General features: G+C 72.1%; 51 protein-coding genes and 1 pseudogene (1 of these 52 running past the window's edge). 22 read left to right on the top strand and 30 right to left on the bottom strand.

From position 1 onward, the window contains the following. The 3 genes from ABIC30_RS23605 to ABIC30_RS23595 all read right to left on the bottom strand — a co-directional run. Positions 1-1,123: the 5' portion of an MATE family efflux transporter gene (locus ABIC30_RS23605; RefSeq protein WP_020093862.1), read on the bottom strand. The gene continues 314 nt to the left of window position 1, outside the view; only the first 1,123 of its 1,437 coding nucleotides appear in the window; its start codon is at positions 1,121-1,123; the stop codon falls past the left edge of the window. Positions 1,124-1,140: 17 nt separating this feature from the next. Beyond that, positions 1,141-3,114, bottom strand: a complete 1,974-nt coding sequence (locus tag ABIC30_RS23600; protein WP_020093861.1) for a monovalent cation:proton antiporter-2 (CPA2) family protein — start codon at positions 3,112-3,114, stop codon at positions 1,141-1,143. Positions 3,115-3,299: 185 nt separating this feature from the next. Beyond that, on the bottom strand, positions 3,300-4,916 hold the full coding sequence (locus ABIC30_RS23595; protein WP_020093860.1) for a glucosamine inositolphosphorylceramide transferase family protein: 1,617 nt from the start codon (positions 4,914-4,916) through the stop codon (positions 3,300-3,302). A 343-nt stretch (positions 4,917-5,259) separates the two neighbouring features. Between ABIC30_RS23595 and ABIC30_RS23590 the strand changes: the two genes are divergently transcribed. Further along, positions 5,260-5,559, top strand: coding sequence for a hypothetical protein (locus tag ABIC30_RS23590; RefSeq protein WP_020093859.1), 300 nt, complete (start codon positions 5,260-5,262; stop codon positions 5,557-5,559). A gap of 38 nt (positions 5,560-5,597) precedes the next feature. Here the strand turns inward: ABIC30_RS23590 and ABIC30_RS23585 are convergent, their stop codons facing one another. Next, the gene (locus ABIC30_RS23585; RefSeq protein WP_026605034.1) at positions 5,598-6,098 is read right to left on the bottom strand and encodes an RT0821/Lpp0805 family surface protein; all 501 of its coding nucleotides are present in this window, start codon (positions 6,096-6,098) and stop codon (positions 5,598-5,600) included. A 92-nt stretch (positions 6,099-6,190) separates the two neighbouring features. On the opposite strand from ABIC30_RS23585, the gene pdxH reads away from it, so the two are divergent. Continuing rightward, positions 6,191-6,814, top strand: a complete 624-nt coding sequence (gene pdxH / locus ABIC30_RS23580; RefSeq protein WP_354456132.1) for a pyridoxamine 5'-phosphate oxidase — start codon at positions 6,191-6,193, stop codon at positions 6,812-6,814. 71 nt (positions 6,815-6,885) lie between these two features. Here the strand turns inward: pdxH and ABIC30_RS23575 are convergent, their stop codons facing one another. From ABIC30_RS23575 to ABIC30_RS23540, 8 genes are all read right to left on the bottom strand, one after another. Further along, positions 6,886-7,569, bottom strand: a complete 684-nt coding sequence (locus tag ABIC30_RS23575) for a 50S ribosomal protein L25/general stress protein Ctc (RefSeq protein WP_091681845.1) — start codon at positions 7,567-7,569, stop codon at positions 6,886-6,888. A gap of 189 nt (positions 7,570-7,758) precedes the next feature. Next, the gene (locus ABIC30_RS23570; RefSeq protein WP_020093855.1) at positions 7,759-8,646 is read right to left on the bottom strand and encodes an ABC transporter permease; all 888 of its coding nucleotides are present in this window, start codon (positions 8,644-8,646) and stop codon (positions 7,759-7,761) included. 2 nt (positions 8,647-8,648) lie between these two features. Next, on the bottom strand, positions 8,649-9,584 hold the full coding sequence (locus ABIC30_RS23565; RefSeq protein WP_354456131.1) for an ABC transporter permease: 936 nt from the start codon (positions 9,582-9,584) through the stop codon (positions 8,649-8,651). Positions 9,585-9,861: 277 nt separating this feature from the next. Then, positions 9,862-11,124: an ABC transporter substrate-binding protein gene (locus ABIC30_RS23560; RefSeq protein ID WP_354456130.1), complete on the bottom strand. Its 1,263-nt coding sequence runs from the start codon at positions 11,122-11,124 to the stop codon at positions 9,862-9,864. Positions 11,125-11,141: 17 nt separating this feature from the next. After that, positions 11,142-12,137 (bottom strand): ABC transporter ATP-binding protein, encoded by a 996-nt coding sequence (locus tag ABIC30_RS23555; RefSeq protein WP_354456129.1) that lies wholly within the window; start codon positions 12,135-12,137, stop codon positions 11,142-11,144. A 48-nt stretch (positions 12,138-12,185) separates the two neighbouring features. Beyond that, complete coding sequence (hydA, locus tag ABIC30_RS23550) at positions 12,186-13,613, bottom strand: dihydropyrimidinase (protein WP_020093851.1); 1,428 nt, start codon at positions 13,611-13,613, stop codon at positions 12,186-12,188. Positions 13,614-13,842: 229 nt separating this feature from the next. Beyond that, complete coding sequence (locus tag ABIC30_RS23545; RefSeq protein WP_020093850.1) at positions 13,843-14,913, bottom strand: GlxA family transcriptional regulator; 1,071 nt, start codon at positions 14,911-14,913, stop codon at positions 13,843-13,845. Next, positions 14,910-15,470 carry an isochorismatase family protein gene (locus ABIC30_RS23540; protein WP_020093849.1) on the bottom strand — a complete coding sequence of 187 codons (561 nt, stop codon included), beginning with the start codon at positions 15,468-15,470 and terminating at the stop codon, positions 14,910-14,912. The genes ABIC30_RS23545 and ABIC30_RS23540 overlap by 4 nt, the downstream gene beginning before the upstream one ends. A 120-nt stretch (positions 15,471-15,590) precedes the next feature. On the opposite strand from ABIC30_RS23540, the gene ABIC30_RS23535 reads away from it, so the two are divergent. The 3 genes from ABIC30_RS23535 (at position 15,591) to ABIC30_RS23525 (ending at position 17,919) form a co-directional block, all read left to right on the top strand. Continuing rightward, the gene (locus tag ABIC30_RS23535) at positions 15,591-16,304 is read left to right on the top strand and encodes an SIR2 family NAD-dependent protein deacylase (RefSeq protein WP_020093848.1); all 714 of its coding nucleotides are present in this window, start codon (positions 15,591-15,593) and stop codon (positions 16,302-16,304) included. Positions 16,305-16,586: 282 nt separating this feature from the next. After that, positions 16,587-16,811 (top strand): hypothetical protein, encoded by a 225-nt coding sequence (locus tag ABIC30_RS23530; protein ID WP_012320868.1) that lies wholly within the window; start codon positions 16,587-16,589, stop codon positions 16,809-16,811. Positions 16,812-17,124: 313 nt separating this feature from the next. Further along, positions 17,125-17,919: a DUF1194 domain-containing protein gene (locus ABIC30_RS23525; protein WP_042672366.1), complete on the top strand. Its 795-nt coding sequence runs from the start codon at positions 17,125-17,127 to the stop codon at positions 17,917-17,919. Positions 17,920-18,157: 238 nt separating this feature from the next. Here the strand turns inward: ABIC30_RS23525 and ABIC30_RS23520 are convergent, their stop codons facing one another. From ABIC30_RS23520 to ispG, 7 genes and pseudogenes are all read right to left on the bottom strand, one after another. Continuing rightward, the gene (locus ABIC30_RS23520) at positions 18,158-18,541 is read right to left on the bottom strand and encodes a hypothetical protein (protein WP_020093846.1); all 384 of its coding nucleotides are present in this window, start codon (positions 18,539-18,541) and stop codon (positions 18,158-18,160) included. Between the two features lie 74 nt (positions 18,542-18,615). After that, positions 18,616-20,946, bottom strand: coding sequence for a xanthine dehydrogenase family protein molybdopterin-binding subunit (locus tag ABIC30_RS23515; RefSeq protein WP_020093845.1), 2,331 nt, complete (start codon positions 20,944-20,946; stop codon positions 18,616-18,618). Further along, positions 20,943-21,422: a (2Fe-2S)-binding protein gene (locus ABIC30_RS23510; RefSeq protein WP_020093844.1), complete on the bottom strand. Its 480-nt coding sequence runs from the start codon at positions 21,420-21,422 to the stop codon at positions 20,943-20,945. Before ABIC30_RS23510 ends, ABIC30_RS23515 begins: the two co-directional genes overlap by 4 nt. Positions 21,423-21,846: 424 nt before the next feature. Beyond that, positions 21,847-22,047: pseudogene (locus ABIC30_RS23505) on the bottom strand (DUF6968 family protein); the annotation flags it as partial. Beyond that, a complete protein-coding gene (locus ABIC30_RS31835; protein ID WP_419149872.1) occupies positions 21,953-22,159 on the bottom strand; it encodes a DUF6968 family protein in 207 nt (68 codons plus the stop codon). The pseudogene ABIC30_RS23505 and the gene ABIC30_RS31835, both read right to left, overlap by 95 nt. Before the next feature lie 37 nt (positions 22,160-22,196). Further along, the gene (locus ABIC30_RS23500) at positions 22,197-24,215 is read right to left on the bottom strand and encodes a potassium transporter Kup (RefSeq protein ID WP_056523636.1); all 2,019 of its coding nucleotides are present in this window, start codon (positions 24,213-24,215) and stop codon (positions 22,197-22,199) included. Positions 24,216-24,527: 312 nt separating this feature from the next. Next, positions 24,528-25,853, bottom strand: a complete 1,326-nt coding sequence (gene ispG, locus ABIC30_RS23495) for a flavodoxin-dependent (E)-4-hydroxy-3-methylbut-2-enyl-diphosphate synthase (RefSeq protein WP_026605032.1) — start codon at positions 25,851-25,853, stop codon at positions 24,528-24,530. Positions 25,854-26,237: 384 nt separating this feature from the next. On the opposite strand from ispG, the gene ABIC30_RS23490 reads away from it, so the two are divergent. The 9 genes from ABIC30_RS23490 (at position 26,238) to deoA (ending at position 34,925) form a co-directional block, all read left to right on the top strand. Next, positions 26,238-27,365 (top strand): patatin-like phospholipase family protein, encoded by a 1,128-nt coding sequence (locus ABIC30_RS23490; protein ID WP_026605031.1) that lies wholly within the window; start codon positions 26,238-26,240, stop codon positions 27,363-27,365. 258 nt (positions 27,366-27,623) lie between these two features. Next, a complete protein-coding gene (locus ABIC30_RS23485) occupies positions 27,624-29,303 on the top strand; it encodes a methyl-accepting chemotaxis protein (RefSeq protein WP_234081330.1) in 1,680 nt (559 codons plus the stop codon). A 147-nt stretch (positions 29,304-29,450) separates the two neighbouring features. Next, positions 29,451-30,017, top strand: coding sequence for a glutathione peroxidase (locus ABIC30_RS23480; protein WP_020093838.1), 567 nt, complete (start codon positions 29,451-29,453; stop codon positions 30,015-30,017). A 56-nt stretch (positions 30,018-30,073) separates the two neighbouring features. Continuing rightward, positions 30,074-30,709, top strand: a complete 636-nt coding sequence (locus ABIC30_RS23475; protein ID WP_020093837.1) for a sigma-70 family RNA polymerase sigma factor — start codon at positions 30,074-30,076, stop codon at positions 30,707-30,709. A 101-nt stretch (positions 30,710-30,810) separates the two neighbouring features. Further along, positions 30,811-31,578, top strand: a complete 768-nt coding sequence (locus ABIC30_RS23470; RefSeq protein WP_026605029.1) for an anti-sigma factor — start codon at positions 30,811-30,813, stop codon at positions 31,576-31,578. A 64-nt stretch (positions 31,579-31,642) separates the two neighbouring features. Next, on the top strand, positions 31,643-32,083 hold the full coding sequence (locus tag ABIC30_RS23465; protein WP_020093835.1) for a cytidine deaminase: 441 nt from the start codon (positions 31,643-31,645) through the stop codon (positions 32,081-32,083). After that, entirely contained in the window at positions 32,076-32,900 is an 825-nt protein-coding gene (locus ABIC30_RS23460; protein ID WP_020093834.1) for a purine-nucleoside phosphorylase, read from the top strand. Before ABIC30_RS23465 ends, ABIC30_RS23460 begins: the two co-directional genes overlap by 8 nt. Further along, the gene (gene deoC / locus ABIC30_RS23455; RefSeq protein ID WP_020093833.1) at positions 32,893-33,624 is read left to right on the top strand and encodes a deoxyribose-phosphate aldolase; all 732 of its coding nucleotides are present in this window, start codon (positions 32,893-32,895) and stop codon (positions 33,622-33,624) included. The genes ABIC30_RS23460 and deoC overlap by 8 nt, the downstream gene beginning before the upstream one ends. 2 nt (positions 33,625-33,626) lie before the next feature. Next, positions 33,627-34,925, top strand: a complete 1,299-nt coding sequence (deoA, locus tag ABIC30_RS23450) for a thymidine phosphorylase (protein ID WP_026605027.1) — start codon at positions 33,627-33,629, stop codon at positions 34,923-34,925. A gap of 54 nt (positions 34,926-34,979) precedes the next feature. Here deoA and ABIC30_RS23445 read toward each other — a convergent pair whose 3' ends face one another. The 4 genes from ABIC30_RS23445 to dnaK all read right to left on the bottom strand — a co-directional run bounded on the left by ABIC30_RS23445 (position 34,980) and on the right by dnaK (position 39,501). Continuing rightward, complete coding sequence (locus tag ABIC30_RS23445) at positions 34,980-35,297, bottom strand: hypothetical protein (protein WP_020093831.1); 318 nt, start codon at positions 35,295-35,297, stop codon at positions 34,980-34,982. Positions 35,298-35,406: 109 nt separating this feature from the next. Continuing rightward, complete coding sequence (locus ABIC30_RS23440; protein ID WP_020093830.1) at positions 35,407-36,045, bottom strand: class I SAM-dependent methyltransferase; 639 nt, start codon at positions 36,043-36,045, stop codon at positions 35,407-35,409. A 139-nt stretch (positions 36,046-36,184) separates the two neighbouring features. Then, entirely contained in the window at positions 36,185-37,333 is a 1,149-nt protein-coding gene (dnaJ, locus tag ABIC30_RS23435; RefSeq protein WP_020093829.1) for a molecular chaperone DnaJ, read from the bottom strand. A 251-nt stretch (positions 37,334-37,584) separates the two neighbouring features. Further along, the gene (dnaK, locus tag ABIC30_RS23430) at positions 37,585-39,501 is read right to left on the bottom strand and encodes a molecular chaperone DnaK (protein WP_020093828.1); all 1,917 of its coding nucleotides are present in this window, start codon (positions 39,499-39,501) and stop codon (positions 37,585-37,587) included. Positions 39,502-39,893: 392 nt separating this feature from the next. On the opposite strand from dnaK, the gene ABIC30_RS23425 reads away from it, so the two are divergent. Then, complete coding sequence (locus ABIC30_RS23425; protein WP_020093827.1) at positions 39,894-40,880, top strand: hypothetical protein; 987 nt, start codon at positions 39,894-39,896, stop codon at positions 40,878-40,880. Positions 40,881-41,032: 152 nt separating this feature from the next. Here the strand turns inward: ABIC30_RS23425 and ABIC30_RS23420 are convergent, their stop codons facing one another. Then, positions 41,033-41,578 carry a YqgE/AlgH family protein gene (locus ABIC30_RS23420; RefSeq protein ID WP_244513896.1) on the bottom strand — a complete coding sequence of 182 codons (546 nt, stop codon included), beginning with the start codon at positions 41,576-41,578 and terminating at the stop codon, positions 41,033-41,035. 279 nt (positions 41,579-41,857) lie between these two features. Between ABIC30_RS23420 and ABIC30_RS23415 the strand changes: the two genes are divergently transcribed. The 3 genes from ABIC30_RS23415 to ABIC30_RS23405 all read left to right on the top strand — a co-directional run bounded on the left by ABIC30_RS23415 (position 41,858) and on the right by ABIC30_RS23405 (position 43,439). Beyond that, positions 41,858-42,115, top strand: a complete 258-nt coding sequence (locus ABIC30_RS23415; protein ID WP_020093825.1) for a hypothetical protein — start codon at positions 41,858-41,860, stop codon at positions 42,113-42,115. A gap of 111 nt (positions 42,116-42,226) precedes the next feature. Then, on the top strand, positions 42,227-42,706 hold the full coding sequence (locus tag ABIC30_RS23410; protein ID WP_020093824.1) for a peroxiredoxin: 480 nt from the start codon (positions 42,227-42,229) through the stop codon (positions 42,704-42,706). A gap of 91 nt (positions 42,707-42,797) precedes the next feature. After that, on the top strand, positions 42,798-43,439 hold the full coding sequence (locus ABIC30_RS23405; RefSeq protein WP_056523681.1) for a DedA family protein: 642 nt from the start codon (positions 42,798-42,800) through the stop codon (positions 43,437-43,439). A 6-nt stretch (positions 43,440-43,445) separates the two neighbouring features. Here ABIC30_RS23405 and ABIC30_RS23400 read toward each other — a convergent pair whose 3' ends face one another. Together ABIC30_RS23400 and ABIC30_RS23395 are read right to left on the bottom strand one after the other, a co-directional pair. Continuing rightward, positions 43,446-44,204 carry a restriction endonuclease gene (locus ABIC30_RS23400; protein WP_354456128.1) on the bottom strand — a complete coding sequence of 253 codons (759 nt, stop codon included), beginning with the start codon at positions 44,202-44,204 and terminating at the stop codon, positions 43,446-43,448. Between the two features lie 110 nt (positions 44,205-44,314). Further along, positions 44,315-44,728 (bottom strand): Ros/MucR family transcriptional regulator, encoded by a 414-nt coding sequence (locus tag ABIC30_RS23395; protein WP_020093821.1) that lies wholly within the window; start codon positions 44,726-44,728, stop codon positions 44,315-44,317. A gap of 394 nt (positions 44,729-45,122) precedes the next feature. On the opposite strand from ABIC30_RS23395, the gene ABIC30_RS23390 reads away from it, so the two are divergent. Then, entirely contained in the window at positions 45,123-47,798 is a 2,676-nt protein-coding gene (locus ABIC30_RS23390; protein WP_354456127.1) for a bifunctional acetate--CoA ligase family protein/GNAT family N-acetyltransferase, read from the top strand. A 54-nt stretch (positions 47,799-47,852) separates the two neighbouring features. Here the strand turns inward: ABIC30_RS23390 and ABIC30_RS23385 are convergent, their stop codons facing one another. After that, positions 47,853-48,386 carry a Dps family protein gene (locus ABIC30_RS23385; protein ID WP_020093819.1) on the bottom strand — a complete coding sequence of 178 codons (534 nt, stop codon included), beginning with the start codon at positions 48,384-48,386 and terminating at the stop codon, positions 47,853-47,855. Positions 48,387-48,522: 136 nt separating this feature from the next. After that, complete coding sequence (locus ABIC30_RS23380; RefSeq protein WP_354456126.1) at positions 48,523-50,373, bottom strand: L,D-transpeptidase family protein; 1,851 nt, start codon at positions 50,371-50,373, stop codon at positions 48,523-48,525. Between the two features lie 384 nt (positions 50,374-50,757). On the opposite strand from ABIC30_RS23380, the gene ABIC30_RS23375 reads away from it, so the two are divergent. Further along, the gene (locus ABIC30_RS23375) at positions 50,758-51,876 is read left to right on the top strand and encodes an acyltransferase family protein (RefSeq protein ID WP_020093817.1); all 1,119 of its coding nucleotides are present in this window, start codon (positions 50,758-50,760) and stop codon (positions 51,874-51,876) included. On the opposite strand, the gene ABIC30_RS23370 is transcribed toward ABIC30_RS23375, so the two are convergent. Next, complete coding sequence (locus ABIC30_RS23370; protein WP_103985850.1) at positions 51,863-53,041, bottom strand: endo-1,4-beta-xylanase; 1,179 nt, start codon at positions 53,039-53,041, stop codon at positions 51,863-51,865. The two genes, ABIC30_RS23375 and ABIC30_RS23370, sit on opposite strands and share 14 nt — an antisense overlap. Positions 53,042-53,197: 156 nt before the next feature. On the opposite strand from ABIC30_RS23370, the gene ABIC30_RS23365 reads away from it, so the two are divergent. Beyond that, on the top strand, positions 53,198-54,040 hold the full coding sequence (locus ABIC30_RS23365; RefSeq protein WP_020093815.1) for an SDR family NAD(P)-dependent oxidoreductase: 843 nt from the start codon (positions 53,198-53,200) through the stop codon (positions 54,038-54,040). Between the two features lie 149 nt (positions 54,041-54,189). Here ABIC30_RS23365 and ABIC30_RS23360 read toward each other — a convergent pair whose 3' ends face one another. Continuing rightward, positions 54,190-54,477 carry a GIY-YIG nuclease family protein gene (locus ABIC30_RS23360; protein ID WP_020093814.1) on the bottom strand — a complete coding sequence of 96 codons (288 nt, stop codon included), beginning with the start codon at positions 54,475-54,477 and terminating at the stop codon, positions 54,190-54,192. Positions 54,478-54,696: 219 nt separating this feature from the next. Here ABIC30_RS23360 and zwf point away from each other — a divergent pair, with 219 nt between their 5' ends. Next, entirely contained in the window at positions 54,697-56,169 is a 1,473-nt protein-coding gene (zwf, locus tag ABIC30_RS23355) for a glucose-6-phosphate dehydrogenase (protein ID WP_020093813.1), read from the top strand. Positions 56,170-56,172 lie beyond the last annotated feature (3 nt).

Below are 56,172 nucleotides of genomic sequence, written 5' to 3'. Positions count from 1 at the left end.
ACAGGAGCCCGTTGAAGAACCAGATCGCGCCGCCGACGAGGCAGAAGAAGCCGAACAGCTCGGCCGCGACCCCCTGCAGGCCGAACAGGCCGGCGAGCCATCCCCGAGCCAGCGCCAGGAGGAGCCAGACCGCGGCGCAGTAGGCCAGAGTCACCCGGATCGCCGCGCCGAGCACGCCGCGCATCCGTTCGAACAGGCCCGCGCCCCAGTTCTGCGCCAGGATCGGGCCGATCGCCCCCGACAGCGCGAACAGGCCGCCGAAGGCCACCGGCGTCAGCCGGTCGATCACCGACGCGGCCGCGACCGCGTCCGCTCCGTAGCCGGCGAACAGACGCGCCAGGAAGGCGCTCGCCACCGAGGGGGCGAGGTTCGTCAGCACGGCCGGGCCCGCGACACCTGCCAGGGCTGCCGCGTCGGCCGGCAGATCGGACAGGCGCGGCCGGCCCAGGAGGCCGTGCCGGGCGACGCCGCGGACGCCCACCGCCACGAAGGTCGCGCGCGCCGCGCAGACCGTGATCGCCGCGCCCGTGACGCCGAGGCCGGCCCCGAAGATCAGCAGCGGATCGAGGAGCGCGGTGATCACGGCGCCGGCCAGGGTGACCGACATCGCCTGCCGCGCCTCGCCGACCGCGCGCAGCAGCCCGGTGAACAGCATGCCGGCGGCGAGCAGAAGGTTCGACGGCAGGGTGATGTAGAGGAACAGGACGGCCACCCGCAGCGCCTCGCCCTGCGCGCCGATCAGGGCCAGGAGCGGGCCGGCCAGCAGCGCGATCAGCCCCGCGATGAGGGCGGCCACGAGGCTGCCGAGGACCAGCGCCGAAGTCGCGAGGCGCCGCGCCGCCGCGCGGTCGCGCGCGCCGACGGCCTTCCCGACCAGGGCGCCGGCGGCGATCATCAGGCCGATATTCACCGCCGTGGCGAAGAACTGGACGATGCCGGCGAAGCCGACCGCCGCCGTGAGGTTCGGGTCGCCCAGCGTCGAGACGTAGAGCAGCGACAGGAGATCGACGACGAAGATCGCCATCAGGCCCACCGAGCCGGTGGCCGCCATCACCACGACGTGGCGGAGGATCGAGCCGGTGACGAAGCGGCCCGCCTCCGCCGGGGGCGGCCCGTCGGACATGTCAGACATCCCGCCCGTCACGCATCCCGGGCGCTGCCTTCCGCCTCGAGCTCGGCCTCCGGATCGGGATCCTCGGCGGCTTCCGTCTCCTGCGGGGCCAGGGCGGGCTTCTCCAGGAGCCGCTCGGCGGCCTCGCGCCGGTCGCTGCCCACGAGGTCGCGGGTCTCGGTGCTGAGCGCCCGAGCCGGCCGGACCGGGGCGGTCAGCGGCTCGGGCTTCAGCCCGGCCGCGGCGCCGCGCATCCAGCTGGACCCGTCCGGCAGGGCGCCCGCCTGCTGCAGGACCAGCCGCGCGATGTCCCGCTTGCGCACGTCGTCGGTCCGGGCCGTGGCGGCCTCCGGCGACAGGCCGAGCCCCTCCAGAGCCGCCCGCCCGAAGGCGAGGGCGGATTCGGCGGTCTCGCGGATCTGGTAGTCGACGTCCCGGTTCATCAGCTCCACCGCGTGCAGGCGGTCGTAGGCCCGCACGAAGGTCCGCACGCTCGAGAATTCCTCGTGGACGATGTCGACGATCTTGAGGGCGCCCTCCCGGTCGTCGACGCAGATGCAGACCAGCTCGACCCGGCCGATCCCGGCGGCGCGGAGCACGTCGAGGCGCGTGCCGTCGCCGTAGTAGATGCGGAAGCCGAAGCGCGAGGCCGCGCGCAACTGCTCCACGTCCTTGTCGATCACCGTGACCGGGATGCCCTCGGCCATCAGCACGTGCGTCAGCACCTGCCCGAACCGGCCGAAGCCGATCACCAGCACCCGCGCGTCGCCGCTCTCGGACAGCTCGGTGGAGGGCTCCTCCAGCGCGAAGGTGCTGCGCGCGTTGCGCCGCTCGATCAGCTTGTCGAGACCCTTGGCGGCGATGGGGCCGATCAGCATGGTCAGCGCGGCGAGCGCCACCGCGAAGCGCGTCGCCGTGACGCCGGTGAGGCCGAGATCCTGGGCCTGCGGCAGCAGCACGAAGGCGAACTCGCCCGCGGGCGCCAGGACCGCGGCCCCCCGCAGGGCCCCGAGGGTATCCGAGCCGAACAGCCGGAACAGGCCGGCCACGATGGCGACCTTGACCAGGATCGCCGCCAGGGTCGCGCCGAACAGGGCCGGCCAGACCTCGCGCACGAGGGTACCGTCGATCGACATGCCGACGCTCATGAAGAACAGGCCGAGCAGCATGCCGCGGAACGGCTCGATGTCGGCCTCCAGCTGGTGGCGGAAGTTCGACTCGGCGAGCAGGATGCCGGCGAGGAACGCGCCCATCGCCATCGACAGGCCGACCTGCTCCATGAGCAGCGCGGTGCCGAGCACCACCAGGAGCGCCGCGGCGGTCATCACCTCCCGGGCGCCGCTCGCCGCGAGCAGCCGGAAGAACGGGTTCAGGCCGTAGCGGCCGACCAGCACCACCGCGAGGATCGCCGCGAGCGCCTTGCCGGTGGAGACCGCGGCCTCCCCGAGCCAGGAGACGTCGGTCGCCTCGCCGGCCGAGGCCAGCAGCGGCATCAGCGCCAGGATGCCGACCACCGACAGGTCCTGGAACAGCAGGACCGCGAAGGCGCGCGCGCCGTAGGCGCTGCCGAGATCGCCCCGCTCCTCCAGGAGCTGCAGGGCCACCGCGGTGGCCGAGAGGGCGAGCGCGAGGCCGATCACCGCGGCGGCGCCGAAGCTGAGGCCCGCCACGAGGCCGGCGCCGCCGAGCACGAGCGCGCAGACGACGAGTTGCGCGGCGCCGAGGCCGAAGATGTCGCGGCGCATCGAGACGAGCTGCGACAGGTGAAGCTCCAGCCCGACGATGAAGAGCAGGAGCACCACGCCGATCTCGGCGACGCTCGCGGCCGTGTCGGGCTCGGCGATCAGCGACAGGCCGGAGGGCCCGATCAGCACGCCGGCCACGAGGTAGCCGAGCACGGCGCTCTGCCCGATCAGCCGGAAGATCGGCACGCCGATCACGGCCGCCGTGAGGAAGGTCAGGACCGGCGGCAGGAAGCTCGCATGTTCGACGGGGCTCGCCATGGTGATCGTCCCGGCGGTTCTGCTGGATCGGCGCAGGTGGAGCCCCCGCTTAGCGCGCACGGGGCCGGGATGCGAGCCGTAAGCGGGTGCCGTTCGGCACCGACGGGCCCGCGCGGGGCGGTTCGGCCCCGGCTCGGCCCGAGAGGCGCGCTCAGCCCAGAGACGCGCTCAGCCCAGAGACGCGCTCAGCCCAAGAGGCGGGGGCGCGCCCGGTGCGATCCGTCGATGAACTCGAAGCCACCGGCGGCGCTCAGCATGTGCAGGCGCGTACCCGGCCAGGCCGCGCCCGGGCACAGGCGCGTCTCGACCTGCTGCGCGTAGGCCTCCTCGTCGAGGCGGAGGATCCGGGCGAGGCCGAGCGCCGCGCCGTAACCCTGGCGGCAATCCTGGACGGGCCGGATCAGGCCGCCGTCGCGCGCCACGATCGGGCCCGCGGCCCGGGCGGAGCCGATATCGATCAGCACCGGGTTGTGCCGGTGCGGCGTCCAGGGCCCGCGGAAATGCGGCGCGTGCCAGAGATGGAGCGTGTCGGAGTAGCTGCCGCCGCCGGCCCGGACCGTGGCGAACATCCACCAGTGGCCCCCGTGCTGCAGCAGGGTCGCGTCCCCGGCCACGACCCCGTCGAGGAGCACCGCCTCGTGGACCCAACCGCGCGGGAAGTCGGTGGCCCGGTAGAGGTCGATCGTCCCGGAGGCGTGGGATTCCGGGATCATCCAGACCTGCCCGTCCGCCTCGAACACGAACGGATAGGAGAGGTGGGTCTCGAGCTCGAGCACCGGCTCCGGGCGGCCGCGGGGGCCGTTCGCCCCGAAATCCACCGCGGCGATCACGCCCTTGCCGCGGCGGTAGTCGAACTCCTCCACGAACAGGGTCACGGCGCCGTCCCGAGCGATCGCGAAGGGGTCGGCGTAGAAGCGGCGCCCGTCGTCGGGAAGGACCTGCCAGCCACCCTCGGGATGCCGGCGCAGGTCGATCAGGTCGGGGCCGACGATCCGCCGCCAGCCCACCCGCCAGTGCGGGCCGTGGAAGCAGAGGGCGTAGAGCCGGCGGGCGATCTGCCGGGCGAGCCCCCCGGCGGCCCGGCGGCGGGCGCCCAGGCCGCCGAGGTCGTAGGCGGTCGCGGGCTGGAGGGGCGCCCCGGCTCCGTCGGGGAGCGCCGTCGAGGCGGCGCCGTCGAGGGCGGCGAGGATCAGCGTGATGGTCCGCGCGAGGTAACCCTCGAAGGCCGTGAGCATCACCGTGTGCGATTCCGTGCCGAGGCGGCCGATCGCCACCGGCGCACCGTCCGGACCGCGCAGGGCCGCCACCGGCGCCCCGTGGGCGAACAGGGCGGCGAGGAGGCCGGCCTCGCCCGGCATCCCGTCGTAATCGAGCCGCCAGGCCGGCGCCGGGCCCGGATCCGCGGGGCTGTCCGAGAGGTCGAGGACGAGGTCGGCGGCGCTCCCGCCGGGCTCCGCGCCGTCGGGGCTCGCCTCGTAGGGGGCGAGGGCCACCGGCTCCGCCGCGGTCGCCAGGCCCGGCCGCGGCAGGCCGTGGATGGCGGCCTCCAGGCGGAACAGGAGCTCCGCGTTCGGCGGCAGGCCCTCCGCGTGCTCGACCCAGGCGACGCGGATCCGATGGTCGGGCCGCTGCCCGAGCTGGTCGAGGAGCCGGATGTGCCAGCCGCGCAGGGACCGGCGGTCGAGCCGCACGACGATGGTCCGGGTGCGGGCGCGCGTCCCGGAGGGCGACGGCTCCGTCCGGGCGGGAGCCCGGCTACCGGTCGCCGACGGCCGGTCCGTGCCTCCGATCACCCGCTCCATCAGCCGGTCGGCCCCGCGCCCCGCGTGCCGGATTTCGTATCGACGCTCACGGCGGCCAGACCCAAGATGCGCCCGGCCTCGACCCTCGATACGGTCGAGCCAGGCTCGAATGCTGTTACGCCGCGCCACGATCAAGCACGGCCGCGTGGCTGTCTACAGGTTCAAGCTTAACGTGCGGGACGATTTCTGGACGATGAACCGGAAAAATCGAAACGCCGTCCTTCAAATAAACGCGTGTTGGCGGGTCGTGATACAATGTCGCGAGGCGGTGGCGGTTCGCCGAGGGGAACTCCACCTCCAGCTGGACCGTTCGCCAGTCAAGGACGTGGTGCGGAGACAGGACATGACGCGCAAGACGCTGACGATGCCCCTCGCGGCGATGCTCCTCGCCGCCATTCCGGGAACGGCCTTCGCCTGGGGCGGTGGCGGCGGTGGCGGCGGCGACAGCGGGAGCGGCCTCTCCCCCTACGCGGCGCTGAGCGGCAACGACCGCTCGGCCGGGGTCAACAACGGCAATTATCGCGACCCGGCCCTCGACCCCTACATCCGGACCTACGATCCGGAGGCCGCGGCCCGCTACGCGGCGCCGCCGGCCGCGCAGCCGCGCCTGCGCGTGCGGCCGTACTACGGCTACCCTTACTGAGGCGATCCGCGGAGGCCGTCGCGCGACGGCCTCGTCGTTCAGGAGCGTCCGAGGCCGCTCGCGGCCCGGACGCGCTTGAGCGTCCACGGTCCGCCCGAGAGCTTGCAGCCGGTGCCGCGGACGAAGCGGCTGCGGGTCGGCGCGATCACCGATGCCAGGAAGTTGCGGCAGATCAGCTCGTCCGAGACGTACGGGAGCCCGGTCGGATTGACCGACCCGTGGAGCCCGGTCTCCGGGTTGTCCCACTTGACCGGCCGCCCGTTGCCCTGCGGATCCAGGGCGACGCTCAGGGCGGCCCGCGCCCGGCGCCAATCCTCCTCGGCGAGGTCGTCCCCGAAGCTCACAGGCCGCTTCTCGATGCTGCCGGTGACGGTCGGCTCCTCGACGACGCGCGGCGGCGCCGCCGGCGGATCGCCCCGGAAGACCAGCAGGGGCTGGCTGCAGCCGCACAGGGCCATCGCCATCGCCATCGACACCACCGACACGGACGCGCAGATGCGCGACCGCCGGCTTGGCCCTTTACACGCGCATCCCCGCATTACACCTGACTCACGACGGGCTATTCGCTCGACCGAACATGCCGATGTCGGTGCCCCCTCAGGCCCTGGACGCGGCTGGCAGGAGTCTTGGCGTGGATCAGTTAAGGACCGATGACCCGAAGAGCGCGGACTTCACGCTGAGCGAGGACCCCGTCGGGCTGTTCGCGGCCTGGATGAAGGAGGCCGAGGCCTCCGAGCCCGAGGACGCGAACGCGATGGCGCTCGCCACCGCCGGATCGGACGGGCTGCCGGACGTGCGAATGGTCCTGCTGAAGGACTTCGACGCCCGAGGCTTCGTCTTCTACACCAACACGCAGTCCACCAAGGGGGAGGAGCTGGCGCAGAACCCCCAGGCGGCCCTGGTGCTGCACTGGAAGAGCCTGCGCCGGCAGGTGCGGGCCCGCGGGCCGATCACGCCGGTCACGGCCGCGGAGGCCGACGCGTATTTCCAGAGCCGCCGCCGCGAGAGCCGGCTCGGGGCGATCGTCAGCCAGCAATCCCGCCCGCTGGCCGACCGCGCCACGCTGATGAACGCGGTGGCGGAGCTGTCCGAGCGGTACGGCGACGGGCCGATCCCCCGGCCGGAGCACTGGACCGGATTCCGGATCGCGCCGGTGAGCGTCGAGTTCTGGCAGAACGGCGATTTCCGCCTGCACGACCGGGTCCGCTTCACCCGGACGGGCGCGGGCTGGAGCCGGGCGCGGCTCTATCCCTGACATCAAGCCGAAACGCAGAGAGCCCCGGCAGGGCCGGGGCTCTCGCGTCGCGTGACGGGTGGCGCTGAGGCTCAGGCCTCCTCGCCGTCCTTCTTCTCGTCCTCGGCGGACTCCTCGGCCTTCTCCTCGGCGGCCTCGGCCGACTGCGCCTCGGCGATGGCGGCCTCCTCGGCCTCCACCTCGGCACCCAGCACGGTCGGCGGCACGATGTTGGCCACCGGGTCGGTCTGCTCGCCGGTGTAGGTGCCGGCCGGGATCTTGATGTCGGAGACGTGGATGACGTCGCCGATCGCGCGGCCGGTCAGGTCGACCTCGATCGCGTCCGGGATCTGGTCGGGGGCGACGTCGAGGCTCAGCGTGTGGGCCACGATGTTGAGGGTGCCGCCGAGCTTCTTGATGCCGGGGGCCGCGTCCTCGTTGACGAAGTGCACCGGCACCTCGACCGTGACGGTCTGGCCCGAGACGACGCGCAGGAAGTCGACGTGCAGCGGCACGCCGGTCACCGGGTCGAGCTGGAAGTCGCGCGGGATCGCGCGGACCTTCTTGCCGCCGGCGTTGATCTCGAACAGCGTGGTCTTGAAGCCGCCGGCGTAGATCAGGGTGCGGGTGCGGATGAGGTCGACCGCGATGGATTGCGGCGGCTGGCCACCCCCGTAGATGACGGCGGGAATCTGGCCCTGGCGACGAACGGCCCGGGCGGCCCCCTTGCCGACCCGGTCGCGTGCCACGGCCTCAAGCGTCTTCACAGCGCTCATGGCGTGATCCTTTACGATTGCTGGAGCCGGAAAACGAAAAGGCCGCCCCTGGCGGACGGCCACATCCTTCCCGGCGCGCCCCTGCCTCCAAGGGTGTCTCGGGGGCGCGCCGTGCGCATACACGGGCGGGGGCGGATTGGCAATGCGGCGGCGCCGCCGACCCGCGGCGGCCCGGCCGTCCGGCATCGATCACAGGCCCGCCAGCGCCCGCCGCGCCCGGCGCTTCTGCAGCCACAGGGTCAGGCCGAGCGCGGTCCCGATCACCAGCGCCGAGACGGCCGTGGTGACCGTGCCGAGGGCGTAGATCTCCGGCGTCGTCACCGTCGTGGTCAGGCCCTGCAGCTCCAGCGGCAGGGTGTTGCGGCCGCCGATCGCCTGGCTGGTGCGGGCGAGTTCGTCGAACGACAGGGTGAAGCCGAACAGCGCCACGCCGACGAGGGCCGGCGCGAGGATCGGCACCACCACGTGCCGGAGCGTCTGCGGGCCGCTGGCGCCCAGGTCGCGGGCGGCCTCCTCGTAGGCCGGGTCGAACCGGTTGAACACCGCGAACATGATCAGCAGGCCGAAGGGCAGGGTCCAGGTGAGATGCGCGCCCAGCGCCGAGCTGTAGAGGCCCATCAGCGTGCCGTGATCCTGCAGGAAACCCCAGCCGGTGGCGGCGGCGAACGCCTTCACGGCGTCGTCGAGGAGCCGGAATTCCAGGCCGATGCCCAGCGAGACCACGATCGAAGGCACGATCAGGCTCGAGACCGCCAGGGCGAAGACGAGGCCGGCCCCGCGAAACCCCTTCCGGAAGGCGAGGCCCGCGTAGAATGCGATTCCCACGGTGAGCGCCATGACCACGAGACCGAGGGCCAGCGAGCGCCGCAGCGCCGCCCAGATGTCGATCACGCCGACGCCTTCCCACAGCTTGGCGAACCAGTGGGTCGAGACGCCGTTCATCGGGAAGGTCAGGCCGCCGGACGGGCCCTGGAAGCTCAGCGCCAGGATCGTCAGCGTCGGCCCGTAGAGGAACAGGACGTAGAGAGCGAAGACCGCCGCCAGCAGGTAGAAGGCGCGGCCGCGGGGCTGGTCCATCGCTACAATTCCCGCCGGAGGTCGATCATCCGGGTGAGCCCGAGGATCATCAGCAGCACGGCGGCGAGCAGCACCACGGCGTTGGCGGCGGCGGCCGGGAACTGCAGGTAGGACATCTGCACCTGGATCACCTTGCCGACGCTGGCGATCTGCTGGCCGCCCATCACGCCCACGGTGACGAAGTCGCCCATCACCAGGGTCGTCACGAAGATCGTCCCGATGGCGATGCCGGGCTTGGCGAGCGGCAGGATCACGTTCCAGAGGATCTGCGCGCCCGACGCGCCGCCGTCGCGCGCCGCCTCGATCAGCCGCCGGTCGATGCGCGCGAGGCTGTTGAAGATCGGCACGATCATGAACACCGTGTCGAGGTGCACGAAGGCCAGGACCACCGCGAAGTCGGAGTAGAGCAGGCCCTCGATTGGCTCGCGGATCAGCCCGAGGGTGCGCAGCGTGTCGTTGACGAGGCCGTTGCGGCCGAGCAGCGGGATCCACGAGATCATGCGGATCACGTTCGAGGTCCAGAACGGGATCGTGCAGAGCAGGAACAGGCCCATCCGCACCGTGCCGGAGCGGATGTGGAAGGCCAGGAAGTACGCGATGGCGAAGCCCAGCGGCAGCGTGATCGCCAGCGTCAGCGCGACGAACTTCACCGTCGACAGGTAGGTGCGCACGGTCGTGCAGAGGTCGGCCGACAGGCAGCCGTCGAACACGTCGGCGTAGTTCTGCAGGGTCAGCGCCGGGATGATCTCGTACTCGTTGTACTCCCAGAGCGAGACGATCCCGGTGAGCACCAGCGGCACCACCAGGAAGACCAGGAAGACGAGGGCCAGCGGCGCGGCCTGGAGGTAGGCGAGGGCGCGGCCGCGCGGGCGGGCCGCGACGGTGGGCGCTGCGGCCCGCTCGGCGGACGCGGCGGCGGGCAGGGCGAGATCGGTCATCGGATACGCCCCACGCGTGCCGACGCTTCCCTCCACCTCTGCGGGGTCCGACGTTCACACATCGGCTCCTGCGAGGCGCGCCGCGCCCCCTCTCCCGTTCGGGAGAGGGTTGGGGTGAGGGGGCCGGTCCTTCCGGAGAAGTCGCATCCCTCACCCTGTCCCTCTCCCGCACGGGAGAGGGGACCCGCGTTCCATCCGGCGACCGCGTCGCTGCGCCGGATGGGCGTCTCCGAGTGCCCCCGGAGAGAGGAGGGCGGGGAGGCGGCGCGCACCGCCCTCACGCCGCGATGAACTCGTTCCACTTGCGCACCATGTAGGTGTTCTCGTCCATCACGGCGTTCCAGCAGGCGACCGCGCCCATCCGCGCGTCGAAGGAGCCGCCGTCGCGGGTGGCGCCGGCCTTCTCGATCAGGGTGCCGTCGGGGCCGAGGATGTCCTTCTCGGCGGGCTTCCCCTCCATCCAGAAGGCCCACTCGTAGGGCTGCATGTTCGCCTGGGCGGTCTCCAGCACGGCGGAGTAGTAGCCCTGCCGGTTGAGGTAGGCCCCGGCCCAGCCGGACAGGAACCAGTTGATGAAATCGTAGGCGGCGTCGAGCTTCCGGCCGCTCAGGGTCTTGGGGATGCCGAAGCCCGAGGCCCAGGCCCGGTAGCCCTCCTTCAGCGGCTGGTAGGTGCAGGGCACGCCCTGCGCGCGGACCTTGGTGACGGCGGGCGACCACATCGACTGGATCACCGTCTCGCCCGAGGCCATCAGGTTCACGGATTCGTTGAAGTCCTGCCAGAAGGCCCGGAACTGGCCGGCGCGCTTGGCCTCGATCAGCACCTTGATGGTGCGGTCGATCTCGGGCTTACTCATGTTGCCCTTGTCGCCGTAGGTGTAGTCGCCGGTCGCCTCCACCACCATGGCGGCGTCCATGATGCCGATCGACGGGATGTTCAGGATCGAGGCCTTGCCCTTGAAGGCCGGGTTCAGGAGCTCCTTCCAGCTCGTGACGGGCACCTTGATCAGGTCCGGCCGGATGCCCAGCGTGTCGGCGTTGTAGACGGTGGGGATCAGCGAGATCCACTGGGTCTGTTCGCCGGCAAATTTCTTCGAGTCCTGGCCCTCCAGGTAGAAGACCTTCTTGGGCGCGGTGCCCTGGTCGCCGATCTTCTTGCCCGCCACTTCCCCCTTCGTGAAAATGGAAGAGATCTTGTCGGCGAGCGTGATCCGCCTGGCGTCCATGCCCTGCAGGTTGCCGGAGGGCAGGATCTTCTTGAGGCTGAAATACTCGGTGTCGATCAGGTCGAAGGAGTTCGGCTGGGTGACCGCGCGCTTGGTCACCTCGTCGGTCACCACGGGGATGTACTCGATGGTGAGGCCGAGATCCTCCTTCACCTTCCGGGCGATGTCGGCGGACTGGTTCACCGCGGTCCCGAGGTAGCGCAGCGTCACGGGCTCGGCGGCGTGGACCGCCGGGAAGCCGGTCACCGGCGTCGCGGCGAGCGCGGCCGCCCCCTTCAGGAGCGTGCGCCGGCTCGGCTTCGAGGGGAGGTCCATGGTCGTCTCCGGGGCTGTCAGGCGTCGAGGCGGTGGGCGGCGGACGCGTCCCAGCCGACCGGGATCGTGTCGCCGGGGCGGAGCGGGCGGGCCGCGAAATCCGCGTCGCTGAGGATCGCCGTGAGCGCGGCGGGGCTCTCGGGCGCGCGCTCCAGCCCCTCCGCGTCGAGGCCGACATGGACGCTGGTGCCCTGGTACTCGACCGCCACCACCCGGGCCGGCCGCGCGGCGGGGCCGGCCTCGGCGCCGAGCCGCATCCGGTCCGCCCGCACGGCGACGAGACCCTCGGGCAGCCGGATCACGTTGTGGCCGCCGATGAACCGGGCCACGAAGGCGGTGGCCGGGCGCTCGAACACGGTGCGCGGATCGGCGGCCTGCTCGATCCGGCCGGCATTCATCACCACCACGAGGTCGGAGAGCGCCATCGCCTCCTCCTGGCTGTGGGTGACGTGGATGAAGGTGAGCCCCAGCTCGGTCTGGATCCGCTTCAGCTCGACCCGCATCCGCACCCGCAGGAACGGGTCGAGGGCGGAGAGCGGCTCGTCGAGGAGCAGCACCTTCGGACCGGTGACGAGGGCGCGGGCGAGGGCCACGCGCTGCTGCTGGCCGCCCGAGAGCTGGGCCGGCAGGCGCCCGGCGAGGTGGCCCATCTGCACGAGGTCGAGCATGGCCATCGCCTTGGTCCGGCGCTCCGCCTTGCCGATCCCGCGCATCTTGAGGCTGAAGGCGACGTTGTCGCGCGCGTCGAGATGCGGGAACAGCGCGTAGCTCTGGAACATCATGGCGGTGCCGCGCTCGGCCGGGGCGGCGTCGCCCACCGCCTTCGGGCCGATCACCACGTCGCCCGCGCTGGCGCGCTCGTGCCCGCCGATCATCCGGAGCGTCGTGGTCTTGCCGCAGCCGGAGGGGCCGAGCAGGCAGCAATAGGCGCCGGACGGCACCTTCAGGTCGATGCGGTCGACCGCAATGGCCGCGCCGTAGCGCTTGGTCAGGCCGATCAGCTCGACGTCCATGCGGTTCTCCCCCGGGAGCTGCAGGCAAGCGGCGGGCCAGCGCGGCCGTCAGGCGTCCCGCCGCTCGGCCGGATCGACGGCCCGGTCGAGCACCCGCCCGCGCCCCGGCTCGGACAGGACCCGGCCGTCCTCGGCGATGACCTGCCCGCCCGCGATGGTCATGACCGGCCAGCCGGTGACGTCGAAGCCTTCCCAGGGCGTGTAGTCGGAGCCGTGGTGCAGGTTCGCTTGGCGGATGGTCTCGCGCCGGTTCGGGTCCCACAGGGTCAGGTCGGCGTCGAAGCCCGGGGCGATCGAGCCTTTGCGCGGGTAGAGCCCGTAGAGCTTCGCGTGGTTCGTGGCGGTGAGCGCGACGAACTGGTTGAGGCTGATCCGCCCCTTCGAGACCCCCTCCGAGAAGAACACCGGCAGCCGCGTCTCGATGCCGGGAATGCCGTTCGGGATCCAGCGGAAGGAGGTCTTCCCCCGCGGGTTCAGCTTGCCCTGCGGGTCGTCGTAGCGGAACGGGCAATGGTCGGACGAGACCACGTCGAAGATCCCGCGGCGGATCCCCGACCACACCGCCTCCTGGCTCTCGACGTCCCGCGTCGGCGGCGAGCAGACGTACTTCGCCCCCGCCATGAGATCCTCCTGGCCGAGACCCTTCATGTCCTCGGCCGTGAGGGTGAGGTATTGCGGGCAGGTCTCGGCCCGGATCTTCAGGCCGCGCGCCTGCGCCCAGGCGATCTGCTCGGTGGCCTCGCGGCCCGAGACGTGGACGATGACGATCGGCAGGTCGATCAGCTCGGCGTGGCTGATCGCCCGGTGGGCCGCCTCCCGCTCGACGATCTCCGGGCGCGACAGGGCGTGGCCGTAGGGCCGGGTCTCGCCCGCCCGCTCCAGCCGCTCGCTCAGGTAGCGGATCGCGTCGTAGCCCTCGGCGTGGACCATGACCCGGGCGCCCTGCCGCCGCGCGACGTGGAACACGTCGAGGAGCTGGCGGTCGTTCAGCACGAGGTCGTCGTAGGTCATGAAGACCTTGAACGAGGTGTAGCCGTCGGCGACCAGGGCCGGCAGCTCCTGGCCGAGCACCGCCTCGGTCGGGTCCGAGATGATCATGTGGATCGCCACGTCGACGTGGCACTGGCCCTCGGCGCTGGCCCGGTAGGCGTCGACGGCGCCGCGCAGCGAGGCACCCCGGGGCTGGAGCGCGAAGGGCATCACGCAGGTGGTGCCGCCGGCCGCCGCCGCCCGGGTGGCGCTGGCGAAATCGTCGGCCATGACGATGCCGGGGCCAGAATCCTGGGCGATGTGGACGTGGCTGTCGATGCCGCCCGGCAGGACCAGCAGGCCGGAGGCGTCGATCACCCGGGCGGCGTCGGCGATACCCTCGGCCACCGCGACGATCCGCCCGCCGCGCACGCCGATATCGGCCCGGACCGTGTCGCTCGCCGTGACCACCGTGCCGCCCCGGATGGCAAGGTCGAATTCAGGCATGCCGCTCACTCCTCCGCGCCAGCGGGCGCGCCGGGCCGATGCACGGTCCGCGCCGATTCGGGCGGACGCGGTCGGCACCGCAGGAGGTCACAGGCGGCCGTTCGGGTCCAGCGGGCAGCGCCATACGCGGAACCACGGTTCCGGCCGAGATCTTCGGCCGTCGTCGCTCTCCCGTCATCACGAGCGCAGCGACGTGACCCAGGGGCGCGCGACGCCGGAAAGCGGAGCGCTACCCTGGATTGCTTCGCTCCGCTCGCAAGGACAGGTGTCTCGCGGGGTGCCTCGGGCGGACCGGCGCGGACGCCCCGTCCGCGGGTCCGGCACGCAGGCGCGATGGCGCCGCTGCGTGGAACTGCCGCCAGACGCGGCGCATGTGCCGGGCGGAGCCGAAGCCGGCGCGCTCGGCGACCTGCTCCAGGCCGAGGTCGCTCTGCGCGATCAGCTCCCGGGCTAGCGCGACGCGGGACCGGTTGACCGCGTCCGTCACGGTCATGCCGGCGTGGAGCCGGAACAGCCGCGCGAGGTTGCGCGGGCTCGCGCCCGCGACCTGGCCGAGCAGCGCCGGCGACCAGTCCCGGGCCGGGTCGGCGGCGATCGCGTCCTGGGCCCGGTGGACCGCCGGGTGCAGATGGCTGCGCCCCTCGAGCCAGGGCGAGAGCTGGGGATCGTCGGGCCCGCGCCGCATGTACACGACGAGCGTCCGCGCGACGGCGACCGCCGTCGCCGGGCCCGCCCACTCCGCCACGAGGTGCAGCATCAGGTCGATGCCGGCCGTGACGCCGGCGCTGCTGAACCGGTCGCGGTCCTGCACGAACAGGCGGTTGTCCACGACTCGGGCCTCGGGGGCCGCCGCCCTCAGCCGGTCGCAGCTGGCATGGTGGGTGGTGCAGGCGTAGCCGTCGAGGAGCCCGGCCCGCGCCGCGAGCAGCGCGCCCTCGCAGACGGTCGCCACGGTGTGGCCCGGCCGGATGACGCCGCGCAGCCACGCGACGATCTCGGCCTCCGCGTCGGCGTCGGCCGCCGGGTCCGGCGCGTCGCCGAGCACCTGCGTCGCGGAGCCCGGCAGGAGCACGACCGTCCCGTCCGCCACCGTCTCCGGCAGCGGTCCGGCACCGCCCAGGTCGAGCCCGATCGAGCAGCGGGTGAGCGCCCGCGGTGCCGCGTACGCCACCGCGAAGCCGATCCGGTCCTGGACGGTGCCGGCGATCCGCAGCACCTCCAGCGGGCCGGCGAGGTCGAGCAGCAGCGCGCGCGGCGGCAGGACCACGAGGACCGGGATGTGCCGCGCCGCCCCGCTCACGCGGCGACCGGCAGGTCCGGGCCGGCCAGCGCCTGGTCCACGGTGGCGATCCGGGCGAACCGGTCGGTCAGCACCAGCTCGGTGCGGGCCTTGATCTCGTCCGCGCCGAAGCGGCGGCCGTCCGGGTGGGTCATGGCGAAGGTCAGGGTGGCCTCGGTCACGTAGTCGACCTGCCAGCCGCTGTCGGAGGCGTGGCGGGCCGTGGTCTCGCAGCACTGCTCGGTCCGGATGCCCGACACGATCAGCCGGCGGATGCCGTGCTGCGTCAGCCAGCCCGACAGGCCGCTATCGACCAGGGCGCTGTGCCGGCGCTTGTGGAAGGTGGCCGTCGGCGCGATCACGACCGGCGCGAGGGTACGGACGTGGCCGGAGGCGATGGCGAACGGGCCGCTCTCGGCCACGTGGAACACCTGCAGGACCGGGATCCGCCGCGCGGCGGCGCCGTCGATGAGCGCCTGCAGGCGCGCGGTGAAGGGCGGGACATCGGCGTCGTTCCAGAAGGGCCTGTGCCGGAAGGATTCCTGGACATCGATGACCAGCAGCGCAACATCGGACATTTCGTGTCTCCCGCTCAGTGAAGCGAGCCGCAGCATTCACCGGTGGGACGCAGCGGGAAAGAAACCGCACCGCCAACCAGCGGACATATCCGGCCATTCTCAGGCGAACAGGAGCCGCGCGTGAGCGACCATCCCAAGACGATCTTCGTGCTGACCGGGGCCGGCGTCTCGGCCGAGAGCGGGCTCGGCACGTTCCGCGACCGCGGCGGGATCTGGGCGCGGTTCGACCCGATGAAGCTCGCCACACCGGAGGCCTACGCGGCCGATCCCGACACGGTGCTCGACTTCTACGACCATCGCCGCCGCGGCGTGGTCGCGGCCGAGCCGAACGCCGCGCACTTCGCTCTGGCGCGGGCCGAGGCGCGGATCGCCGACCGGGGCGGGCGGCTGTTCCTGTGCACCCAGAACGTCGACGACCTGCACGAGCGGGCCGGCTCGCGGGCGGTCACCCACATGCACGGCGAGCTGCTCAAGGCGCGCTGCTGCGCCTGCGGCGCGGTCACCCCGTGGCGCGCCGATCTGAGCCGGGCGGACAGCTGCCCCACCTGCAGCACTCCGGGCCGGATGCGGCCGGACGTGGTCTGGTTCGGCGAGATGCCGATGCACCGCGACGCGATCGAGGCGGCGCTCTCCGAGGCCGACCTGTTCGTGGCCGTGGGCACGTCGGGGGCCGTCTACCCGGCGGCCGGCTACGTGCGGCAGGCCCAGGCCCTCGGCATCCCGACCTGCGAGGTCAACCTGGAGCCGTCCGACAACGCCGACGCCTTCGACGCGACCCGCTACGGGCCGGCGAGCGTCGCGCTGCCGTGCTACCTCGACGAACTCGGCCTCTAGCGGGGCGACCGGCCGACGGCGGGGATTCGGGACCGGCCGCAGACGGGGCCCACCACGCGGCGTTCGCCGTCGGGCTCGCCAACCTGTTGTGCGAACGGGGTTTCTCGGCCCGTGATCTGCCGGACCGGGCCAGGATCAAAATCTTAAATGACGCGAATCACATCGGCGCGAGCTGTCAAGAACTGGTCGGGCAGTTGCCCACGGGTTACAACAGTCAAGCTCGGGATCGGCGTCGCGGCCTACCCGAGCGTTCGTTGAAGCCACAAGGGGAAGCAACTACCCATGCAGCACTTCACCGTAACCGACCGCGAGCGTGACACCGTCCTGGCGGCACTGCGCTATTACCAGTTCTACCGGATGCAGGGTCATCCGTTCGACCCCCGTCAGGATCACCTGATCGACACCATCGCCGGCCGGGCCGGCGAGGCGTTGGACCTCGCAGAGATCGACGATCTCTGCGCCGGCCTGAACGGCAACCCGCACGCCCTCGCCGCCGCGGCGGCCTGAGGCAGCTTCCGGGGCGGCCGAGGCCGCCCTCGACGACCCCGCGGCCGGCCCAGGGACGGGGCCGGAGGACGGGCAACCTCCGAGATGAGCGGGCCACCGCCGCCGGAGCGAACCTTCCTCACCGGGGCCGGGCTTCGCGCCCGAACCACACCCTGCCGACGCGCATCCGGGCCTGCCCCGCGGCGCGTCGGTCCGACGGGTGGGTCCGCGCGGCGGGCCCCCCGAAAGGCCGGTTTCGCGCGACGCCGAAACGTGGCCTAACGGATGCGCGACGGCCGCAGGGCCGCGCCTTCCGGTAGCGCCGAGGTCGATGATGCGGACGGGTTCGCGACGGATCCGCCGCGGCGTCCTGCGGGGCGCCGTCCTGCTGCTCCTCGGGCTCGCGCCCGCCACACCCGAGCCCGTTCAGGCCGCGCCCGAGAGCGTCGCCACCGCGCTGGTCGTCTCCGTGGACGTGTCGCAATCCGTCGACGAGGCGCGCTTCCGGCTGCAGATGGAGGGCATCGCCGAGGCCCTGGAGGACCCGTCGGTCCTCGGCGCGATCACCGGCAACCCGGGCGGGATCCTGTTCGCGATGGTGACCTGGGCCGACCGGGCGACCCTCGCGGTCGGCTGGCGGCGGATCGCCGGCCAGGCCGACGCCGCGGCGGCCGCGGCCCTGGTGCGGGCGACGCCGCGCCAGGCGGGCGAGTTCACCTGCCTCGGCCAGATGTTCCGCACCGTGACCGCCGCCGTGCTCCCGGCGCTCCCGGTCCCGGCCGAGCGCGTGGTGGTCGACGTCTCCGGCGACGGGATCGACAACTGCACCGACGCCGCCAGTCTCGCGGAGGCGCACCGGTCACTGCTCGACACCGGCGCGACGATCAACGGCCTGCCGATCCTGGTGCCGGGCGAGAACGACGTGGTCGGGGCCGGGGCCTACCGGGCGCCCGGCTACGGCCTGCTCCCGACGCCGCTGCCGCAGGAGCGCACGGGCCTGGAGCAGTGGTACCGCGCGCACGTCATCGGAGGCCCGGGCGCCTTCCTGCTGGCGGCTGCCGGCTACAGCGATTTCTCCAGGGCGCTGCGGCGGAAATTCGTGATCGAGATCAGCGCGCTGGGGCGGTGACGGGGCTCTCCCCGGACGTACGTCACGCGGATCGAATTGCGCTCGCGGCCGGCCCTGAGCCAACCGTGACGGGCCGGCTCGGACCTGACGGAGGCTGGGGTATTACGCGCTCCGTCATCATGAGCGAAGCGACGCAGGGCAGCGCGACCTCGGAAGGCTTGGCGTGACCCTGGGTTGCTTCGCTCCCCTCGCAAAGCCGGTGGGGCAGAAACGGATAACCGGGAAGCGTTTCAGCCCCTCAGGGTGCCTTCTTCAGCTGCTGCTCAGCGCGGGTGAGCGCCGCCTCGCACGCCTGCGCGTCGCCCTTCTGATCCGCCGTGCGCGCCTCTTCCAGGGCGACCTTCGCCTGCTGGGCGGCGTCCGCGCCCTGGCCGGCCTGGGCCGACTTCTCCGGCGGCGCCTGCGGCGACTCGTTTGCCCGCTGGCCCTCCGTCCCGGTGACACCCTCGCCGCCGCGCTTGGCGGCGTTACCCTGGCCGCTGGTCGAGGCGGAGATCGACTGGGTCAGCTCGGACTGGACCCGCTTGGAGACGCCCTCGATCCGGTCGCCGCAGGGCGAGGCGAGGGCGGGGGCCGCCGTCAGGATCAGGGTCAGGCAGGCCGTCAGGGCGGGACGCATCATCGGGTCGAGTACTTTCCAAGAGAATGGGGCCGCGGGTTTCCCCACGGCCCCAACGCCTCGCGACGGGTGACGGTTCAGGCGCTCAGCTGATCGCGGATCGGCAATTGCCGGACCCGCCGGCCGGTGGCCGCGAAGATCGCGTTGGCGATGGCCGGCGCCACCGGCGGCACGCCGGGCTCGCCGACGCCGCCGAGCGGACCGTCCCAGCGGCCGGTCGGCACCAAGTGCACGCGGACCGCCTTCGGGGCGGCGTCGATCCGGAGGACCTCGTAGCCGTCGAAGTTGTTCTGGACCGCCCGGCCCTGCTTGAAGGTGATCTCGGAGGTGAGGGCGAGCCCCATCCCCATGACCACGGCGCCCTCCATCTGCGAGCGGATGCGCTCCGGGTTCACCTGCGGGCCGCAATCGACCGCGATGTCGATCGCCTTCACCTGGACCTGGCCCTTGTCGTCGACCTCCACCTCGGCCGCCACCGCCGTGTAGGTGACGAAGCTGTAGTGGCCGGCGATGCCGAGGCCGGTGCCCTTCGGCATCTGGCGACCCCAGCCCGCGCCCTTGGCGGCCGCCTCGATCACGCCGCGCAGGCGGCCGGTCTCGATCGGGTAGCGCTTCGGGTCCTCGCCGTAGTTCCAGACGTCGCCGATCTCGGTCGGGCTGATCTTGCGATCCGGTCCGATGAGCGCGAGCAGGTACTCCTTCGGCTCGCGGCCGGCGGCGTGCGCCAGCTCTGACACGAAGGACTGGATCGCGAAGGCGTGCGGGATGTTCGACACCGAGCGGAACCAGCCGATGCGGGCATGCGCGGCGGCCTCGGGGTTCTCCAGCCGCATGTTCGGGATGTCGAGCGGCGTGTTGACCAACCCCATCCCGAGCTCGAACGGCAGCTCGTGCTTCGGGTCGGGCGCGAAGATCGAGCCGATCGTCGGCGCCACCGAGCGGTGCAGCCACGCCACCGGCATGCCCTTGTCGTCGAGGCCGGCCTCCAGCCGCTCCACCGAGATCGTGTGGTAGAAGCCGTGGTGGAGGTCGTCCTCACGGGTCCAGGCGAGCTTCACCGGCGCGCCGTCGACGGCCTGCGAGCAGAGCGCCGCCTCGACCACGTAATCGGGCTTCGACTTGCGCCCGAACCCGCCGCCGAGCAGCGTGACGTTCACCTTGACCTTGTCGTCGGGCAGCTTGAGCGCCTTCATCAGGCGGTCGTTGGCGGCCTGCGGACCCTGGACGCAGGCCCAGGCCTCGCAGAACCCATCCTTCACCCGGGCTACCGCCGCCGGGGGCTCCATGGGGGCCTGGGCGAGGTGCGGCACGAAGTACTCGGCCTGGACCTTGGTCTTGGCCTTGGCCATGGCGCCGTCGACGTCGCCCTGCGTGCGCACGACCTTGCCGGGCTTGCGCGCGGCGGCCTCCAGCTCCTTGCGGAACGCGTCGGTATCGTAGCCGGCGTTCGGGCCGTCGTCCCAGGTGATCTTGAGCGCGTCCCGGGCCTTCAGGGCTGCCCAGGTGTTCTTGGCCACCACGGCGACGCCGCCGAGCGGCATGAACTCCGAGGGGATCGGGGTGGCGTCGATCTTGAAGATCTTCACGACGCCCGGGACCTTCTTGGCCTCGCTGTCGTCGAAGGACTTCACCGTGCCGCCGTAGACGGCCGGGCGAGCGACGACCGCGTACAGCATCCCGTCGAGCTTGGTGTCGAGGCCGTAGACCGCCTTGCCGGTGGTGATGTCGAAATTGTCGATCAGACCGATCTTGCCGGTGCCGATGTAGCGGAAGTCCTTGGGATCCTTCAGCTTGACGTCGGTGGGCACCGGCAGCTCGGCGGCGGCCTTGGCGACCGCGCCGTAGCCGAGGGTGCGGCCCGACTTGGCGTGGGTCAGCGTGTGGTTGACGGCCGTCACCTCGGAGGCCGGCACGCCCCACTGCTTGGCCGCCGCCTGGATCAGCATCAGCCGCGCGGCGGCGCCGGCGTGGCGGAAGTGCTGGAAGAAGTGGCGGGTCGAGCGCGAACCATCCGTGTCCTGGTTGCCGAAGCGGGTCTCGTCGCCCCAGGCCTGGACGACCTTCACCTTCGCCCAGTCGGCCTCCAGCTCGTCGGCGACCGTGAAGGCCACAGAGGTGCGGATGCCCTGGCCCATGTCGGAGCGGTGATTGGTCACCGTGACGGTGCCGTCCGGCGCGATGGCGACGAAGACCTTCGGGTCGTCGCGCCAGCCGTGCGGCATGCCGTCGGCGCCGAACTTCTGCTCCTTCTGCTCCTTGGTCTGGGTCTCGTCGGCCCGGGCCGGGCGCAGCGAGAGGGCCAGAACCAGGGCGCCGGCGCCGCCGAGGATGCCGCGGCGGCTGACGTTGTCGAGGGCCGGCGTGGTGCCGGCGGCGCGCTCAGCGGTGAGCTTGGCGTCGTGGATCACAGGCGCTCTCCCTTGCTGGCGGGCGCCGTCTGGCCGGCGGCCTGATGGATCGCGGCGCGGATGCGCGGGTAGGTGCCGCAGCGGCAGATGTTGCCGCTCATCGTGGTGTCGATGTCGTCGTCGGTGGGCTTCGGCGTGTCCTTGAGGAGGGCGGCCGCCTGCATGATCTGGCCGCACTGGCAGAAGCCGCACTGGGCGACGTTCTGGTCGCGCCACGCCACCTGCACGGGATGGTTGCCGTCCGGCGACAGACCCTCGATGGTCACGACCTCCTGGCCGGCGGCCGCCGAGACCGGCGTGATGCAGGCGCGGGTCGCCGCGCCGCCGAGATGGATGGTGCAGGCCCCGCAGAGCGACACGCCGCAGCCGAACTTGGTGCCGGTGAGCCCGAGCTCGTCCCGCAGGTACCACAGCAGCGGCATGTCGGGGTCGCCGTCGAAGCTGCGCGCAGCCCCGTTCACGGTGAGTTTGATCATCGTTGCGTCCTGTCTGGCGGCGCCGGAGCGGCGATCAGTCGGGTCCGAGCCGGGCCGGGGGCCTCGGCCGGCTTAGCCGGCTCACGTTCCCCGGTGCGGACAGGCCGCGGGGCGAACGCTCAAGCTCAGAATAATAAATATTCTAAGGCACGCGGCGGGGTGGGCGCAACGCGGGGACGCGGCCGGTCATCCCCGAGCCTCTGCGCCCGAGGCATGCCGCGTGCGGCGGCGCACATGGGTGACCATCGACACGGGGACGCGGGCGGGTCGATTCGGTCAGGCGGTCCGGTTCGCCGCGCGCCGTGGCCGCGGGCGGAGCGACGCACATCGCTCCGCTTGGCGCCCCAGCGCTGCACCTCGGGTTGGGACGCTTCGCTGCGCGCGATGACAGGCGCCCGCTGTCGAGCTCCGTCGGGCCGGCAGCTCAGCCCTCGAAAGTCGTGTCGGCGCCGACCAGAAGATCGCGGCCGTTCTTCGGGATAGGGAAGCCGTACCCGTCACCGGGCTTCTCCCATATCAGGACGCCGGCCTTATTGGCCGCGCTGACGTACAGATCGAGACCGATCTTCTGCATCGCCAGATGGAGCGCCTGCAGCGCGTCCGCGCCGGCTCCGAAACTTGTCTCGCGGCTGCTCGGGCCAACCGATCGTGTAGCGACAGATCCAGTTCCCGTCCGCGTATTCCGGCGCGCGGAGCCGGACCGGGACAGGGACATCGCCGTCCGGAGCCCGGATCATCAGGACGCGCGCGCCGATGACCATGGCGGCGCGGCCCTCAGACCGTCACCTGCGTCCCGACCTCCACCACGCGCCCGGTCGGGATCTGGAAGAAGTCCGTCGCGTCGTTGGCGTTCTTGGCGAGGGTGATGAAGATCCGGTCCTGCCAGAGCGGCATGCCCGAATGCGCCGCCGGCCGGATCGAGCGGCGCGACAGGAAGAACGACGTCGCCATGATGTCGAACTTGAAGCCCTGGCGGCGCAGCAGCACCAGCGTCTTCGGGATGTTCGGCGTCTCCATGTAGCCGAACTTCATCACGACCTTGTAGAAATGCGGGCCCACCGGCTCGATCCGCACCTTGTCGGCCTCGTTCGAGCGCGGCGTGTCCACCGTCTCGACGGTGAGGATCACGTTCTTCTCGTGTAGCACCTTGTTGTGCTTGAGGTTGTGCAGGAGCGCCGCCGGGGCGATCTCGGGATCGCTCGTCAGGAACACCGCAGTGCCGCGCACGTGGTGGGGCGGGCTCTTCTCCAGCATGCCGACCAGCTCGACCAGCGGCACGTCGGTCTTGCGGGTCTTGTTGAACAGGATCGTCACCCCGCGCACCCAGGTCCACATCAGGATGATGAGGCCGCCCGCGAGCAGCAGGGGTACGTAGCCGCCCTCCACGACCTTGATCAGGTTGGAGAGCAGGAACAGGAACTCGAGGACGATGAAGGGCAGCATCACGGCCGCAGCCGCCACGGGCGACCACTTCCACATGCGCCACATCACTAGGAAGGTCAGCGAGGCGGTGAGCAGCATCGTGCCGGTCACCGCGATGCCGTAGGCCGAGGCGAGCGACGACGAGGTCTTGAACAGCACGGCGAGCAGCACCACGCCGAACATCAGGAGGGCGTTGATCTGCGGCAGGTAGATCTGGCCGGCATGCGACTCGGAGGTGTGGCGGATCTCCAGCCGCGGCAGCAGGCCGAGCTGGATCGCCTGCCGGGACAGCGAGAAGGCGCCGGTGATCACCGCCTGGCTCGCCACCACGGTGGCGATCGTGGCGAGCACCACCATCGGCAGCAGTCCCCAGGCGGGCACGAGCTGGAAGAACGGATCGGCCGTGTCTGGCTTCTCCAGCACCAGGGCCGCCTGCCCGAGATAGTTGAGGGCGAGCGCCGGGAAGACGAGGCAGATCCAGGCCACCTGGATCGGCTTGCGGCCGAAATGGCCGAGATCGGCGAACAGGGCCTCGGCCCCGGTCACCGCCAGGAACACCGCCCCCAGGGCGATCAGCGCGCCGCTGCCGTGGCCGAGCAGGTAGTGCACGGCGTGCCAGGGATTGAGAGCGCGGAACACCTCCGGGTGCAGGGTGATGTGCGGCAGCGCCGCGAGCGCCATGGCGAGGAACCACACGACGGTCACCGGCCCGAAGAAGGCCGCCACCTTCCCGGTCCCGCGGTTCTGCACGAGGAACAGCGCGACGATGATCACCACGGTGATCGGCAGGACGTACTCGTCGAGGGCGGGCGTGACGAGCTTCAGGCCCTCCACCGCCGAGAGGACCGAGATCGCCGGCGTGATCACCGCGTCGCCGTAGAACAGCGAGGCGCCGAGGAGCCCCAGCATGAACACGATGCGCGAGCCGCCGAGCGCCTTCCGGGCCAGCGCCATCAGCGAGAGGATGCCGCCCTCGCCGTTGTTGTCCATGCGCAGCAGGATCGCGACGTACTTGACCGTCACGATCATGAAGAGGGCCCAGAGGATCAGCGACACGGTGCCGATCACCTCCTCGGGCAGCAGGATGCCGTCGGTCCGGGCCGGGACCAGGGCCTCGCGGAACGCGTAGAGCGGGCTGGTGCCGATATCGCCGTAGACGACGCCGACGGAGCCGACCAGCAGCGTCCAGAACCCGGCATGGCCGTGCTGGGTCTCGGCCTTCTCGGGGGCGTCGAGGCTGCCGGCGGTGGCCGGCCCGTGCGTCGGCGCCGGGGCGCCGGTCTCGTCGGCGGCCTGGGCGGCCGCGCGCGCGGCGTCGGGGGCTGCGGGCGCGGGCTGGGGGGCTACGCCGGGTGCGAAGGTTTGGCTCATGCGGATGTCGGAAGCTCGGGCGTGGCCGGCGCTTCGCGGTTCGGCTCAGGGGCCAGTCGGGGCCGGGCAGAAAACGCGAAGACTCCGCCGAACCGTGCGGGCCGGCCACCGGGCCGACCGCTCGCGGGATCGTGCGGCCTTGCTATCATGCCCTCGTGCGCCCGGAAACCGTGTGCACCCGCGAAGAACGCGGAGCTGGGTCTCGGCACGGCGGGCCACGCCGCCAACGTTAACCGGACACGCGGCGCCCCGGAGCGACGGCGGGAGGCGACGCGGTCTCCGTCTCGCGGGACCTGCGCGTCGGCCCGCCCGTCACTCGGCGGCGGTGCGGTTCCCGCCCTGGCCGAATCGGCGCTCGATGTAGTCGATCACGATCGTCTCGAAGTCCTTGGCCAGCGTCGGGCCGCGGAGCGTCATCGCCTTCTTGCCGTCGATGAAGACCGGCGCGGTCGGGGTCTCGCCGGTGCCGGGCAGCGAGATGCCGATATCGGCGTGCTTCGATTCGCCCGGGCCGTTCACGATGCAGCCCATCACGGCCACGTTCAGCCCCTCGACGCCCGGATAGGTCTTCTTCCACTCCGGCATGGAGGTGACGATCCAGTTCTGGATGTCGCGGGCGAGTTCCTGGAACGTGGTCGAGGTCGTGCGGCCGCAACCCGGGCAGGCCGCCACCATCGGCACGAAGGTGCGGAACCCCATGGTCTGCAGGAGTTCCTGGCTGGCCTTGACCTCGACGGTCCGGTCGCCGCCGGGCTCGGGGGTCAGCGAGTACCGGATCGTGTCGCCGATCCCCTCCTGGAGCAGCACGCCGATGGCGGCCGAGGCGGCCACGAGACCCTTCGAGCCCATGCCGGCCTCGGTGAGGCCGAGATGGATGGCGTAGTCCGAGCGGCGCGCCACCTCGCGGTAGACGGCGATCAGGTCCTGCACCGCCGAGACCTTGGCCGAGAGGATGATCTTGTTCTGCGGCAGGCCGAGCTCCACGGCGCGGTCGGCCGAGCTGATCGCCGAGCGGACCATCGCCTCGCGCATCACCGCCCGGGCGTCGATCGGCCGCGGCGCCTTGGCGTTCTCGTCCATCAGGTGAGTGAGCAGCTCGCCGTCCAGCGAGCCCCAGTTGGCGCCGATCCGCACGGTCTTGTTGTGCTTGATCGCCTGCTCGATGATCGCCGAGAACTGCGTGTCCTTCTTGTCCTTGAAGCCGACGTTGCCGGGGTTGATCCGGTACTTGGCCAGCGCCTCCGCGCAGGCCGGATGGTCGGCGAGCAGCTTGTGGCCGATGTAGTGAAAGTCGCCCACCAGCGGCACGTGGACGCCGATCCGGTCGAGGCGCTCGCGGATCTTCGGCACCGCGGCCGCCGCCTCGTCGCGGTCGACCGTGATGCGCACGAGCTCCGAGCCGACCCGGGCGAGCTGGGCGACCTGCGCCACGGTGGCGTCGATGTCGGCCGTGTCGGTGTTGGTCATCGACTGGACGACGATCGGGGCGCCGCCGCCGACGGTGACCGCGCCCTCGCCCTCACCGACCGTGACGCCGACGGTGCGGTGGCGCGGGGCGGGGCCGGCGATCTCCGGTCCGCCGCCGGCCAGCGGGTTGTCGGCGGGGTTCTCGGAACGGGTGGCTTCCATGACTTCCATCGTGGACTTTCGCGGGCGCGCCTCGCGGGTGCCGGAGCCGTGACGGCTGCCGGGCCGGTCCCGGGGACACGCCTCGCCGGAACTTCGGGGCTGCCGCGGGTTAGCTGCGGACGACCCGGCGCCGCGTCAACCCGGCGCCGCGCGGGGCAGCATCGCGCAGGACAGCATCGCGGCTGTCATGTCGTATCCGGGCGCGGATGTCGAGTTTCCTGCACGTCCCGGAGGCACCCGCCGCCGTCGCCGGCCGGTTTTCGTCGGACTCTGTTGCCGATTCGCTCAGGCCGGGACAGGTGCCGGCGCGGGGCGGGCACCCCGCCGCGATCCCGCCGCACGGTTGATGCTGCATCGCAGCATCCCATCTGTGTGGTGGATCAGGAGGCCGACATGAGCGAGCAATTCGGTGGCGCCGAGCCGCACAACCCCGCCACCGCCGTTCCCGAATCGCCCGTCACCGACGCGATCGAGGCGCAGCCGGCGCAGGCGCCGGGCCCCGCGCTCGCCGGGCCCAAGTTCGAGAAGCCGGTGGCGCTCGCTCTCCAGGGCGGCGGCGCGCACGGCGCCTTCACCTGGGGCGTGCTCGACGCGCTCATCGAGGACGGCCGCCTCGGCTTCGAGGCGGTGACGGGGGCGAGCGCCGGGGCGATGAACGCCGTCGTTCTGGTGGATGGCTGGCTGAAGGGCGGCCCGGACGGGGCCCGCGAGGGTCTGGAGCGGTTCTGGCGCGAGGTCAGCCTCGACGGCGACCTGGGGCCGGCCCAGCGCAACCTCGTGAGCGGCCTGTTCAGCCTGTGGAAAGGCAACCCGGTGGCCGAGTTCTGGGCCAAGATGCTGGCGCCGAGCCCCTACGTGTCGAACCCGCTCAACATCAATCCGCTGCGCAAGGCGCTCGCCGAGCAGGTCGATTTCGACCGCCTCCGCGAGGCCGACACGGCGGGCCTGTTCGTCTCGGCGACCAACGTCTGGACCGGCAAGCTCGCGGTGTTCGAGCGCGAGCGCCTGACCGTCGACCACCTGATGGCCTCGGCCTGCCTACCCACGGTCTTCCAGGCGGTGGAGATCGACGGCGTGCCCTACTGGGACGGCGGCTACCTCGGCAACCCGCCGCTCTACCCCCTGCACCGCGGCGCCCAGACCCGCGACATCCTGCTCGTGCAGATCAACCCCGTGGAGCGGCGCGAGACCCCGCGCACGGAGGCCGAGATCCGCGACCGGCTCAACGAGATCACGTTCAACGCGAATCTGATGCGCGAATTGCGGGCGATCGACTTCCTGGACGGGCTGATCGAGGAGGGCACCCTCGGCCAGGGCCAGTACCGCCGGGTCCTCGTGCACCGGATCGACGGCACCGACGCCCTCGAAGACTATAACGCCGCCTCCAAGCTCGACGCGCGCTGGACCGTGTTCAAGCGCCTGCGCGACAAGGGCCGCGCCGCCGCGCAGGCCTGGCTCGCCGAGAACTACGAGCGGATCGGCCGGGATTGCACGGTCGACCTTCAGCAGACGTATCAGTGATGGGCCCTTCGGGCCGTGTACGAATAATTGATATCAAGACAATTTTCTGTCTAGATCTGTCAAAGATTGTCGGATCTGGCAGATTATCGGCCTGATGTTCGGTGGAAGGAAGGGAGTTTGCGTATATGTATTTTGGTCTGACTTCGAGTTAATAAAAATTTTTCTTCATAAGCGACGATGAAGCGTCTACGGGCAGAGCGCGGTTGATGAGGCGGCGACTCACTCACCGCGGGGAGAGCCCGAGACATGTCATTTCGTATGTCTGACTACAGGATCAGCATCAAGATCGCTCTTGTCATGGGCGCGATGCTCATCGTTACATTGGTCGTGGCCGGCATAACCTTGCGGAACATCGGTGACATCCGGGAAGCTCAGGACCGGATCGAGCATACGCAGGCGGTGCTGGAACAGGTCGAGCGGATGAGCCTCGCGATGGTGAATCGGGAGACCGGCCTGCGCGGCTACCTGATCGCCGCGGAGCCGCGCTTCCTCGAGCCCGAGACGGCCGGACGTGAGGCCTTCGCGGCGGCCTGGTCGGAGATGCGGCGGCTGGTGGCGGACAACCCCGCGCAGCAGGCACGCTTGACGGACCTGAAGTCGCTGGCTGATCGCTGGGGCAGCGCGTTCGCGGATCGCGAGATCGCCCTGATGCGCGATGCCGCGACGCGGGAAGAGGCGCGCCGGATCATGATCTCGGGCGTCGGCAAGGCGATCATGGACGAGATCCGCGCCAAGACGGCCGAGATCGCCGACACGGAGCGCGCGCTGATGAACGGCCGGGCTCAGGCCGCGGCGACGGCCATCGCGGCGACGCGTTCAGCGAGCCTGATCGGCCTCGGCCTGATGGCCGGCATCGGGCTGATCGGTCTGGCGCTCCTGCAGATCGGCATCGCCAAGCCGGTCCGCGCCATCACGGCCGCGATGACCCGGATGGCGGCGAACGATCTCCGGACCGAAGTGCCCGGAGTCGGCCGCGGTGACGAGATCGGCGCCATGGCCGATGCGGTCCGAGTCTTCCGCGACGGCCTCGTCCGAGCCGCGACCCTCGAAGCCGAGGCTGCGCAGGCCCGTGCCGCCCTCGATGCGCAACGCAAGGCCGCGATGGTCGAGATGGCCGACGGCTTCCAGGCGGCGGTCGGCGGTGTGGTGCGGGCCGTCTCGTCGGCGGCGAGCGAACTCGAATCCACGGCCGCGCGCATGAGCTTCGCTGCGGCCGAGACGGCCGACCAGTCGACGACGGTCGCGGCGGCGGCCGAGCAGGCGGCCACGAATGTCAGCACGGTGGCTGCCGCCGCCGAGGAACTCGGCACGACCATTCACGAGATCGGCCGTCAGGTGCAGACGGCGGCCGACTTCGCCGACACGGCCGTCGCGGAGGCCGGACGATCCGCGGACCTGATGCGCAGCCTGCGGGAGAGCGCGACGCGGATCGGCGACGTGGTCGGCCTCATCTCGGGCATCGCCGGCCAGACCAACCTGCTGGCCCTCAACGCCACGATCGAGGCGGCCCGCGCCGGCGCGGCGGGTCGCGGCTTCGCGGTGGTCGCGAGCGAGGTCAAGGAACTGGCCGAGCAGACCGCCAAGGCGACCGAGGAGGTCGCCCGACAGGTCGGCGAGATCCAGTCCTGGACCGGGGACGCCTCCGACGCGATCACGCGGGTCGTCAGCCGCATCAACGAGATCAGTGCAGTGTCGAGCGGGATTGCCGCGGCGGTCGAGGAGCAGGGTTCGGCGACCCAGGAGATCGTCCGGAACGTCGGGCAGGCGGCACTCGGGACCGGAGCCGTCACCAACAACATCACGGCCGTGGCCCGCTCGGCGGAGGGGGCTGGGAGCGCCGCCGCACAGGTGCTCGAGGCGGCGTCCGGGCTGCTGGGGCAGGCTCAACAGCTCGACGTGGAAGTGGGCCGCTTCCTCGACACGGTCCGGACCGGTTGAGGCCGCCCGCCGGCCTTCCGATCCGCGGCGGTCGAGCCTGCGTCGAAACGACCGTCGCGGCGCATGAAACCGTGGCGGGTCGGGCGCGTTGCCGCGCGGAAAATCGCGCGCTCAGTGGCGCGACGAGGTCGCGAAGAGGTCACCGCCATGACGCTGCTGCGCCGCGAGGCCCTGATCCTGATCGGTGCCGGTCTCGCCGGCGGCGCCCGCGCCGCGGAGCAGCCCGCCGGCACCGCGCGGGCCACGGATTTCGCCTTCGAGACCCCGGAGGCCGCGCCGATGCCGCTCTCCGCCTACGCGGGGAAGCCGATTCTCGTGGTCAACACCGCGACAGCTTGCGGCTATGCCGGGCAGCTCACCGGGCTGCAGACGATCTGGACGCGGTTCGGCGATCGCGGGCTCATCGTGCTGGGCGTCCCGTCGCCGGATTTCGGCAACCAGGAACCCCTGGACGGCCAGGCCATCGCGGAGGCGGCGCGGAGGAATCACGGCGTCACCTTCCCGCTCACGGCCAAGACCCGGGTGAAGATGCCGGGCGCCCACCCGTTCTACCGCTGGGCGGCGGCCGAGCGCCCCGCCGAGACGCCGCGCTGGAACTTCCACAAGTACCTGATCGCCCGCGACGGCAGCCTCGCGGCGGCCTTCGCCACGCAGGTCGAGCCGACCGATCCGCGGGTGATCTCGGGGATCGCCGCCACCCTCGACCAGGCCTGACCGCGACGCCGGGCCGGCAGGCGGGATTAAACGTGCGGCCCCCGCGTTCACACATCATGGCATCGGACAAGAACAAGCGCGCGGACCTCCTCGACCTGCTGGTGCCCCTGCGGCGCTACGCGCGGTCGCTCACCCGCGACACGCTGCGGGCCGACGACCTCGTGCACGACACGCTGGTGCGGGCCCTGGAGATGCAGGGCTCGCTGCGGCCGAACACCAATCTGCGCACCTGGATGATGACGGTGCTGCACAACGCCTTCATCGACGAGCAGCGCCGCCGGCAGGTCGAGGCGCGGCACGCCGACACACTGGTCCGGATGACCGAGGACATGGCGCCGCCGGCCCAGGAGGGTCAGGTGCGCCTCGCCCAGATCCGGCAGGCCTTCCTCAAGCTGCCGGAGGAGCAGCGCGCGGCGCTCCACCTCGTCACCCTGGAAGGCATGGCCTACGCCGACGCGGCGGCCGTCCTCGGCATCCCGATCGGCACGCTGATGTCCCGTCTCGGCCGCGGCCGGGCGGCTCTGCGGGCCTTCGAGGAGGGGACGCGGACCGACCGCAGCTCCGACGAGGCGGAGCCCGCCAAGACACCCGAGACGCGGCGCGGACCGCCCTCCACCCTCCGGCTCGTCGTGTCCGACGAGCCGCGGGAAAGGTCCGCCTGGCCTCTGCGACGCGCCGTCGGAGAGAGCTGAGCGCGGAGCTGATGAAGGACCGGCACCCGCGGGCGCCGGTGCCGACTGACGATTGCGACCGGCGGATCGCCTCCGGGCACGCTGGATTCGAGGACTTCACGATGATCGATCCGATCACAGACGACGATCTCATCGCCTTCGTCGACGGCCAGATCGACCCGATGCGCCGTCTCGACGTCGAGGCGCACCTCGCGGCCAATCCCGAGGCCGCGGCCCGGGTGATGGCCGAGATGCACGATCGCGACGCCCTCAGGGCCTGCTTCGAGCGCGTTCCGGGGCCCGGGCCGGACCGGAACATGGTCCTGGCGCGCCGCTTCGACCGGAACCTGCGCTGGCGCCGCGTCGCCTCGCGCCTGAAGCGGGCCGCCGCGATCGCGGTGCTCGTGGGCGCGGGCTGGCTGGCCCACGACGAGATCGGCCGCTTCGGCGTTCCCGACACCCTGGCGGCGACCCCGGATCCGGCCCTGATCGCCGACGCGCGGCAGGCCCGGGTCGTGGCGCAGCTGCGCAAGAGCATCGGTGGCCAGGCCGACGATCCGGTCTACGACCGGGCGCGGCTCCGCTCGGCGACCGGCATCGACCTGCCGGCCCTGCCGGACGGCTGGCGGGTGCGCGACATCCAGGTCTTCCCCGCCCGGCACGGCACCGGGATCGAGGTCGCCTTGGAGACCGAGCGCTTCGGCGAGGCGTCGCTGTTCGCCACCCGCGGCATCCGCGGCGGACCGACGACGCTCATCACCGGCTCGGACGACGGCGACGTCGTCTCGTGGAACGCGGGCGACACCGCCTACGCCCTGAGCGGCCCGCGCAGCGACGCGGACCTGCGTCAGGCGGCGAGCCTCCTCGGCGCCGGTCCGGCGACCCGCTGAGCGCCGCGCCGGACTCCCGCCCGGGGCCTCGACAGGGCGCCCCGGCGGGTGCCAAAGATCGGCCATGCAGGCCGCGGATCCAGCACGGGACCCAGCACGGGACGATGACGGGCTCGCAGCCCTGTTCGAGGCGGCGCGCGCGGTGCGCGCGCACGCGCACGCGCCCTATTCCCGCTTCCCCGTCGGGGCCGCGCTGCGCGACGAGCGCGGCGCGATCCACGCCGGGTGCAACGTCGAGAACGCCGCATACCCGGTCGGGACCTGCGCGGAGGCCGGGGCGATCGCCGCCATGGTGGCGGCCGGCGGCCGGCGCATCGCGGCGATCCTGGTCTGCGGCGACGGCAACGGCCTGGTGACGCCCTGCGGCGCCTGCCGCCAGCGCATCCGCGAGTTCGCCCGGCCGGACACCCCGATCCACGCCGCCGGTCCGGGCGGGGTCGCCCGCACCTTCACGCTGGCGGAGCTGCTGCCGGAATCCTTCGGCCCGGAGACGCTCGGTGAGTGAGGCGGCCGCCCGCGACGCCCTGCGCGCCGCCGGCTTCGCGGGTCCCTACGCCTGCGCGGTGGTGACCGGCACCGGCCTCGGCGGGATCGCGGCGGCCCTCACGGACGCGCGCGCCGTCGACTACGCGGCGATCCCCGGATTTCCGGGGCCCGGTGTCAGCGGCCACGGCGGCCGGCTGCATCGCGGCCGCCTCGCCGGGCGGCCGGTCCTGATCTTCGAGGGGCGGGCCCACGCCTACGAGCGCGGTGACCCGGCGGCGATGCGGGTGCCGCTCGCTTGCGCCCGGCACCTCGGCGCCCGCCGCCTGCTCCTCACCAACGCCTCCGGATCGCTGCGGCCCGCGACCGGGCCCGGCTGCCTCGTGCTGCTCGCCGACCACATCAACCTCTCCGGCCTGAGCCCGCTGATCGGCGAGGCCAGCGACGCCCGGTTCGTGCCGATGACCGAGGCCTACGACCCGGACCTGCGGGCGCGGCTCCGCGCGGCGGCCGGGGCCTGCGGCGTGCCCCTGGGGGAGGGAGTCTACGCGTGGTTCTCGGGCCCGAGCTTCGAGACGCCCGCGGAGGTGCGGATGGCCGGCATCCTGGGCGCCGACCTCGTGGGCATGTCCACCGTGCCGGAGGTGATCCTCGCCCGGTTCCTCGACCTGCCGGTGGCGGCGGTCTCGGTGGTGACGAACCTCGCGGCCGGCATTGCCGGCGGCGCGCCGCACCACGCGGAGACGAAGGAAGTCGCGGCCCGGGCCGCGGAGGATCTCGGCCGCTTGGTCCGGGCGTTCGTGGCCGGCCTGCCCGACGGAGAGACAGCCGATGACTGACCCCGAAGCCGGCGCGGTCGCACGCCGGGCCCTGCCGCTCCTCGACCTCACCGATCTCGGCGAGACCTGCACCGAGACCCGGATCGACGTCCTCTGCCGGGACGCGAAGCGCGGCGGCGTCGCGGCGATCTGCGTCTGGCCGCGCTTCGTCGCGCAGGGCGCGCGGGCGCTCGCGGGCACCGCGATCCGGATCGCCACGGTGATCAACTTCCCCGCGGGCGGCGAGGACTGCGCCCGCGCCACCGACGACACCGCCGAGGCGCTGCGCGACGGCGCCGACGAGATCGACCTCGTCCTGCCCTACGGCGCGCTGCTGCGGGGCGAGGCGGCGGTGGCCCGCGACATGGTCGAGGCCGTGCGCGACACCTGCGGATCCGCGACCCTGAAGGTGATCCTGGAGACGGGTGCGCTCGCCGAGCCGGAGCGGATCCGGGAGGCCAGCCGGATCGCCCTGGAGGCGGGCGCCGACTTCCTGAAGACCTCCACGGGCAAGAGCCCGGTCTCGGCGACCCCGGAAGCCGCCGAGGCGATGCTGGCCGAGATCCGCGCCGGCGGCCGCCCCGCGGGCCTGAAGGTCTCCGGCGGCCTGCGCAGCGTCGCCGACGCCGCCACCTACCTCGACCTCGCCGACCGGCTGATGGGTCCCGGCTGGGTGAGCCCGAGAACCTTCCGGCTCGGGGCGAGCAGCCTGTTCGAGACCCTGATGCGGGCGCGGACGCTGTGAGCGTGCGGCTGCCTCAGGAGACGATCCGGGCCAAGCGCGACGGCCAGCCCCTCGATCCGGACGAGATCGGGGCCTTCATCCGCGGCCTCACCGACGGCACGGTCGGGGAGGGGCAGGCGGCGGCCTTCGCCATGGCGGTGTTCTTCCGCGGCCTGTCGCTGCCGGAGCGGGTGGCGCTCACCCGCGCAATGGCGGAATCGGGCCGGATCCTCGCCTGGGACCTGCCCGGGCCCGTCCTCGACAAGCACTCCACCGGCGGCATCGGCGACGCGGTGAGCCTGCCGCTCGCCCCGATGGTCGCGGCCTGCGGCGGCTACGTTCCGATGATCTCGGGGCGCGGCCTCGGCCATACCGGCGGGACGCTGGACAAGCTCGGCAGCATCCCGGGCTACGACGCCACGCCCGGGCTCGACGCGTTCCGCCGGGTCGTCGCGGAGGTCGGCTGCGCCATCATCGGCCAGACCGCCGAACTCGCGCCCGCGGACCGGCGCCTCTACGCGATCCGCGACGTCACCGGCACGGTCGAGTCCCGCGACCTGATCACCGCCTCGATCCTGTCGAAGAAGCTCGCCGCCGGGCTCGACGGGCTCGTGATGGACGTGAAGCAGGGCTCCGGCGCCTTCATGGCGGGCGTGCCTGAGGCGCGGGCGCTGGCCCAGAGCATCGTCACGGTTGCGGAGGGGGCCGGCCTGCACACCGCCGCGCTGATCACCGACATGGACGCGCCGCTCGCCAGCGCGGCCGGCAACGCCGTCGAGGTCGCCTACGCGCTCGACTACCTGACGGGCGCGCGCCGCGAGCCGCGCTTCCACGCGGTCACGGTGGCGCTGGGCGCCGAGATGCTGGTCGTCGGCGGCCTGGCGCCGGACCGCGATAGCGCCGCGGAGCGGCTGGAGCAGGCCCTCGCCTCGGGCCGGGCGGCCGAGGGCTTCGGCCGCATGATCGCGGCGCTCGGCGGACCGGGCGATCTCCTGGAGCGGCCGGAGGCGCATCTGCCCGCCGCGCCGGTGCGCCGGGCGGTCCGTCAGGACGGGACCGTCGCGGGGATCGCGACGCGGGCGCTGGGCCTGGCGGTGATCGGGCTCGGCGGCGGCCGCACCCGGCCGGAGGATCCGGTCGACCCGCGGGTCGGCTTCACGGATCTCGCCGGTCCCGGATCGTCCGGCGGGCTGCTCGGGATCGTCCACGCGGCCGACGAGGCCGCCGCGGACCGGGCGGAGGCCGCGCTGCGGGCGGCCTACCGAATGGGCAACGCGCCGCCGGAGCGCCCGCCCGTCCTCGAGCGGGTGGGCGCCGGCTAGCGGGCGCGCCCGGCCATCACGGAGCCGTGGCCGGGCGCGGCGGGCTCGGAGCCCTTACCAGCGGCCGTAGCCGTGGCGATGGCCCCAGCCGCCGTGGTGATGGTGACGCGGGCCGAAGCCGCGGTGCCCCCAGCCGTGATGGTGGCCCCGGCCCCAGCCGTGGTGGTGATGGCGCGGGCCGTAGCCGCGGTGACCCCAGCCGCCGTGGCGGTGCCCGTAGCCGTAGCCGTACTGGACGGTCTGGACGTCGCCGGCTTCCGCCTGCAGGCCGGCATCGCGGCCGAGGGGCGCGGCCATGGCCGGCGCCGCGAAGGCGAGTCCGCCGAAGGCCAGGGCGGCGGCCAAACGGGTCCGTGCGGTCTTGGTGAACATCGGCGTTCTCCTGATCCACGCCGGTCGCCCTGTGGCGTCCGGCCGTGTCCCAGGTGTGCGCCTTTCCAGTTGACGCAAACGTGACCTGTTCGCTCAGGCGGTGTTCAGGTCAGGGTCGGCGGTAGACCCAGACCCGCGCCGGCGGCAGGTTCAGCCAGACCCGGTTGGAGCGGTCGGCGGTGTAGCTGCCGGCCTCGCAGCGGGCCGGGATCGGCGGAACGACCGCGTAGGTGAACTGCACGAAGGGCGCGCCCGGCCGCATCAGGTCGTGGGCGGTGTTGAGCAGGTCGAGCCGCTGCTCCAGCGGCTTGGTGAACAGCGGCAGGCTCGAGATCGTCGCGGCGGCGGGCTCCGTCAGCACGTCCTGGAGGCTCGCGCGCATGTTGTAGGCGTCGCCCTGGATGACCCGCACGCCCGGGAAGCGATGGGTCAGGAGGCGGCAGAAATCGGGGTTGAACTCCACGAGGATCAGCCGCTCCGGCGCGACGCCGCGCCGGATCAGCGCCTCGGTCACAGGACCGGTGCCGGGGCCCAGCTCGACCACGGGCCCTTCGAGGCGCGGGTCGACGTAGGCCGCCATGGTCCGGGCGAGCATCTTGCCCGAGGGCGTCACGGCCCCCGTGACCAGGGGGCGCTCAAGCCAGGACCGCAGGAATCGGGCCTCGTCCTCGAGGGGGTCGCGCCGCGGCCCGAAAATCGCGCTCCTGCCCGCAGGAGCCTTCGCGTTGGGACGGCGGAGCGGCGGCAAGTCCTGGATTCCTTGATGCCGGATGAGAATGAATGGCTAGGGACGGCGCTGTCTTACAGTCAAGCCGGCGCCGCGCCTAGGGGATGCAAGCCACGCCGGCCGCTTGCATAACGGGTCTTCCCGGGATTCGGATCCGGCCTCACGGCCGGACCGCGCCCCCGAAGAAGTCCCGCACCTTCGAGAAGAAGCCCGCGGACTCCGGATGGTTCTCCGGGGAGGCCGACTGGTCGAACTCCTGGAGCAGCTCGCGCTGGCGCTTGGTCAGGTTCTGCGGGGTCTCGACGAAGACCTGGATGTAGAGGTCGCCGACCTCCCGCGAGCGCAGCACCGGCATGCCCTTGCCCTTGATGCGGAACTGCTTGGCGGTCTGCGTCCCCGCCGGGATGCGCACCTGCGTCTGCGAGCCGTCGATCACCGGCACGGTGATCTCGCCCGAGAGCGCGGCCGTGACCATCGAGATCGGCACCCGGCAGAACAGGTCAGCGCCGTCGCGCTGGAAGAACTCGTGCTGCTTGATCGACAGGAAGACGTAGAGGTCGCCCGCCGGCCCGCCGCGCAGCCCGCTCTCGCCCTCGCCGGCGAGCCGGATCCGAAGCCCGTCATCGACGCCCGCCGGCACGTTGATCGAGAGGGTGCGCTCGCGGTTGACGCGCCCGGCGCCCTGGCAGGCGGTGCAGGGGTCGTCGACGATCTCGCCGCGGCCGTGGCAGTTGGGGCAGGTCCGCTCGATGGCGAAGAAGCCCTGCGCCGCCCGGACCCGTCCGTAGCCCGCGCAGGTCGGGCAAGTCCGCGGCTTCGAGCCGGGCTTCGCGCCGGACCCGTCGCAGACCTCGCAGGTGATCGAGGTCGGGATCTTGATGGTCTCGGCCTTGCCGGTGAAGGCCTCCTCCAGAGTGATCTCGAGGTTGTAGCGCAGGTCGGCCCCGCGCTCGCGGCCCGGCGTGCCGCCGCGTCCGCGGCCACCGCCGGCGGCCCCGCGGCCGTCGCCGAAGAAATTGTCGAAGATGTCCGACATGAAGTCGCCGAACTCGTTGCCGAATCCGGGACCGCCGGCCCCGCCCTGGCTGAAGGCCGCGTGGCCGAACCGGTCGTAGGCGGCGCGCTTCTGGCCGTCGGAGAGGCACTGATAGGCCTCGTTGATTTCCTTGAACTTGATCTCGGCGTCCTTGTCGCCGGGATTCCGGTCGGGATGATAGGTCATCGCGAGCTTGCGGAAGGCGACCTTCATCTCGCCTTCCGTGGCGGTCTTGGTGACCCCCAGGATCTCGTAGTAGTCCCGCTTCGACATCCCGCCCTCAGGTGCCTTCCCGTCCCGTCCCGTACCCCGGGCCGCGACGCTTCTCTACCACCGCGCCGCCGTTCCGGGAGGCCGCGACGAGCCCGGAAACCGGAGGCGCCGACGACGCGGATCCGCGATCGGCCGGCGGCTCCCGGTTCCGGGCCCCGCAGGCCCGGCATGACGGAGCTTCTGAATACGCTTCTCACGCAAAGGCGGGGCCGGATCGCTCCGGCCCCGCGCGGTCGTATCAGATCCGCGCCTCAGGCGCGCTTCTTCTGGTCCTTCTCGTCGACCTCCTGGAAGTCGGCGTCGATGACGTCGTCCTTCTTCTCGGAGGCCGCCGCCTCGGCACCCGCATCCGGGCCGGCCGCCTGGTTGGCGGCGTACATGGCCTCGCCGAGCTTCATCGAGGCCTGCATCAGTTCCGTGGTCCGGGCCTTGATGGTCTCGACGTCGTCGCCCTCCAGCGCGGTCTTGAGCGCGGTCATCGCGGTCTCGATCGCGCCCTTGTCGGCGGCCGGGACCTTGTCGCCGTACTCGGTCACCGACTTCTCGGTGGCGTGGATCAGGCTCTCGCCCTGGTTCTTCACCTCGACGAGCTCGCGCCGCTTCTTGTCGGCCTCGGCGTTCGCCTCGGCGTCCTTCACCATCCGGTCGATGTCGGCGTCCGACAGGCCACCCGAGGCCTGGATGCGGATCTGGTGCTCCTTGTTGGTCGCCTTGTCCTTGGCCGTCACGTTAACGATGCCGTTGGCGTCGATGTCGAAGGTCACCTCGATCTGCGGCATGCCGCGGGGCGCCGGCGGGATGCCGACGAGGTCGAACTGGCCGAGCAGCTTGTTGTCGGCCGCCATCTCGCGCTCGCCCTGGAAGACCCGGATCGTGACCGCGTTCTGGTTGTCTTCCGCCGTCGAGAAGGTTTGGGACTTCTTGGTCGGGATCGTGGTGTTGCGGTCGATGAGCCGGGTGAACACGCCGCCCAGCGTCTCGATGCCCAGCGACAGCGGGGTCACGTCCAGCAGCAGCACGTCCTTGACGTCGCCCTGGAGCACGCCGGCCTGCACGGCGGCGCCGATGGCCACGACCTCGTCGGGGTTCACGCCCTTGTGGGGCTCCTTGCCGAAGAAGGACTTCACCACCTCCTGGATCTTCGGCATGCGGATCATGCCGCCGACCAGCACCACCTCGTCGATCTCGGAGGCCGACACGCCGGCATCCTTGAGCGCCTTGCGGCAGGGCTCGATCGTGCGCTGCACCAGATCGTCGACGAGCGACTCGAACTTCGCGCGGCTGAGCTTCAGCGCGAGGTGCTTCGGGCCGGTGTTGTCGGCGGTGATGTAGGGCAGGTTGATCTCGGTCTGGGTGGCCGAGGACAGCTCGATCTTCGCCTTCTCGGCGGCCTCCTTGAGGCGCTGGAGGGCGAGCTTGTCCTTGGTCAGGTCGATGCCCTGTTCCTTCTTGAACTCGGCCGTCAGGTACTCGACGATCCGGTTGTCGAAGTCTTCGCCGCCCAGGAAGGTGTCGCCGTTCGTCGACTTCACCTCGAAGACGCCGTCGCCGATCTCCAGGATGGAGACGTCGAAGGTGCCGCCGCCGAGGTCGTAGACCGCGATCGTGCCGGACTTCTTCTTGTCGAGGCCGTAGGCGAGCGCCGCCGCGGTCGGCTCGTTGATGATGCGCAACACCTCGAGGCCCGCGATCTTGCCGGCGTCCTTGGTGGCCTGACGCTGGGCGTCGTTGAAGTAGGCCGGGACCGTGATGACCGCTTGCGTGACCGGCTGGCCGAGATGCGACTCGGCAGTCTCCTTCATCTTCTGCAGGGTGAAGGCGGAGATCTGCGAGGGCGAGTACTTCTTGCCGTCCGCCTCGACCCAGGCGTCGCCGTTGTCGCCGCGGGCGATCTTGTAGGGCACGAGGCCCTTGTCCTTCTGGGTCATCGGGTCGTCGTAGGTCCGGCCGATGAGCCGCTTGATGGCGAAGAACGTGCGCTCGGGGTTCGTGACCGCCTGGCGCTTGGCCGGCTGGCCGACGAGCCGCTCGCCGTCGTCCGTGAAGGCGACGATGGACGGCGTGGTGCGCGCGCCTTCCGAATTCTCGATGACCTTGGGCTGCGTGCCTTCCATCACGGCCACGCAGGAATTGGTGGTGCCGAGGTCGATGCCGATAACTTTACCCATGGTGGGATCCCTCTTTGTGTCGCGTTCAAGCAGACCGCCGAGCCCCGAAGCAGCTCGGCCCATGGCGGTGTCGGGGGTGATGTGAGTATGGGACCCGGGCCGGATCAAGGGCCGTGAACGGCTGAAACCCAGCGCGCAATCCCGCGTCGAGGGCGATATAAGAAGCCCGTTCCGGGCCCGCAAGGCGAAGCCTGCGCGGCGGGATCGGCCCCGCGGATCCGCGCCATCCCCTTGGCATTCCGGCAGGATCTCGCCGCACCGCCGGCGCCGGCCCGGTGGCGTGGCTGCATTTTGTTGCTCCGCTGCCACGTCGGCGCCATCGACGGCGTGTTAACGTTTCGACAAGGGGTTGCGCGTGGCCCCGCCACTTCGTGTCCCCGTCGTAGAGTCCGATGCGCCCGACCCGCAGCCTCCTGCTCCCGATCCTGGCGGTCGCCGTCGCGGCGCCCGGGATGCTCGCCGCGCCCCCCGCGCGGGCCCAGAACTTCTTCGAGCGCCTGTTCGGCATCAAGCCGGAACGGCCGCCGGTGCCGCCGCGCGGCCTGCCGGAGCCGGCGCCCGTCCCGGGGGCCCCGGGCGAGCCGGGCCCGCCCGCGGCGGCTCCCGAGGCGCCCCGGCCTGCCCCAGTCCCGGCCCGCCCGGTCGTGCTGAAGACGCCCTCTGAGGACGGCGTGATCGGCCAGGAGCTGCAGCTCAACGGCCTCTCCGGATCCCTGAAGCTGGAGCGTTCCGGCACCGCCGTCACGGCGCGGATCAAGCTGCCGGGGACCAAGATCTCGCAGCCGGCGGATTCGTGCACGGTGCCGCTCGCGGGCGGCAATCCGGTGGCGCTCACCGCCGAGGGCAAGCCCGAGGGCGTGCCCCGCTTCGAGGCCGCCGGGGCCGAGTGCCCGCTGCGCTTCGACGTGACCGACGGCGGCGTCCTGGTCTCGAGCCTGGGTTCGGGCCCGGTCTGCACCTTCTCGGCGGCGGATTGCGCGACCACGCCGGTCGGCCTCTGGGGGCCGGGCGCCGCCACCCTGATCCCGCGGGCCGGCGAGTTCGACACCGCCCGCGGCGTGGCCGACAAGGCCGTCCGGGACAATTACAAGCTGATGACCCAGCGGGCCCGGCGCGAGGATGTCCGGCCGATCGTCAGCGAACAGGCGGCGTTCTCGTCGGACCGGGAGCAGCTCTGCCGCACCTACGCGCGCGAGGGCACGCACGGGTTCTGCCATCTGCGGGTGACGGAGAACCGCGCCCTGGCCCTGGCCACCCGGCTCGGCGCCAACACGGCGACGCCTACCGCCTCCGTGGCGCCCCGCCGGCCGCGGCCCAAGCCCGCGGTCGAGGGCATGAACCCGGACGCGGTCGGCGGCGGCGACGCCGTTCCGGAGTAAGGCCGCCCGGTGACGGCCAGCGGCCCGGCGCAACCGTCGTTGCGAGCGGAGCGAAGCAATCCAGGAACGCTACGCCGGCCAGCATCGCGCTGCCCTGGACTGCTTCGCTGCGCTCGCGAAGACGCCGTGCCGCCCTGGCGAGCGCGCCCGGCTCAGGCCCGGCCGGCGGTCATCGACAGCATCGCCGGGTCGATGCCGTTCGCCCGCAGGGCGAGGTCGTACTTGGCGTCGAGGTCGGCGTTGAAGATCAGGGCCGGGTCGGCCGGGCAGTTGAGCCAGCCGTTGGCCATGATCTCGCTCTCCAGCTGCCCCGCCTGCCAGCCGGCGTAGCCGAGCGCCAGCACGGCGCTGGCCGGGCCCTCGCCGCTGGCGATGGCGCGGAGGATCTCCACGGTCGCGGTCAGGCAGATGCCGTCGTCGATGATCAGCGTCGACTGCTGGATGTGGAAATCGTCGCTGTGGAGCACGAAGCCGCGCCGTCCCTCGACCGGGCCGCCCATCAGGACCGGCATGTGGCCGACCCGCTCGCGCAGGCGGATCGCGTCCGCCTCGGGCGCGACGTCGAGCTGGACCAGGAGGTCCGGCATGCTGATGTCGGTCGCCGCCTTGTTGACGATGATGCCCATGGCCCCGTCGGCGGAATGGGCGCAGATGTAGATCACCGAGCGGGCGAAGCGCTCGTCGGCCATGCCGGGCATGGCGACGAGGAACTGCCCGTCGAGGAATTGCGGGCCCGACAGCTCCGTCCGGAGCGGCGCCGCCTTCCCGGCCTGGGACGACGCTGCCGACATGGGATCGGGCCTGCGGTGCGGAGGGTGCGCCATGCGTCCATGCTACGCCGCGCCCCTCCGTTGTCCAGCGGGCAAAAGGGACGCAGCAAGCCTCCCCCAAGCTTGTGCGGGTCTCAATCCCTGTCCCACAATACCCGGGTCGGTCCGCGTCGCGGCCGGCGCGGTCACCGTTGAGGCTCGCTGGTCATGGCGGATGTCGCACCCGCTCCCACCTTCGACATCGAGGAGCAGCGGGCGCGGATCGAGCGGTCCCAGGAGGAGACCCGCAAGTTCGTCGCTGAGCAGCACAAGCTGATCGCCGAGCAGGCGAAGCTGCTGGCCGAGCAGGCCAAGCTCGGCCGTGACCGGGCCCTGGCGCCCTGGCAGGTGGCCCTCTCGGGCATGGCGGCGGGAGCGGCCTTCTTCGGGGCCGGGGCGGCCTTCATCAAGCTGATCGGCCCGTGAGGGCGGTGCAAGCCGGAGCTGGCCGCATCCTCGACAGGCACCCCCTGCCACGCTAGGTCAGGCGCGCTGCTCACGCGCGCCATCCCAGCGCGCGACAACGAGGGACCCGCGATGATCCAGGTCGGCGACCACCTGCCCCAGGCCACCTTCCGGGTGATCGGCCCCGAGGGCCCGATCGCGCGCACCACCGACGACGTGTTCAAGGGCCGGCGCGTGGTCCTGATCGGCGTGCCGGGGGCGTTCACCCCCAGCTGCCACCGCAACCACCTGCCGGGCTTCGTCACCCACCGGGACGAGATCCTCGGGCGCGGTATCGACGCCATCGCGGTGACGAGCGTCAACGACGTGTTCGTGCTCGACGCGTGGTCGAAGGCGAGCGGCGCCGAGGGGCTGGAATTCCTCGCCGACGGCAACGCCGATTTCGCCAAGGCCCTCGGCCTGGAGATGGACGGCACCGGCTTCGGCCTCGGGATGCGCTCGAAGCGCTACTCGATGCTGGTCGAGGACGGCGTCGTCCGGATCCTCAACGTCGAGGAGACGCCCTCGAAGGCCGAGGCGTCCGGCGCCGAAGCACTGCTGAAGGTCCTCTGAGGACGCCGCCGGCCGCAGATCGGCCCTCTTAAGGCCACGTTCCGTCCGCTTGTGTCGCCGGGCTCTGCCCGGAGACCGGCCCGAGGACCGCATGGCCTTCCTGAACGACCTGCCCATCGCCGACCTGATCGCGAATTACGGATACATCGCGATCTTCGTGATCATCACTCTCGAGAGCGCCGGCGTGCCGTGCCCCGGCGAGACGGTGCTGATCTCGGCCGCTGTCTACGCCGGTAGCACCGGGAACCTGAACATCGGCCTGGTCATCGCCGCGGCGGCGACGGCGGCGATCCTGGGCGACAATGTCGGCTACTGGGCGGGGCGGCGCTGGGGCATGCCGCTGCTGCTCCGCTACGGCCATCTCATCGCCCTCGACCACGGGCGGCTCAAGCTCGGCCAGTACCTGTTCCGCCAGCACGGCGGGAAGATCGTGTTCTTCGGCCGCTTCACCGCGATGCTGCGCGCCTACGCGGCCCTGCTCGCCGGGGTCAACCGCCTGGACGCGCGCCGCTTCTTCGCCTTCAACGCCCTCGGCGGCATCGTCTGGGCCGGCAGCATGGGCATCGGCTCGTACTATTGCGGGCGCCAGATCGAGCACATTGTCGGCCCGGTGGGCCTGACCCTGCTCGCCCTGGTGGTGTTCGGCGGCCTGGCCCTGTGGCTGTTCGTGCGCCGCCACGAGGCGCGCCTGCTCAGCGAGGCGGAGATCGCCATCCCCGGCCCGCTCGCCTGACGGGCATCACGTCTCCGCGAGGTCGAACGCCTCGATCGCCTCGAGGGCGTCGTGGTGCAGGAGGAGGACGCCGGTGGCCGTGGCGAGCCGGCGCGCCGCCGGCGTGAAGCCGGCGTTCGACACCACGGCGGCCCGGTCCCCGTCCCAGTAGCGCAGGGCCGCGGCGGCTTCCTGCACGGCGGCGTTGCCCACGGGCTTGCTCAGCCGCTTGCACTGCACGACGAGGCGCAGCCCGTCCCGCACCGCCACGATATCGGCGCCCTGGTCGCCGCTCGCCGGCGTCCGGTGCGCCCGCCAGCCCGCCCGGACCAGGCGCTCGGCGCAGTAGCGCTCGTAGTCCAGCCCGTCCCCGGGCGCCTCGTCCTCCTCCGGGAGCGCGACGGCGGCGGCCTCGGCCTCGACGATCGCCAGCATCCGCGCGTGCTCCGCCTCGGCGAGGTCGGCGAAGCGCGGGCCGAGCTGCGGCACGACGGTCCGCTCGAGGAAATAATCGCGCTCGCGCAGCCAGCCGTCCTCGATCCGGTTGCCGTAGGGGTCGGTGTAGCTCTCCTGCCGCCGCCGCAGCGCCAGCGTCTCGGCATGGGCGCGGGCGATCCGGCGCACCCGGGCCCGGAACCGGCGCGGGCGCCCGAGATGCCGCAGCAGGACGAGCGCGAGGGCGAGTCCCGTCGCGGCGAGCGCCGGCCGGCCGTACCAGAGCCCGAAGGGGAGGCCGATCACGGCCGTCCAGAACAGGCGGGCGACGAGGCTGGGCTTGCCGGGCATCGGGTCTCGGAGGCGCTGACGGGCCCCCGACCCTCGCAAGCGCGGCTTGCCCGATGCCTAACCCGCCTCCGAAAGCTGTGGACGCGGACGCGGATGAGAGCGCCGCGCCGTCAGCCCTTCCGGCGCTGGTGGCCGAGGCCCATGCTCTTGGCGAGGCTGGATCGCGCCGCGGCGTAGTTCGGCGCCACCATCGGGTAGTCGGGCGGCAGGCCCCACTTTCCCCGATACTCCTCGGGCGTCAGGTTGTAGTGGGTCCGCAGGTGGCGCTTCAGCGACTTGAACTTCTTGCCGTCCTCCAGGCAGACGATGAAGTCAGGCTGGACCGAGCGCCGGACCGGCACGGCCGGCCGCAGCTGCTCCGCCGGCGGGGCGGAGGGCTCGCCGAGCCCGTGCAGCGTCGCGTGGATGGCCGCGATCAGCCCGGGCAGTTCCGGCGCGGGGACCGGATTGTTGCTCACGAAGGCCGACACGATGTCGACGGACAGCGTGAGATAGTCCGGTTGCCCTTCACCCGTGGCGTCCATCCCGTAACCTCCAATCGATCCCAGCCGGCCACCGACGCCGGCCGGGATCTGTCTCTGCTCGACCCGATACAGGGTAGTTAATGGGCAGTTACTATGGTGGTGTGAATTCAATAGCAAGTCCAATCCACACATGCCCACAAGTGCCGTCTTAGAGTGGATAAATGGCGCCCGATATTGAACAAAAGGAGGTCTGGAGACCGCGCTCGCGTCGACCACGCGATTTCCGGCCGGCGCGTGCCGACCGGGCGTTGCAGGCGCGCCGGATCGCGCCATCTGGGAGGGCGGCGGGCGCCCCGGCGCCTCGTCCGTTCGGACGTGAGCGAGAGGCCAGATGCGTGCCGCCAGGAACGGCCTGCGGGACCGCGTCCCGTGACGATGTCGTGAGCCGCCGGTCGTGAGCACCTACCGGTTCGACAAGCTGCTGGCGCCCCGCTCGATCGCCCTGGTCGGGGCGGTGGGGCGCGAGGGCTCGCTGGGGCGCAGCGTGCTCGACAGCCTGCGCGCCGCGGGCTTTCCCGGCGCGATCATGCCGGTCCAGCCCGACCAAACGACCGTCGACGGGCTGGCCTGCGTGCCGCGGGTCGCGGATCTGCCCGCCGCCCCCGACCTCGTCCTGATCGCGGTGCCGCCGCCGAGCGTGCCCGAGGTCGTCGCGCAGGCCGCCGCGATCGGCGCCGGGGCGGCCGTGATCCTCACGGCACGGCTCGGATCCGGGCCGGGGGATCCCGGTCCGGTCGCCCACGGGATCGCGCGCGCCCACGGCCTGCGCCTGCTCGGGCCCGACAGCGCCGGCTTGGCGGTCCCGGGCGCGAGGCTCAACGCCAGCCTGTTCGCCCAGGCGCCCGAGGCCGGCGACCTCGCCCTCGTCTCGCAATCCGGCACGGTCGCGGCCGCCATCGTCGCCTGGGGCGCCCGCCACGGCACGGGCTTCTCGGCAGTGCTGTCGCTGGGCAGCGTCCTCGACATCGGCGTGGCCGACTGCCTCGACCACTTCGCCGCCGATTTCCGCACCCGCGCGATCCTGCTCTGCCTCGACCGGGTCGCGGATGCCCGCCGGTTCATGTCGGCCGCCCGCGCCGCGGCCCGGGCCAAGCCCGTCGTGGTCCTGCGAGCCGGCCGGCACCGGCCCGACACCCGCGCCGCCGTCACCCATACCGGCGCCCTGGCCCGCCCGGACGCGGTCTACGCCGCGGCCTTCCGGCGGGCCGGCCTGCTGGCGGTGCCGGACCTCGACGCGATGTTCTCCGCCGTGGAGACCCTAGGGCGGCAGCGGCCGTTCCCCGGCCACCGGCTGGCGATCGTGTCCAACGGCCGCGGCATCGGCCTCCTCGCGGCGGACCGGCTGATCGAGCGGGCCGGGACCCTGGCGGCGCCCGCCGAGGCGGAGGGCCGCGCGCCGGGAAACCCCCTCGACCTCGGCGTCGACGCCGCCGGTCCGGCCTTCGCGTCCGCGCTGACGCCGCTGCTGACGGATCGGACGAGCGACGCCGTGCTGGCGATCCACGTGCCGACGATCCGCTCGGAAGCCGGCGCGGTGGCCGAGGCCGTCGCCGCGACGGTCAAGGCCGCCCGCGCCGGCCAGACCCGCAAGAAGCCGGTCTTCGCGGTCACGCTGGGCGACGCGGAGGCGGCGCGCGAGACCTTCGCGCGGGCCGGGATCCCGCATTTCACCACCGATTCCGAGGCGATCGAGGGCTTCCTGCACCTCGTGCGCTACCGCGAGGCGCAGGACGACCTGATGCGCACGCCGGATTCCCTGCCGCGGGATTTCTCGCCCGACACAGCGCGGGCGCGCTCGATCGTCGCCGCCGCCCTGCGCCAGGGCGCCGCGTGGCTCGACCCGGTGGCGGTGAACGGCCTCCTGCAGGCCTACGGGATCCCGACCGTCCCGATCACGCTCGCCCCCGGCACGGACGCGGCCGCGGCGGCCGCGTGGCCGATCATCGCGGCGGGCGGGACGGTCGCGCTGAAGGTCGTCTCGCCGGACATCGTGCACAAGTCCGACATCGGTGGCGTCCACCTCGACCTGACCAGCGAGGCCGACGTCGCGGAGGCCGCCCGCAGCATCCTGGCCCGCGCCCGCCGGGAGCGGCCCGACGCCCGCGTCACCGGCTTCGCCGTGCAGCCGATGGTCCGCCGCGGCCAGCGCCGGGAGCTGATCGCCGGCCTCGCCGAGGACGCGGTGTTCGGCCCGGTGGTGGTGTTCGGCCGGGGCGGGACCGCCGTGGAGGTGATCGACGACCGCGCCCTCGGCCTGCCGCCGCTGGACCTGACCCTGGCGCGCGACCTCATCGCCCGCACCCGGGTCGCGCGCCGCCTGGAGGCCTACCGCGACGTGCCGGCGGCCGATCTCGGGGCGATCGCGCTGACGCTGGTGAAGCTGTCGCAGCTCGCCGCCGACCTGCCGCAGGTGCGCGAGCTCGACATCAACCCGCTCCTGGCCGACGAGACCGGCGTGCTGGCCCTCGACGCCCGGGTCCGGATCGGCCGCGCCGAGCGCGGCGCCCTCGGCCGCGGCCACCCGCGCTTCGCGATCCGGCCCTATCCGGCCGAGTGGATCCGCACGCTCAACCTCAAGGACCGGACCGTGCGGGTGCGGCCCGTGCGCCCGGAGGACGAGGGTCTGTTCCTGGCCTTCTTCAAGGGTCTTGATCCGGAGGACCTGCGGCTGCGGTTCTTCGGGCCGGTGCGCGAGTTCAGCCACGCCTTCCTGGCCCGCCTGACGCAGCTCGACTACGCCCGCGCCATTGCGTTCGTGGCCACGGAGATCGGGCCGGGCGGCGGCGAGCGTATGCTCGGTGCGGTCCGGCTCCACGCCGACGCCAACCACGAGAGCGGCGAGTACGCGATCGCGGTGGGCCGCGACGCCCGCGGGACGGGCCTCGCCTTCGCGCTGATGCGCCTGATGATCGACTGGGCGCGCTCCGAGGGGATCGGCCGGGTCGAGGGCACGGTGCTGGCCGAGAACCGGCCGATGCTGGCGGTGTGCCGCCGCCTCGGCTTCACGCAGGGGCGCGACCCGGACGATCCGGGCCTCGTGAAGGTGCACCTCGATCTCGCAACCGGCTAGCGGCGCGGCGAGGCCCGACCCGCCGCCGGCCGCGCCGGTGCCGGAGGGCGCGGCTCAGTGGCCGCTGTCGGTCGCGTTGCGGGTGGTCTCGTAGAGGAACCACGTCCGCTCCTCGGACTGGTCGATCCACTCCTCGAGCTGCGAGGTGGTCGCCACGTCGCCGGCCTCGTCGGTGACCCCGTGGAGGGTCCGCATGTTGGCGGTGAGGGCCTTGTTGTCGTCGCGCAGCTCCTTGAGCATGTCGAGGGGCGAGACGTACTCGGCATCGTTGTCGGCCACGCGGGTCAGGCTCTTGGCCTGGCCGAGCGAGCGCAGGACCGTGCCGCCGATCTTGCGGGCGCGCTCGTTCACCGCGTCGATGATCTCGAAGATCTGGGCCGACTGCTCGTCCAGCAGGAGGTGGTAGTCGCGGAAATGGGGTCCGCTCATGTGCCAGTGGAAGTTCTTGGTCTTGATGTAGAGGGCGAACAGGTCCGAACTCAGGACCGTCAGGCCCTCGGCGATCGTCCGGACGTCGCTCGGATCGAGGTCGGTCGGGGTGTTGAGGCGCGCGCTCTCGATGCGGCTGCTCGGCTTGGCCTTGGCCATGGTCGTCTCCAATGCGATTCGCTGGCTCGGCGCGCCGCTCCGTCACGCCGCGGAGGGGCGAACGCGCCTTCTGCAGGCCAATGGCCGGCCCGCCGGCATGTTCCGGCGTGCCGAGAATCGCATAGCTGGGTTGGCTTTAGCGGGTAGGTTCGACGGATTCCAAACTGCGGTGCTCGGTAACGGGCCGCTCCGGCGACGGCTTCGCCGGTGCGGGCCTGACCGGCGCGGGCCCGACCGTCGCGGGCTTGGCCGCGGCAGCCCGCGCGGGAGCCGGCTTCGCGTCGTGGGCGGCACCGGGCCGGGGCGGGGCCGGCGCGGTGGCGGGGGCCGGCTTCGCGGCGTCCGCGCCCGCCGCGGGCGGGATCGCGCCGGTGGCGGCGGGCTCGGGCGCCGGCGTGTCGAGGTTGTAGATGTCGTCGCGGAAATGCGCCTTCCCGTCCGGCGTGGCGAAGCCGGTGAGGTACACGAAGGTGACCGGGATCGGCTTGGTGAGCTTGATGTCGCGGCGCTCGCCGTCGGCGATGCCGGTCTCGATCTCGATCGGCCCCCAGTTCGTGCCCGGCCCGTTGGGGCCGTCCGTGCCCTGCAGCAGCCAGCCGACCAGCTCCTTCACCTGTCCGACCCGGACGCAGCCGTGGCTGTGGAAGCGGACGCTCGCGGCGAAGAGCGACTTCGCCGGCGTATCGTGCATGTAGACGGCAAAGCGGTTCGGCATGTCGATCCGCACCTGGCCCAGCGAATTGTCGAGGCCGGAATCCTGGCGCAGCGTGTAGTTGACGGCCTTCTGGCCCGCCCAGTCGATCCGGGTCGGGTCGACCTCGCCCGCCGGGCCCAGGATCCGGATGCGGTTCTTGGCGAGGTAGCCCGGGTTCTTGCGCATCGCCGGGATGATCTCGTTCTTCACCACCGAGGCGGGGACGGTCCAGGTCGGGTTGAAGTTGATGTCGGTGATCCGCGTCTCGACGGACGGCGTCGCCTTGTCGGGGGAGCCGACCACCGCGACGTAGCGGCGCGCCACGGCGCCGTTCTCCACCGCCTCCACGGCGGCGGACGGGATGTTGACCACCACGTAGCGCTCGCCGAACGGGAATTTCGAGCCCATCAACCGGGCCGCGGAGGCGGCGAGCTGGCGCTGGCGCACCGCGGCCGGCACGTTGAGCGCGTTGATCGTGAGCCGGCCAAGGATACCGCTGTCGGGCAGGCCGTGGCGGCCCTGGAAGGCGGCGATCGCCGCCACCAGGGGCGGGTCGAGGCGGTCGTTCGCGGGCGCATCCGCCGGCAGGTCGCCGGTCAGCGTCAGGTGGTGGCGCAGGGCGGGGATCGCCGGGTGGCGCTCGCCGGGCTTGAGGCGCGCGAGATCGTCTGGCAGCCGCTCCCAGCCCCCGGCCTCCGCGAAGGCCGCGTAGCGCTCGGCCGCCCGGAGCGTGTCGAGGAACGTCCGCGGCGTCAGCGTCGGGTTCGGGTCGGCGGAGACCTTGGCGTAGACCAGCGGCGCCGGCTCGCGGGACCTCTTCGCAGCTTCCTGAGGCTTGGCCGGCTGGGACTTGGTCTCGGCCGATCGGGCGTCGGACGCCTTGCTCTCCGACGCCTTGCCGTCCTGGGCCTTCGCGTCCTGTGCCCTGGCATCCTGCGCCTTGCCCTGCGCCGGGACGGGCTCCGGCGCGGCCTCGGTCGCCCGGGGCTCGGCCGGCCTGGTCTCGGCCGGCCTGGTGTCGGCCCACTTGGCCTCCGCCGGCTTGCCGGCCGCGCCCTTCGCCTCACCCTTCGCCTCCGGTGCGCGGGGCTCCTGGCTCTTCGCGGTCTCGCCCGCGGCGGGCGGCACCGCGACCGGCGCGGCGAGCGGCGGCACCGGCGCGGGGCCGCCCTGCGCCGCGCCGGTCCCCTGCGCCAGGGCGACGCCGGGCGCTCCGAGCAGGGCCAGCAGGGACAGGCCCGCACCCAGCGCGGCGTGCGGGCGGGCGTGACGGCGGGGCTGGACCGGGACCATACGCAACACTCCCGACGCGCTCAGGCGGCGCGACCGGGCCGGATGATGGGCCGGCGTGGTTACCAATCTCCTCCGACCCCGAGAGCGGGCAGGATCGGGATTCACGATCCCGCCATTGATTCATCCGCGTGTGACGGCGCGGATGTCGGTCGGCGTGAACGTCGCGCTCATACATTCATGCGTTGCTGGCTCCGGCGCCCACGTCTTTGCGAGCGGAGCGAAGCGATCCAGACGGCGCGACGCCGCCCGTCGTCGCGCTGCCCCGGGTCACTTCGCTCCGCCCGCGATGACGGAGTAGGACACCTTCATTTAAGCGTTCCGTCGGACACCGCGTGGCCGGGCCGCCACGGCTGCCCAGGCCCGGACAGGAGATCGGTCCCCAGCATGCCGGATTCCGGTGATCCGATCCCGAGGACGATGCCCTACCTGCCGCAGCTCGACGGGGTGCGGGCGCTCGCCATCCTGATCGTGTTCGCGGCCCATTGCGGCTACGGCCACGTAGTGCCGGGCGGCTTCGGCGTGACCGTCTTCTTCTTCCTCAGCGGCTACCTGATCACCACGCTCCTGCGGATCGAGCGGGCGCGGACCGGGACGGTGTCGCTTCCCGCCTTCTACCTCCGGCGGAGCCTGCGCATCCTGCCGCCCATGTACCTGACCCTGCTCGCCTCCGGCGCGCTCTACGCGGCGGGGTGGCTCGACTGGATGCCGGTCGCGCCGGCGGCGGTCCTCGGGCAGGCGACCTTCCTGACGAACTATCCCGGCCTGTTCGGCACCGAGGCGGTGCTGCCGGTGCCGCTCTGGAGCCTCGCCATCGAGGAGCACTTCTACCTCGTCTTCCCGCTGGTCTTCCTGCTCTGGCTCGGGCGCCTGCGGCCGCGCCGCGCGGCCCTGGCCTGCCTGGGGCTCTGCGCGGCCGTGCTGGCGATCCGGTGTGTCAACGTCTGGCGGCTGCCGGATTACAGCCTGAACTACAGCTGGACCCACACCCGGATCGACGCGATCCTGTTCGGGTGCTGCCTCGGGCTGTGGAACAACCCGGTGATCCCGGCCGACCGCGCGTGGCGCCCCGCGCCCTGGCACGTCGCGGCGAGCCTCGCGGTGATCCTCGGGACCCTGGCGGTCCGCGATCCCGCCTTCCGGGAGAGTCTGCGCTACACGCTCCAGAGCGCCGCCCTGTTCGTGCCCTTCGCGTACCTGCTGCACGGCGAGGGACCTCTGGTGCGGCTGCTGGCCAGCCGGCCGATGCGCCGGCTCGGTCTCTGGTCCTACAGCTTCTACCTCGCGCACATGACCGTGGTGGCCCTGGTGCTGCACCTGCGGCCCGGGCTGCACGGCGTCGGCCTGATGCTGGCGGCCTTCCCGGTGACCCTGCTGTGGTGCTGGGGGATTTACGGCCTCGTCGAGCGCCCCTGCGCGCGCCTCCGCCGCCGGCTCCTGGCGGACCGGCCGCCGGAGCCGAGCCTGGCCGAGGACGGCCGCCGGGCCGGCGTCACGCCCGCCTGAGCTTCTCGCGGGCGGCCCTGTGATCGGGCGCGGCCTCGAAGGCCGCCTTCATCGCGTGCCACAGGGGCTTGCGCCGGAACTGCGCGTCGAGCGGCAGCGCCCGCTGCGGCAGGCCGTCGGGCCGCTTGCGGTAGGGGTGGTCGTTCAGCCACGTGTCCGGGTCGTAGATGTCCCAGGTCAGGACGTCGAGGCAGGCGGGCTCGTCCAGCACCACGTCGAGGTAGCGGCGGGCGTAATCGGCCACCATCCGGTCGCGGGTCGCCACGTCGGACGGGAAGGCGCGGTCGTCGATGTCGAGCTCGGTGATCTCGATGCCGAGGCCCATCTGGCCGATCTCCCGCAGGAAGCGCCGCAGCTGGCCCTGGTCGATCGGGATCGTGCTGGTGAGGTGCGATTGCAGCCCGAAGCGCCGGATCGGCACGCCCCGGGACCGCATCGCCTCCAGGCGGCGCAGGACCTTGGTGCGCTTGGCCTCCATCCAGGGCGCGCCCTGCTCCACCGCGTCCTCGTTCCACGTGCCGGCCGCCGCGGGGTCGGTCTCGTGCAGGATCCGGAAGGCGAGGTCGACGTAGCCGGGCCCGATCGCGGCGAGCCAGGGCGAGTCGCGCAGGCCGCCGCCGCGGTCTGGGTCGGACTCGTTGCCGAGGATCTCGTTGACCACGTCCCAGGCGACGATCTGGCCGCGGTAATGGCCCGCCACCGTCTCGATCCAGCGCCGCATGAAGTCCTCGGCCTGGACGGCGCTCGCCCGGCCGAGCAGCGGTCCGACCCAGGGCGGCAGCGCCGCGTGCCAGACGAGCGTGTGGCCGCGCATGCGCTGGCCGTTTCCCCTCGCGAAGCGCAGGATGGCGTCGCCGCGGGCGAAGTCGGTCTTGCCCGGCGCCGGCAGGACCTCCTCCATCTTCATCTCGGTGCCGCAGACGAGGATGCCGCATTCCCGCGCCACCGCCTGCCGGTAGGCGGGCGTCGCGTCGAAGCGGTGGAACGGCACCTCGCAGCCGTATGTCAGGCCCTTGGCGGCCGCGGCGGCCTGGAGGCTGTCGGCCGACCAGGACGGCCGGCCGAGGGGACCGAACCCCGCCGGGCCGGCCGCGCGCGCCGCGCCGGCGAGGCCGAGGGCGGCCGCGCCGGCGAGGATCGACCGGCGGTGCGGGAGAGGGGGCATCCGGGTGCTTCGTTCCGTGACGTGCCCGCCACCCTAGCAGAAGCCGCCGCGGCGGCGATCCGCTGGTTCTGCCGGGGCGGCGCGGGACTGCGGCGCGAACTCGCCTTCCGCCCGAGGCGCCCCATCTGATGGGCGCCCGTCAGCCGAGGATCCGTCATGAGCCAGCACCCCGCGATCAGCCCCGGTCGCAGCGCGGTCGTCACCGGGGCTGCGAGCGGCATCGGGCTCGCCGCCGCGCAGGCCTTCGCCCGGGCCGGCATGAACGTCTGGCTCGCCGACCTGCCGGGGCCGGCCCTGGACGCGGCCCGGGCCGCCGTCGCCGAACTCGCCGCCGTCGAGGTGCGCGCCGTGCCCACCGACGTGTCGGACCGGGGCGCCGTCGAGGCCCTGGCGACCGCCGTCTCCAAGGGCGGGCCGCCCGCCCTGGTGATGCTGAATGCCGGGATCGAGGCCGGCGGAAAACTGTTCTCCGACGCCGACACCTGGACGCGGATCCTGGGCACCAATCTCGGCGGCGTGGTCAACGGCATCCACGCCTTCGCGCCCGGCATGATCGAGGGCGGCAAGCCCGGGGCGATCATCGTCACGGGTTCGAAGCAGGGCATCACCACCCCGCCGGGCAACGCGCCCTACAACGTCTCGAAGGCGGGCGTGAAGGCGGTCACCGAGGCGCTCGCCCACGAGCTGCGCAACCGGGAGGGCTGCCACACCACGGCCCACCTGCTGATCCCGGGCTTCGTCTACACGGGCCTCACGAAGGCCCGCGGCGTCGCGGAGAAGCCCGCCGGGGCCTGGACGCCCGACGAGACCGTGGCCTTCCTGCTGGACCGGCTCGCCGCCGGCGATTTCTACATCCTCTGCCCGGACAACGAGACCACCCGCGCCCAGGACGCGAAGCGGATCGCCTGGGCGTCCGGCGACATCGTCGAGAACCGGCCCGCCCTCTCGCGCTGGCATCCGGACTACGCCGAGGCGTTCAAGCGGTACATGGCGGGGTGACCCGCGCGGCCTCGCGCTGCCCTGGGTCACTTCGCTCCGCTCGTGATGACGGAGTGTGTGAAGGCGGCCTGGGGGGCCGCGATGAGCCAGACAACGCCGTCTTTGCGAGCGCAGCGAAGCAATCCAGGGATCCGCGACGCCGGACCCGTTCACGCGAGATCGGGATACAGGTCGTTCCAGTCCGGATTCATCGCCTCGATCAGGGCGAGCTTCTTCTTCCGTGAGCCCGCCTTGATCTGCTTCTCGCGGGTGATGGCCTCATTCATCGTGGGATAGCGCTCGTACCAGACGAGGCGTTGGCAAGCGTAGCGGCTCGTGAAACCGGGAAGCAGCCCCTCCCGGTGCTCGTGGACCCGCCGTGCGAGGTCCGAGGTCACGCCGGTGTAGAGCGTGCCGTTGCGGCGGCTCGCCATAATGTAGACGGCCGGCTCGCGCATCGTGCTGTCCTTCGGCGCCGCCGCGCTGCCCTGGGTTGCTTCGCTGCGCTCGCAAGGACGGAGCGTGGCAGCGTGGACTTGCCCGGATCTGTCCCGGCCGCCCCCTGAACCGGACAGCGCTGGCCTGCGCCCCTCGTCTGGCGAAGCCCTTGCACACGGGCTAGGTCAGTGCGACGCAGCCGCCGCACGAGACCAGCGCACGACACCCGGGAGCCGCACTTGGCCACGATCATCCCCGTCGCTTCCTTCGACTGCGTCGTGTTCGGCGCTACCGGCGATCTGACCGCGCGCAAGCTCCTGCCGGCCCTGTTCTACCGATTCCGCGACGGCCAGATCCCCGAGACCAGCCGGATCATCGGCGCCTCGCGCTCGGAACTGTCCCTCGACGCCTTCCGCGAGCACGCCCGCGACGCGCTCAAGCGCTTCGTGCCGGCGGCCGACCTGTCCGACGACATGCTCCACCGCTTCCTCGACCACGTCGACTACGTCGCGGTGGACGGGGCCGGCGACAGCGGCTGGACCGACCTCGTCGCCAAGCTCGACGAGCGGCCCGACCAGGTCCGGCCCTACTACCTCGCCACCTCGCCCGACCTCTACGGCTCGATCTGCCGCAACCTCGCCGCCCACGGGCTCGTCGGCGAGAAGTCCCGCGTCGTGCTGGAGAAGCCGATCGGCAAGGACCTGAAATCGGCCCGGGCGATCAACGACGCGGTCGGCGAGGTCTTCCCCGAATCGCAGATCTTCCGGATCGACCACTATCTCGGCAAGGAGACGGTCCAGAACCTGCTCTCGCTCCGCTTCGCCAACACGATCTTCGAGCGGCTCTGGACCTCCGACGTGATCGACCACGTCCAGATCACGGTCGCCGAGACGGTGGGGGTCGAGGGCCGGGCCGGCTACTACGACACGTCGGGCGCGATGCGCGACATGCTGCAGAACCACATCCTGCAGCTCCTCTGCCTCACCGCCATGGAGAGCCCGCTCAATCTCGAGGCGAACTCCGTCCGCGACGAGAAGCTCAAGGTGCTGCGCGCCCTGAAGCCGATCACCAGCCAGGACATCCCGCTGGTGACGGTGCGCGGCCAGTACGTGGCGGGCGCCGTCGACGGCAAACCGGTCGAGGGCTACCTCGCCGAGCTCGGCCACGAGAGCCGGACCGAGACCTTCGTGGCCATGAAGGTCGAGATCCAGTCCGGGCGGTGGGCCGGGGTGCCGTTCTACCTGCGCACCGGCAAGCGCCTGCCCCAGAAGCTCTCCGAGATCGTGGTGCAGTTCCGCGCCTCGCCGTTCTCGATCTTCCCCGAGGAGGCCTTCGGCCGCGAGCCCAACCGCCTCGTGATCCGCCTGCAGCCGCAGGAGGGCATGAAGCTCGAGGTGATGACCAAGGATCCGGGGCCCGGCGGCCTGCGGCTGCGCCCGACCGACCTCGACATCTCCTTCGAGGAGACCTTCAAGCAGCGCTACCCCGACGCCTACGAGCGCCTGCTGATGGACGTGGTCCGCGGCAACGCGACGCTGTTCATGCGCCGCGACGAGGTCGAGGCGGCCTGGGCCTGGGCGGACGGCGTGCTCAAGGCCTGGGCCGACCGGCCCGAGGCGCCGCGGCCCTACCCGGCCGGGAGCTGGGGCCCGACCGCCGCCATCGCGCTGATCGAGCGCGACGGCCGGACGTGGCACGAGGAGCTGCGGTAAGGA

It is taken from the genome of Methylobacterium sp. 1030 (assembly GCF_040544715.1).
Lineage (GTDB): Bacteria > Pseudomonadota > Alphaproteobacteria > Rhizobiales > Beijerinckiaceae > Methylobacterium.
Note: the sequence above shows the minus strand (reverse complement) of the source record. Positions and strands in the feature narration are given on the sequence as shown.

Coding starts and splice junctions, on each gene's coding strand:
- ABIC30_RS23600 (WP_020093861.1), bottom strand. CDS start 3,114: ATGGCGAGCCCCGTCGAACATGCGAGCTTCCTGCCGCCGGTCCTGACC.
- ABIC30_RS23595 (WP_020093860.1), bottom strand. CDS start 4,916: ATGGAGCGGGTGATCGGAGGCACGGACCGGCCGTCGGCGACCGGTAGC.
- ABIC30_RS23590 (WP_020093859.1), top strand. CDS start 5,260: ATGACGCGCAAGACGCTGACGATGCCCCTCGCGGCGATGCTCCTCGCC.
- ABIC30_RS23585 (WP_026605034.1), bottom strand. CDS start 6,098: ATGCGGGGATGCGCGTGTAAAGGGCCAAGCCGGCGGTCGCGCATCTGC.
- ABIC30_RS23575 (WP_091681845.1), bottom strand. CDS start 7,569: ATGAGCGCTGTGAAGACGCTTGAGGCCGTGGCACGCGACCGGGTCGGC.
- ABIC30_RS23570 (WP_020093855.1), bottom strand. CDS start 8,646: ATGGACCAGCCCCGCGGCCGCGCCTTCTACCTGCTGGCGGCGGTCTTC.
- ABIC30_RS23565 (WP_354456131.1), bottom strand. CDS start 9,584: ATGACCGATCTCGCCCTGCCCGCCGCCGCGTCCGCCGAGCGGGCCGCA.
- ABIC30_RS23560 (WP_354456130.1), bottom strand. CDS start 11,124: ATGGACCTCCCCTCGAAGCCGAGCCGGCGCACGCTCCTGAAGGGGGCG.
- ABIC30_RS23555 (WP_354456129.1), bottom strand. CDS start 12,137: ATGGACGTCGAGCTGATCGGCCTGACCAAGCGCTACGGCGCGGCCATT.
- hydA (WP_020093851.1), bottom strand. CDS start 13,613: ATGCCTGAATTCGACCTTGCCATCCGGGGCGGCACGGTGGTCACGGCG.
- ABIC30_RS23540 (WP_020093849.1), bottom strand. CDS start 15,470: ATGTCCGATGTTGCGCTGCTGGTCATCGATGTCCAGGAATCCTTCCGG.
- ABIC30_RS23530 (WP_012320868.1), top strand. CDS start 16,587: ATGCAGCACTTCACCGTAACCGACCGCGAGCGTGACACCGTCCTGGCG.
- ABIC30_RS23525 (WP_042672366.1), top strand. CDS start 17,125: ATGCGGACGGGTTCGCGACGGATCCGCCGCGGCGTCCTGCGGGGCGCC.
- ABIC30_RS23520 (WP_020093846.1), bottom strand. CDS start 18,541: ATGATGCGTCCCGCCCTGACGGCCTGCCTGACCCTGATCCTGACGGCG.
- ABIC30_RS23510 (WP_020093844.1), bottom strand. CDS start 21,422: ATGATCAAACTCACCGTGAACGGGGCTGCGCGCAGCTTCGACGGCGAC.
- ABIC30_RS31835 (WP_419149872.1), bottom strand. CDS start 22,159: ATGATCCGGGCTCCGGACGGCGATGTCCCTGTCCCGGTCCGGCTCCGC.
- ABIC30_RS23500 (WP_056523636.1), bottom strand. CDS start 24,215: ATGAGCCAAACCTTCGCACCCGGCGTAGCCCCCCAGCCCGCGCCCGCA.
- ispG (WP_026605032.1), bottom strand. CDS start 25,853: ATGGAAGTCATGGAAGCCACCCGTTCCGAGAACCCCGCCGACAACCCG.
- ABIC30_RS23490 (WP_026605031.1), top strand. CDS start 26,238: ATGAGCGAGCAATTCGGTGGCGCCGAGCCGCACAACCCCGCCACCGCC.
- ABIC30_RS23485 (WP_234081330.1), top strand. CDS start 27,624: ATGTCTGACTACAGGATCAGCATCAAGATCGCTCTTGTCATGGGCGCG.
- ABIC30_RS23480 (WP_020093838.1), top strand. CDS start 29,451: ATGACGCTGCTGCGCCGCGAGGCCCTGATCCTGATCGGTGCCGGTCTC.
- ABIC30_RS23475 (WP_020093837.1), top strand. CDS start 30,074: ATGGCATCGGACAAGAACAAGCGCGCGGACCTCCTCGACCTGCTGGTG.
- ABIC30_RS23470 (WP_026605029.1), top strand. CDS start 30,811: ATGATCGATCCGATCACAGACGACGATCTCATCGCCTTCGTCGACGGC.
- ABIC30_RS23465 (WP_020093835.1), top strand. CDS start 31,643: ATGCAGGCCGCGGATCCAGCACGGGACCCAGCACGGGACGATGACGGG.
- deoC (WP_020093833.1), top strand. CDS start 32,893: ATGACTGACCCCGAAGCCGGCGCGGTCGCACGCCGGGCCCTGCCGCTC.
- ABIC30_RS23445 (WP_020093831.1), bottom strand. CDS start 35,297: ATGTTCACCAAGACCGCACGGACCCGTTTGGCCGCCGCCCTGGCCTTC.
- dnaJ (WP_020093829.1), bottom strand. CDS start 37,333: ATGTCGAAGCGGGACTACTACGAGATCCTGGGGGTCACCAAGACCGCC.
- dnaK (WP_020093828.1), bottom strand. CDS start 39,501: ATGGGTAAAGTTATCGGCATCGACCTCGGCACCACCAATTCCTGCGTG.
- ABIC30_RS23425 (WP_020093827.1), top strand. CDS start 39,894: ATGCGCCCGACCCGCAGCCTCCTGCTCCCGATCCTGGCGGTCGCCGTC.
- ABIC30_RS23420 (WP_244513896.1), bottom strand. CDS start 41,578: ATGCCCGGCATGGCCGACGAGCGCTTCGCCCGCTCGGTGATCTACATC.
- ABIC30_RS23415 (WP_020093825.1), top strand. CDS start 41,858: ATGGCGGATGTCGCACCCGCTCCCACCTTCGACATCGAGGAGCAGCGG.
- ABIC30_RS23410 (WP_020093824.1), top strand. CDS start 42,227: ATGATCCAGGTCGGCGACCACCTGCCCCAGGCCACCTTCCGGGTGATC.
- ABIC30_RS23405 (WP_056523681.1), top strand. CDS start 42,798: ATGGCCTTCCTGAACGACCTGCCCATCGCCGACCTGATCGCGAATTAC.
- ABIC30_RS23400 (WP_354456128.1), bottom strand. CDS start 44,204: ATGCCCGGCAAGCCCAGCCTCGTCGCCCGCCTGTTCTGGACGGCCGTG.
- ABIC30_RS23395 (WP_020093821.1), bottom strand. CDS start 44,728: ATGGACGCCACGGGTGAAGGGCAACCGGACTATCTCACGCTGTCCGTC.
- ABIC30_RS23385 (WP_020093819.1), bottom strand. CDS start 48,386: ATGGCCAAGGCCAAGCCGAGCAGCCGCATCGAGAGCGCGCGCCTCAAC.
- ABIC30_RS23380 (WP_354456126.1), bottom strand. CDS start 50,373: ATGGTCCCGGTCCAGCCCCGCCGTCACGCCCGCCCGCACGCCGCGCTG.
- ABIC30_RS23375 (WP_020093817.1), top strand. CDS start 50,758: ATGCCGGATTCCGGTGATCCGATCCCGAGGACGATGCCCTACCTGCCG.
- ABIC30_RS23370 (WP_103985850.1), bottom strand. CDS start 53,041: ATGCCCCCTCTCCCGCACCGCCGGTCGATCCTCGCCGGCGCGGCCGCC.
- ABIC30_RS23365 (WP_020093815.1), top strand. CDS start 53,198: ATGAGCCAGCACCCCGCGATCAGCCCCGGTCGCAGCGCGGTCGTCACC.
- ABIC30_RS23360 (WP_020093814.1), bottom strand. CDS start 54,477: ATGCGCGAGCCGGCCGTCTACATTATGGCGAGCCGCCGCAACGGCACG.